Source organism: Petralouisia muris (assembly GCF_004793545.1).
Lineage (GTDB): Bacteria > Bacillota > Clostridia > Lachnospirales > Lachnospiraceae > Petralouisia > Petralouisia muris.
This window is the reverse complement of sequence record NZ_SRYA01000029.1, coordinates 1-57,671: the sequence shown is the minus strand read 5'-3', so window position 1 is coordinate 57,671 and position 57,671 is coordinate 1. Positions and strand designations below refer to the sequence as shown.

The window sequence follows — 57,671 nt, the reverse complement described above, 5'->3', positions numbered from 1 at the left end:
GCTGCGCCGTGCCACCCAACAGGCTTTGCCTGTTAGGCGAGGGCTTTCGCCCTATAAGAATAAAAACACAGACAATTTTAGAAGCAATCTTCCAAATTGTCTGTATTTTCATTCTTGCACGACTCAATGCTCAAGCATATTTTCAATAAAAATCCCATATCCTTTGGAAGCGTCCTGGACAAACACATGGGTCACTGCACCGATGACTTTTCCATTCTGGATAATGGGACTTCCGCTCATCCCCTGCACAATTCCGCCGGTCAGATTCAAAAGTTCTGAATCTGTCACCTGAAACAAAATCCCCTTATTTTCACTGTTATAATCCAAATCCGTAACAACAATGGAATATTCCTTCCGCTCCCCGGAAACCGTGGATATAATCGTGGCCTCCCCTTCCTCAATTTCCTGCTTTAAACCAACCGGGTAATAACTTTCCTGACCCACCTTGTCCGGTGTTTTTTCCAGATTCCCATATATTCCAACGTTGGTATTTTCTTCCACCGTCCCCAGACGATACTGATCCAGATAAGTAATCACCCCTGCGATTTCTCCAGGATTTCCTTTTTCCCCTTTTGTAATTCCTGCAATCTCCGCATCATAAAGCGTACCCTCTCCCATACTTACCTTCGTTCCAGTATCCAAATCGCTGACAGGATGTCCCAATGCCCCGTATTTTCCTTCTTCATCATAAAAGGTTAAAGTTCCTACGCCTGCCAAATCATCTCGGACCCAAATTCCAAGCTTATACTCTTCCTGAGAAGTCTGTACCGGCTGCAGCTTTATCTGAATATATTCTTCTTCACGCAAAATCCCCAGTACCACAGGTTCCCCCTGACACTGGTTTATTTTCTCTATCAGTTCTTCTTTATTTCCAATCACCTGATCATTGATTGTTTTGACATAATCTCCGCTTTTCACCAGATTTTCTGCAGGCTCGTAATTCATGCCATCGCTTCCGGTCACCGTTCCTGTCCCGATAATCAGAATTCCGTCCGTTTTAACATAAATTCCCACCGGAATTCCGCAGGGTACTACCTGGGCCTGCTCTACCACCTCCACATTGACTTCCTTTATGTGAAACAGACCGAACAGCCTGCAGGTCATGGAATAGCTTCCCTGTTCCTGGGATTTTAAAGAAAAACTCTCATTCAAATCCAGTTTGATTTTATCCTTCTCAACCATGGGAGACTGGTTGCCAAAAACTTCCAGTCCCGCCTGTTCCATTTCTCCGGTTACAGGCAGATGGAAGTCAAAGCTTTCTTCTTTTCCTCTTTCGATCCAGATTTTATCCGGTATGGATTCTTCCATATAAGAAAAAGAAAAAAAGATTCCCCAGCAAAAGCCTGCAATCAAACTCCCCCTCGCTATCCATTTCTGAAATCTTACCAGCCTTTTATCTTTCATCATTTCACACATCCTTTAAGCAAAATCAATCCACTTTAGTATGTGAAATATTCCCTGATTTAACTCTGGGATTTTTTGACTGTTATTGCCGGTTCTTTTCCTATTTTTAACTTTGGGACTTTTTGGCTGTTATTGCAAGCTCTTTCATTTCCCGTGCGCTTTCCATTACAGTATCTGTAATTTTCACGCCGCCTAACATTCGTCCCAACTCGGTAATGCTTTCTTTTTCTTCCAACAGGCAGATACTGGAAACGGTCACATTATTTACCACATTTTTGCTGATTAAAAAATGATAGTCCGCCATGGCTGCAATCTGGGGAAGATGGGTAATACAGAGCACTTGATGGCTTCTTCCTATGACATTCATTTTCTCTGCCACCATCTGGGCCGTTCTTCCGCTGATTCCGGCATCTATTTCATCAAAAATCAAAGTTTCAATCTGATCGCTCTCTGCTAAAATCGTTTTGATGGCAAGCATAATCCGGCTAAGTTCTCCACCGGAAGCAACTTTTCCCAGCGGCTTTAAAGGCTCTCCTGGATTGGTGGATATCAGAAATTCCGCCTCATCCTTTCCATTGGCCGTATATCCTTTGGTTTCCTGAAATTCCATGGTAAAATTCACATCCAGAAAATTCAAATCCACCAGTGCGCCTTGCACCTGTTTTGTCAGTTTTTTTGCATATTTTTTCCGAATTTTGGAAACATCATCTGATATTTTCTGCATAGCCCTTTCCGATTTTGACAGACGTTTTTCCAACTGTTCCAGATATTCCTCATAATCTTTCAGCCTGCTGTATTTTTTCTGCTTTTCTTCTTTGGCGTTCAGCACTGCTTCCACACTTCCTCCGAATTTGTCTTTCAGACGATTAATTTCATCCAGTCGTCTCTCTACCTCAGCAAAAGCTTCCCCGTCAAATTCCTCCTCGGAAATATATCCTGACAGTTCCCGGTTAAAATCATTTAAAAGACTGTCCACTTCCTCCAGCTGGCTGCAGAATCCTTCCAGCTTCTCATCATAATCCGCCACTGTCTGAAGCTCCCGCAAGGCTCGTCCAAGCTGTTCTGTGGCGCTGCTGCTGCCGCCAGTCATTTCATAGGCCATCCCTGCCGCTTCCATGATCTTCCGGTTATTTGCCATTTTCCGATAAGCAACCTCCAGCTCTTCATCCTCCCCCATAATTAAATTGGTGTCCTCAATCTCCTGTATCTCATATTCCAGAAAAGCCAACTCCCGTTCCCGTCCTTCTCCTTCCAAAAGCGCCCGCTGCTTTTCTTCCAAAATCTCCTGATACTCTTGAAATCTCTGCTTCAGGGTTTTCTTTTTTCCTTCCAGCTGCTCTTTTCCATATTCATCCAGAATTTCCAAATGCTTTCTCTTATGCAGTAATGACTGGTGCTCATGCTGTCCATGAATATCAATCAAATAAGAAGCTGCCTTCTTCATACAGGAAGCCGATACTGTTTCGGAATTGATTTTCCCTACGCTGCGGGAAGAAGTAATTTTCCGGGACATGATAATCTCATCATTTTCCGGAAAAATATCCATTTCCGCCAACAATTTCCTCTGCTCCTCATTATCCACTCTGAAAATCAGTTCCACCAACGCATATTCCGCATGTTCCCGCAGCATTTCCTTCGGCGCTTTTTCTCCCAAAGCAAGATTAATCGAACCGATAATAATGGATTTTCCGGCTCCGGTCTCCCCGGACAAAATATTCAGCCCGCTGCCAAATTCCACCTCCGCTTCTTCCATCAACGCCAGATTTTTTACATGCAGACTTACCAACATATATCTTTCTCCTCTCGCCTGCGGCGATTTTATTTTGCAGCTTTCTGCGTTACTCAAAGGCTTTGCTTCCCGCAGCAGCTTTCTGCAATACTCAAAGGCTTTGCTTCTCGCAGCAGCCTTAAGGTTCTGTCATCTTCCGCAGTCTTTCCATTAAAATTTCTGTGTCCTCCACTGTGCGCACTGCACACATAATGGTATCATCTCCTGCAATACTCCCCACAATCTCATGGCAGTCCATGGTGTCCAAAGCCGCCGCAACTGCCATTGCCATTCCGGAAACCGTACGGATCACCAGAATATTCTGCGCCATATCCATGGAAACAAATCCATCCCGGAATACCCGGATATATTTCTCACTCATATCCGGCGGATTCTCATTCAATGAAATATATTTCTGGCGTCCCAAACCGCCTGGCACCTTTGTTAATTTCAATTCCCGAATATCTCTGGAAACCGTAGCCTGAGCCACATGAAATCCTTCCTGCTCCAAACGCTCTGAAAGTTCCTCCTGTGTCTCAATGCTGTATTTCGAGATAATTTCCAAAATTTTTGCATGACGCTTTGATTTCATCTTTCCCTCCTGGGGCGATTTTCTGCCAGAGCCCTGCCAGTTGTTTTCCTTATTCTTCTCAGCCATATCCCTGTAGTTTTTTCCGCAGCCGTTCCAAAAAACTCAATTGGCTAAGCTTTAGAATTCTGGTGCAGATATGGGCTTTTTTCACGGTGATTTTCTCTCCGGCCCTGAGCATTCCCACGTGATCCCCGTCAAAGCTGACCTCTAATTCCTCTTCCTGTTCCGTACTGCGCTTCGCCACTTCGATGGTGATTTCATCCTCTGCATCCAACACAATGCTTTTTGCATTCAGGGTATGAGGACTGATGGGCGTAATCAGTAAAAGGCTGGCCTTGGGATCTACAATGGGCCCTCCGCAAGACATGCTGTAGCCGGTGGAACCAGTAGGAGTTGCGAGAATGATACCATCTGCCCGATAAGTATTTAAATATTCTCCATTTACGGAAATGATTAAATCCACTACCTGCAGCCTGCCGCAGCGGTGAATCACGATATCATTTAAGGCGGTCCGCTCCTGCTCCCTTCCTGCTCTTGTGATACAGCATCCGGATAGCTGCATCCGCCGCTCAATGGTGTAGCCTTTTTCTGCCAGAAGATGTTCTACTCCGGCAATTGCCGTGTCTGCTTCCAACTCACAGAGATATCCCAGATGGCCGGTATTGATTCCAATTAACGGTACATTGCGTTCTGCAATATTCCTTGCCGCTCTCAGAAGGGTGCCGTCGCCTCCCACCACCAGAATGCATTCCGTATCTTCAGGAATCTGTTTCCGGTCAAAAGGAATGCCTTCCAGTTCCCGATTTGCCTGATATCCGCAGGTTCCGCCCTTTGCTGTGACAAATTTCTGAATTTTTCCAGTGAGTTCTAACTGAGTGTCCCTTGCGGGATTTGCGATAATATAAAAATGTTTCATTTTCCTATGTCAGTGTCCCATGGGCCTGTGCTACCACAGCCGCCACATCCACCAGTTCCTCCTGACTTTCCATTCCTTTTTGCATATGTACCAGATACTCGATATTCCCCTCAGGGCCTTTGATGGGAGAGAACTCCAGGCCACGGACAGCAAAGCCTGATTCTTCTGCAAAATCAAGAATTTTCTCAATGACCTCCTGATGCACTTTGGGGTCTCTGACCACGCCTTTTTTTCCAACCTTTTCTTTTCCTGCCTCAAACTGAGGCTTAATCAGGCATACCATCTCTCCTGTCTCCCCAAGAAGCTCTTTTGCCGCCGGAAGCACCTTGGTAAGGGAAATAAAAGAAACATCCACGGAAGCAAAATCCAGCACATCCTCAATATCCTCAGGGGTTACGTAACGGATGTTTGTTTTTTCCATACAGACTACCCGCCCATCCTGTCTCAGTTTCCAGGCAAACTGGCCGTACCCCACATCTACCGCATAGACTTTCGCCGCTCCGTTTTGGAGCATACAGTCAGTAAAGCCTCCCGTAGATGCTCCGATATCCATGCAGATTTTATCAGTCAGGCTGATGTCAAAATTCTTCATTGCTTTCTCCAACTTCAGCCCGCCCCGGCTAACATATTTCAAGGTATTTCCCCGCACCTCTATCGGAGCTTTCGTATCAAAGGAAGTTCCTGCCTTATCCTCCCGCTGTCCTGCCACAAATACATTTCCTTCCATAATCATGGCCTTTGCTTTTTCCCGGGAGGGAGCGAGACCCCGCTGCACCAGCAGCACATCCAATCTTTCTTTCATGTTGCGCCTTTCTTTTTATCAATTTGTCTCCAATGCTCTCACTGCTTCCCGAATCCTTTCAGCCACAGATTCACTGTCAATTCCAAGCTCTTTTCGAAGAACTTCCACATTTCCATGCTCTACATAAACATCCGGAATTGCAATATTCAGTATCCTTGCCTGTCTGGGCTTTTCTTTTCCGGAGCCATTTTCCCAGCCCTTTGGCTTACTTTGGCAGCCTTCAGCGTTCTGGCAGCGAAGATTTTCCAAATATCTGACCGCATGTTCTCCAAATCCGCCGCTTAATACATTTTCTTCCATCGTCACCAGCAGATCATGGGTCTCGGCAAGATTATCCAATAATTCTGTATCCATAGGCTTTACAAATCGCACATTCACCAACGTGCATGGGTACTCTTCCTTCAGCTGCTGCCAGACTTCCTCTGCCGTCTTCACCATGCTGCCCACGGCCAGAAGCGCAAGCTTCACTTTTCCGCCCTTTGAGCCCAATGAAAGCTCACCGGACGGCCCTCCGCCTTGGACCGCAGGAATGTCCATCATACCCTGCAAAATCTGATTGTTCCAGCAAATCACTTCACTTTTTCCGTAAATAATTTTCGCCCTGTGTTCTTTTAACCCGTCGTAGGCTTGTCCCCTGGGATAGCGTATGGCAATGGGATGCCCGAAATTTACTGCAAACTTCACCATATCGGAAAGCTCCCATTTATTTTTCGGCGCCATAATAGTCATATTTGGAATGGAAGAAAGGTAAGACAAATCAAAGATACCCTGATGCGTTTCCCCGTCACTGCCCACAAGCCCTGCCCGATCCACAGCAAAGGTCACCGGAAGATCCTGAATGCACACATCATGCAGCATCTGATCATAAGCCCTTTGAAGAAAAGAAGAATACACCGCCAACACCGGTTTCAGTCCCGCCGCTGCCAGCCCTGCCGCAAAGGTTACCGCATGCCCCTCTGCAATTCCCACATCAAAAAAACGCTCCGGGAACATATTGTGAAAACGCTTTAATCCAGTTCCGTCTTCCATCGCAGCGGTAATGGCAGCCACCTTTGTATCCCTTTCCCCCAGTTTACGCATCACCGTGGAAAAAACATCTGTGTAATTGGCTGTGGTGCGTCTCTTTTTCGGCAGCCCCGTCTCGATTTCAAAGGCGTCTGTGCCGTGAAACCTGGCCGGATGCCGTTCTGCCGGAAGATATCCTCTTCCCTTTTGGGTCATCACATGAACCAGTACCGCTCCGTTTACTTTGGCAGCTTCCCGGAAGATCCTTAACATGGCATTGATATCATGTCCATCCACCGGCCCCAAATAGGTAATTCCCATATTTTCAAACAGCATTCCGGGAATCAGAAGCTGCTTGATGCCGCTTTTTGTCCGGCGAATCCGCTCCACCATCCTTTCCCCGTATACTGGTATTTTATTCAGGGAATTGGTTACCCCTGTTTTTAATCCCTGATACGCCTCTGCGGTGCGCAGATTGCCCAAATGACTGGAAAGTCCCCCTACATTTTCTGAAATAGACATATTATTGTCATTCAGCACAATAATAAAATTCGTTTCCAAAAGGGCTGCATTATTTAGCGCTTCGTAAGCCATGCCTCCAGTCAATGCTCCGTCTCCGATGACGGAAACCACCCGATAGCTGTCTCCGGTAAGCTCTCTTGCCGCTGCATATCCAAGACCTGCAGAAATAGAAGTGGAGCTGTGCCCTGTATCAAAGCTGTCACAGTCGCTCTCTTTCCGTTTGGGAAATCCGCTCATCCCCCCGAACTGCCGCAGGGTTTCAAATCCTTCTTTCCGTCCCGTCAGCAGCTTATGGGTATATGACTGATGCCCTACATCCCAGATAATTTTATCCTCCGGCAGCTGAAAATAAAGATGCATTGCCATGGTAAGCTCCACTACCCCAAGATTGGAGGCCAGATGGCCGCCATGCTCTGACACCCGGCGAATTAAAAATTCCCGAATTTCCTCCGCCAATACCGACAGCTCTGCTTCTTCTATTTGTTTGATATCATTGGGCTTTTCTATCTTTTCCAACGCCATATAGAACATCCCCTTTCTTCTCCTGTTTTTCCTTCCAGAACTCTGCCCGTTATTTTTCCCTCTGAATCAGCTCCACCAACAGGGATGTTAAAAATTCATTTTTCACCACAAGCTCTTCCAACAATTTTACACTGTGTCTGGATAGACGCTCTGCCTCCTGCCTTGCGCCTTCAATTCCATACAAGGTCACCCAGGTGCTTTTGTGATTTTTTTCATCGCTGCCTGCAGGCTTCCCCAAAACCTCTGTAATGCCGGTAACATCCAGAATGTCGTCCTGTATCTGAAAGGCAAGCCCCAGTTCTCCTGCCGCCTGTTCCACCTGTCTCTGTTCCCCTTTGGTAGCTCCTGCCAGGACAGCTCCGATCAGCATGGAACTTTCCAACAGTGCGCCTGTTTTCAGCTGATAGATAAACCTTAGCACCTCCTCTGTTACCAGTTTTCCTTCCGCCTCTACATCCACGCACTGCCCTCCCAGCATTCCGTGTATTCCGGCTTTCCCCGCAAGTATCTGCAGCGCCTTGCCGATATTGGCGTTGCCCGGTTCTATTTCAAAGGCTTTTATTGCTGTCTCAAAGGCATAATTCAAAAGACCATCTCCGGCCAGAATCCCCATTGCCTCTCCATATTGGGCATGGGTTGTTTTCTTGCCCCGGCGGTATTCATCGTTATCCATGGCCGGCAGATCATCATGCACCAGAGAGTAGGTGTGGATCATCTCAATTGCTGCCATAAAAGGCTCGATCACTTTGGATCTTCCCCCAAACATCCGGTAGGTTTCCCACATCAGCATGGGCCTTAGTCTTTTGCCGCCTGCCTGTACACTGTAATTCATCGCTGATATTACGGTTCGCTGGTAACCCTCCTCTTTCGGCAGATAATCGGCAATCACAGCTTCTATCTGCCTGGTTCTGGATGCAATCTCTGCTTTTATATCCATAACTGCCCGTCCTTTCTTCTGCGCTGTTTTTCTTCCTGATTCTTCTATTCCGTCTCCAGTTCTCCTAAAGGCTCCAATTCTCCCTGCTCGTTCAAAAGAAGCATTTTCTTTTCCACTTTATCTATCTTCTGATTACAGAATTTCAACTTCCGGATTCCCTGTTCATACAGCGCAAAAGTCTCTTCCAAAGTCACTTCCCGCTGCTGCATTTTCTCTATCATTTCTTCCAATTCCTGAAAAGCTTCTTCCAAAGATTGTTCTTTTTCATTCTCCTGCTGTTTTTTCTGGCTCATAAGACCTCCTGTTCCACTTCTTCCACCTTTGCAGTCACTTTTCCGTTCAGCATGTGGATCTTCAGCGTATCTCCTGTTTGGACCTTCTCTGCATCACAGATTCCCTGCCCGTTTTTGTCCGTTACAAAGGCATAGCCCTGACTTAACTTCTTCAGCGGCGACAGCGATTCTAACCGCTCCGCCAGCAGTTCCAATTCATGCCTGCGCTGCATCACCTGCTGTTCCATCCTCATACGCAGTTTTTCTTCCAAATCCGCTGCCGTCTGCCTTTTCTCATTCAGCTGATTCACAGGGCTTAACAGCTTTAACCTGTTTGCATACTGGCGAACGCGTTCTTCTGCCCTTTCCAGTCTGTCCGTAATGTTCCGGTTCAGCTCTAACTGCAGAGACAGCAGCGTCCCCTCCAGTTCCCGGATATCATATACTGCCAGCTCTGCCGCCGCCGAGGGAGTGGGTGCCCGCATATCAGCAGTATAATCCGCAATGGTAGTGTCTGTCTCATGTCCCACTGCAGAAATAATCGGAATGGAACATTCAAAAATAGCCCTTGCCACAATCTCTTCATTAAACGCCCACAAATCTTCCATGGAACCGCCGCCCCGGCCCACAATCATCACGTCCACGCCCAACTGCTCCAAGGCATGGATGCCGTTTACAATACTAACTGCCGCTCCCTCTCCCTGCACCAGCGCAGGGTAGAGGATTGTCTGCACATACGGATTTCGGCGACTGCTGATATTCTGGATATCGCGGATTGCCGCTCCCGTCGGCGCAGTAACAATGCCAAGGATATGGATATATTTCGGAATCGGCTGTTTATATTCCGGTGCGAACATCCCCATCTCCTCCAGATCCCGTTTCAGACGTTCAAATCTCTGGTACAGCAGACCTTCTCCGTCCAGCAAAATCTCTCTGGCATAAAGCTGATATTTGCCGTCCCGTTCGTAAACGGAAATGGAGCCCAAAACAATCACATTGTCCCCGTTTTTCATGGAAAAAGCAAGACCTTTACGGTTTCCTGCAAAAAGAACTGCCTGCAATGCGCCCGTCTCATCCTTCAGGGTAAAATAAATATGGCCGGTGGTATGGTATTTGCAATTGGATACCTCTCCCTTGACATAAATGCGGTTCATCATAAAATCTTGGGTGAACATATTCTTGATGTAGGAATTCACCTGCCCTACCGTATACACATTCTTCGTCATGCCAGTTTTGCCAGAATCCCGTTTACAAAGGAAGCGGAATCATCGGTGCCATAGCTTTTGGCAAGCTCTACGGCTTCATTGATTGCCACTCCTGTGGGAACCTCTTCCTCAAATTTCATTTCATAAACAGCCAGCCGAATCAGGGTCAGATCTACCTTTCCCATCCGGGTAGTCTTCCATCCCTGGGCTATCTCATTCACCATTTTGTCAATCTCTGACATATGTGATAAGATCTGCTCAAACTTTTCCTGTATATATGCAGTATCTTTCTCTTCTTTCTTATCCAGTTCCTCAAAAAACAACTGCAGCTGCTCCGGCAGCTCCGCTTCTTCGTAAAATTCCGCCCGAAACAGCAGCTTAAATATCTGTTCTCTTATTTCTCTTCGGCTCATATGCTTCCTTTCAAAATGGTTATACTCACAAAAAGGCTGTCAAATGACAGCCTTATGATCTTTCCATATAATTCCTCATTTTCATACAGGAAAAAACCTGCCGCACCTGATTTTATTTCTGCTTCTCCATCTCCACACTTGCAATGCGCACGTTGACACTGCTTACTTCCAGTCCGGTCATGTTCTCAATGGCAGATTTCACTCTCTCCTGCACCTTGGTAGACACTTCGGGAATCGCATATCCAAAACGGATGTTCAATGCTACATCCACTCTGACTACGTTCTCCTTAATCTCTATCTTGATTCCCTTGGACAGATTTTTCATGCCAAGCTTGCTTACCAGCTCATTGGTAATATTCCCTGCCATAGAACTGACGCCTTCTGCTTCGGTAGCCGCCAGTCCTGCGATAATCGCAATTACCTCATCTGCAATACGCACCTCACCCAAATTGTCATCTTTTATCATATATGCTTTTCTGTCTTCAGCCATTTTACGCCTCCTAAAACTTATTCGTTTTTTATTATAGCAGAATTGCCGGCATTTGCAAAGCGATTCTTCCGGTTTTATCCAATTATTTAAATCTCAACGGGAACTTCCCTCCCGCATGGCCTGCCTGACTGCAGACCCCGGCACCGAAGTATACTCATAAGGCGTAGCCTGATAAACATAGTAGTTGAGCCAGTTTGTATACAGCGTATTGGCATGGGCCCGCCACTGGAGGTTCGGGCGGATGGTACAGTCATCATCCTGATAGTAATTCCTGGGAACCTGAATATCCAGCCCTTTCTCTTTATCCCGTATGTATTCTGTATGGAGGGTAATCCTGTCATACTCCGGATGGCCCATAACAAAAATCTTCTTGCCGGTGGTATCCATAATCAGATAAGCCCCGGCCTCCTCTGATTCTGCCAGTATCGTAAGTTCCGGCACTTTTTCTATTTCCTCCACTCTTACCTGTGTGTGCCTGGAATGAGGCGCTAAAAAATAATCGTCAAACCCTCTCACCAGGGGAATCTTCCGGTTTCTGACTTTATGCTGAAACAAGCCGAACATTTTGTGATCCAGCATTTCCTTTGGGATTCCATAGTGATAATACAAGCCCGCCTGGGCTCCCCAGCACAAATGCATGGTAGAAGTCACATTACTTTTCGTCCACTCACAGATTTCTTCAAATTCTTTCCAGTAATCTACTTCCTCGTATTCTATTTTCTCCACCGGCGCTCCGGTAATGATAAACCCGTCAAATTTACGTTCTTTAATTTCCTGAAACGTATGGTAAAATTTATTTAAATGGCTGCTGGAAGTATTGCGGGACTCATGGCTGCCTGTCACCACAAAGGTGACATCCACCTGCAGGGGCGTATTGGAAAGCTCTCTGAGGATCTGCAGCTCTGTATCCTCTTTTAAGGGCATCAGGTTCAAAATTCCCACTTCGATGGGACGGATATCCTGATGAACCGCTCTGTTTTCATCCATGGTAAACACATTTTCACGCTCTAATGTTTCCTTTGCCGGCAAATCACTCTGCACTTTGATGGGCATAACCTAACCTTCTTTCTCTGTTAAACTCTATATTTTCTGAAACCTCGCTGTCGGCGCGCCTGAAAATATTGTTCAAAGATATGCATCGCATTCCCGGAAACACTTCTTCAGGCACGCTCCAGCATGGCAAGCAGCTCCTCTTCTGAAATAACCGGAATCCCCAGCTCCTGCGCCTTCGTCAGCTTGCTTCCGGCATTCTCCCCCGCCAATACCATACTGGTTTTCTTAGAGACAGAACCAGATACCTTACCGCCCTGCTTCTCAATCAAAGCTGCCGCCTCCTTACGTTCCAGAGTAGGCAGCGTCCCGGTTACCACAAAGGTCATTCCCTCCAACCTGCTGCCCAATGGCTGTTCCTTTGATTCCATATTTACGCCGTACTTTTCCATGCGTTCCACCATCCTGCAGTTCTCTTTATCCGCAAAAAAATCCAGAATGCAATTGGCGCTGACCTGGCCGATATCATTTACATTTACCAGAGATTCTGCATCTGCTTCCCGCAGATTCCCGATACTTTTAAATTCTCTTAAAATAGACTTAGCCGCTGCTTTTCCCACATTAGGAATCCCAAATCCGGTCAGAAGCTGGGCTGCGTCATTCTCCTTGGATTTCTCAATGGCGTCCAGCAATTTGTCCGTATTTTTCTCCTTCCCAATGATCCCCTGTTCAATCAGCTCTTCTCTGTAATCCTTCAGTGCATAAATATCTGCGATATCTTTTAAGTACCCAAGCCGCACCAGTTCTTCCACGTAAACATTCCCGAATCCTTTGATATCCATAGCATCTCTGCCCACAAAATTGATAATGCGCCGCTCTAACTGAGCCGGACAGGTGGGTGAAGTACAGCGGAGATCTGCTGTATCTTTCTCTTTCCGTGTCTCAGAGCCGCAGACCGGACAAACCTCCGGCAGACGATAGGGTTCTGTGTGCCCTGTACGTTTTTCCTTTAAAACTTTCCGAACCTTCGGAATAATTTCACCTGATTTATACACCAGAATCCGGTCGCCAATCCGGATATCCAGCTGGTCAATAAAGTCCTGATTATGAAGGGTTGCACGGGATACGGTGGTGCCGCAGAGCCGCACCGGCTCAAAAATTGCGGTGGGGGTAATTCTTCCAGTACGCCCCACAGACAATTCCACATCCAAAAGGGTTGTCTCTTTTTCCTCCGGCGGATATTTGTAGGCCACTGCCCAGCGGGGAACTTTTGAAGTAGCCCCCAATGTTACCCGATCTGCAAGAGAATTAATCTTTACCACTGCGCCGTCAATATCGTATCCCAGACTGCCCCGGTTTTCCCCAATGGCGCAAATGGCTTCCCAGACTTCTTCCTTGCTTCGGCAGACTCTGTAATCGTCAATCACAGGAATGTTGTTCTTTTTTAAATATTCATATCCCTGGGTATGGGTTTCAAACTCCATCCCACGGATCTGCTGGATATTGAATACAAACATGGACAATCCCCGCTCTTTGGTAATTTTGCTGTCCAACTGCCTGAGAGTTCCCGCCGCACAATTTCTGGGATTGGCAAAGGGTTTTCTGCCTTTTAACTCCTGCATGGCGTTTACATGTTCAAAATTCTCATTCTTCATATAAACTTCCCCGCGGATTTCCAGATATTCCACAGGAACCTTTAATTTCTTTTTCACATCGGAAATCACTTTCGCATTTACCGTAACGTCTTCCCCGAAATTAATGCCGTCTCCCCGGGTCACTGCTGTTTTCAGCGCCCCATCCTCATACCGGAGCGCCATAGAAAGCCCGTCAATTTTATATTCCACTACAAATTCAGGATCTTCTAACTGCTCCTGCATCTCTTCCACAAAAGCTTCCACTTCCTCCCTGGAAAACACATCCTGCAGGCTCAGCATAGGGACATTATGCCGAACCAGAACGCCGGCCTCCCGTTTTGCGGCTCCTCCTACCCTTTGGGTGGGAGAATCTGCCGTTACCAAATCCGGAAATTCTTTTTCCAGTGATTTTAATTCCTGCATCATGGTATCATATTCATAATCACTGATTTCAGGGCTGTCCAGATTATAATAACGATTAATGTGATATTCCAACTGACTGCGCAGCTCTGTGATCCTTGCCTCTGCCTGATTTCGTTCCATTGCTTCTTATCCTTTCAACTGTTCCTGCAATTCTTCCCACTCCTGACCGGTAATTTTCCGGTATGTACCCTCTTTCAAATCTCCCAGACGAATATTCAGAATCCTTATCCGTTTCAAATCTATGACCCGATAATGAAAAGCTTCACACATCCTGCGTATCTGACGGTTCAGCCCCTGAGTTAAAATAATACGAAAGGCTCGCCTTCCCACCTTTTCCGTTATACAAGACCTGGTTACCGTCTTTAACTCTTCCAGATACACTCCCTGAGACATCTTCTGAAGAAATTCCTCTGTCACATCCCGGTTCACTTTTACAATATATTCCTTCTCGTGAAAATTCCGGCTGCGCATAATTTCATTGGCAATTTCCCCTTGATTTGTCATCAGAATCAGCCCATGGGAATTCTTATCCAGCCTTCCAATGGGATATACCCGTTTGGGATAATTCACATAATCTACAATATTATCCTTTTCCCTCTTTTCGGAAGTGCATACAATTCCGGCAGGCTTATTCACTGCAAGAATTACCGCTTCCTCCTCCATAGAGACCTTTTTCTTCCCGTACATTACAATATCTCCAGGGCCGACTTTATCTCCCATCACTGCCGCCTTGCCGTTGATGGTAACCGTTCCGCGTTCAATCTGCCGATCTGCTTCTCTCCGGGAACAGATTCCCGCCTCACTGAGATATTTGTTGATTCTGACTGATTCTGACATTGCAAATCACACCTTTACAATACTTTAAAAACTCTTCTTTTTCTTTATAAAAATCTTTTTAATCTCTCAATATTTTCTTCTTGAAAATCCATCAGTTCTTCCGCCAGCTCATTGGCAAAACTTCCGGTATTTTTATTGTTGTGCTTTGCTTTCAAAAGCTCCGTAATGCCTCTGGTATTTCCCTGAATCATCATATCTGCCACATGGGGCGTACTGATATTCAGCATGGTATTGGCTTGGATTGCACCCCAAAGCATGGCTTTACCAAGGCCGGATTCCCGGGGTAAAACTCCATGCTCCCACAGCCCGGCGTCCGCCTTCCGCTCAAAATTCTTAAACCGGTTTCTCTGGGCTGTCAGCTCATAAGCAAATTCCTGGTTATACACCTTTCCCATCAGTGCATCAATGGCCTTCACCGCCATAGCCGCATTTCTTCTCGTTTCTTTTAATACATTAATTTCCTGATAATTACGCATTGCTTCCTCCTGATTGTGTTTCCTATTAGGGTGAAACATTTTGCGTATTTTATACCAGTTTTATTTTCAATTCTTTTTATTAAAATTTCAAACCGTACCTGGCAGTTTTTCCATTGCTGAAATTTCAAACCGTGCCAGCCGGTTTTTCCTCGTTGCTAAAAAGAGAACTGCCCATCCAGGCAATTCTCCTTCTTCAAACCTCTTTGTCCTGTCATATATTGTGAAAGCCAGAACTTCCACAGTATGAATGCTGCAGCCTGCAAAACTGCAGGCTGTACAGACTGAAATTTAATTATTCAACAGCAAATCCGTACGAATGTATCCGGTCAGACCGTTCCATTCTACCTTCGTCCAACCTTCTGCGTAACTTAAGACTACCGTAATACTGTCGCCTTCTGCTGTGGTTCCCACTAATTCTGCCGTCTCGCTCATAGACTTACGCACATTATAGCTGCTGTTTGCGGTAAGCACTTTGCCTTCCGGCACATAATTAATCTCCGGCGTGCTATCCTCCTGAGGCGCCTCTTCTTCTGTATTCTCTGCCGGCTCCTGGGAGGCCTGTTCCTGATTCTCAGCAGGTTCCTCCGGCTGCGCCTCTGTATTCTCTGCCGGGGCTTCTGCATTCTCCGTCGGCTGTTCCCCTTCCTGAGGTGCATCAGGGCTATAAGATGCTCTCCACTGACGAATCGCCTCTGATACGGTGTCCGCCATATTCTTCAGATTCTCATCTGCCACTACCGCCTGTTCATATTTATTCTGATATTCCTCACGAAGCTTCTGTACATCTTCTCCGCCTTCAAATTCTGCAATCAAGCTGTCAACTTCTGCTTCCGTCTCCTGCTCCTGAAGCAAACGGTTAAAAGAACTGTAACGGTTATCAATATACACCTTACCGTCCTCACTTGTCCTGAGATAGAAGAAATCCATACCTGGAAGTCCGCCTTCCATGCCGCTGAAATGCATGTTAAAGGTAGCTGACACCAAATAGGAGCCATCTTCCAGCCCTTCCTTCGTGTAGCACGTCACATCACTGTAGCTTTCCACATGCTCATTCATCATTTGAATATAGCTTTTCTCCATATCAGAAAGAAACTGGGTGATAGAAACCAGCTTATCAATGTCACCTGCCGCATAGGAGTTATAATATGTAGACACCAACTCCTTCACTTCCGGATGGGCATCCACTTCATATTCATCCTTCTCTGCCTGGGGCTGCTCTGCATTGTCTGCAGATATCGGTTGCTCGGTCTCCGTCTGAGATTCTGCAGGTTCATTGCTTTCACTCTTCTCATTGCATCCTGTCAGCATAAGAACAGACGCCAACGCAAAAACCATTGCAGTTCTGGATACATATCTCACATTTTTCTTCAAAAAATCCGTAATTTTATCTATAATAATCCTATATTCGGATACTGACTCAAAGTTATCATTCTTTCTATCTGTAAATCTCATATTTGCTCCTTACTTAATCTATGATGATAGCCGCACCCGGCTTGTCCTGTCGGAATACAGTAGTTAATAAGTTTCACCAATTACCGAAAACGCTGTTAGCATCTGCAGTAATTCTAAAATGCACCCAGAGGGAATCGAACCCCCAGCCCCAGAACCGGAATCTGGTATTTTATCCGTTAAACTATGGGTGCTTTTTCTACTATTTTTTACAACGCAAATATTGTACCATACTTTTTTTGAAAAATCAAAAGAATTTTGATGTTTTTGAAATTTTGTGCAAATTGCACCTGAAATACATGTTTCAGGTGCAATTTATATACATTTTCGCTTCCTATATCGCATCTTCCCTGTCCAGACGCCGAAAAATTTTTCATTCCGTATATGCTTTTACAATTTCCTTGTCCACGACCTTTTCAATTTCCTGATAGACACTTTCCGAAGCTTCCTTCATTTTCTTTCTCAATTCTTCCTCCAGTACAACAATCTCTGTACCGCTGGCTTCTATCTCCCTCTTTTTGTCTGCAATGCGCTCATCCGACGCTTTTCTTGCCTCTTCGCCTGCATATGCCGCCGCTTTTCTCAGAATTTCCTGTTTTTCCAAAGACAGCTCTTGAAAAAAGCTGTCGCTGACAATCAGAGATATCAAATGGGGCAGATGATTGGTCTCCACCACGTAATCCTGCTGCTCATACAGCCGGTTAGATACAATCACCTCATAGGGATTTTCCTGGGCGTCTATGGTTCCCTGCTGAAGCCCGATATACACCTCGCTAAAGGTCATAGGGGTGGGAGCTGCAGACAATGCCTTCCAGAAATCCATATGGTAGGAATTTTCCATGGTTCTGATTTTCTGCCCTTTATAATCCCCAAAGTCAGTAATATTCTGGTTTGTGGACATAACCCGGAAGCCCTGGTCTGCATATCCCAGCAGCCGGTATCCGCTGTCCTGGTACACCTGCTCCACCAGCCCGTAAAATTTCTCATCATCCACTTTCTCTCTGACTTCCTCAATAGTGTCAAACAAACAAGGCATATCAAAAACCGCCAAATCCTCCATAAAGGACACCTGGGGAGCCGTGTTCTGGATCACGAAGGGGATATCTCCGTCCCGGCAGGTTTCCAGAAGCTCTCTGTCACCGCCCAGGGTGCTGTTGGGATATACCTGAATCTTCATTTTCCCGCCGCTTAACCTGCCTACTTCTTCGGCGAATTTCTCCGCATAAATCTGGGTGACCGTATCCTCCGGGCTTGCCGTCCCAAGTGGCCAGGCATATCTTTGCACTTCCTCTTCCCCCGCATCTGCCTTGCCGCAGCCCGAGACGCCGAAAAGGAACGCCAAAGCTAAGGGAAAAAGCGCAAAATGCAGTCTCCGCCATTTTTGAATTCCTGAAGCTTTTGCTTTGTCACTGTTCGCAAAAGCCGCCCTCAGAGGACTGCGGCATAGATATTTTCTCTTCATACAGGCACCTCCTAAATAAACGCCATGCTGATTGCCGGCACAAAGGTCAAAAGAAGCAGCGCAGCCAAAAAGTACAAAATCATAGGCATTGCCTTTCCTGCAATCTCCATTACTGGAATATCCGTCAGTGAGCTTGCCACAAACAAATTCACCCCGATAGGCGGCGTAACAAACCCAATCGCCAGGTTTACCACCATCATAATGCCGAAATGAACCGAATGCATACCCACCGCTTCCACAATCGGAAGCAGAATAGGCGTCAGAATCAAAATCGCCGGCGTGGTATCCATCACCATTCCCACAATCAGAAGGAACAGATTAATCACCAGAAGCAAGGCGATCTTATTGGTGAAATGTGCAAGAATCCATCCGCTGACTGCCTGAGGCACCTGCATCAAGGTGAGAACTCTGGAAAAAGCTACGGAAGTAGCCAGAATAAACATAATGGGCGCATAGGTCCGGACAGATTCCGTCATAATCCCCCAGATATCCCTGAGACGGATGGACTTATAAATAAACAGGCTGACCAACAGCGCATAAAATACCGAAATCACCGCTGCTTCCGTGGGGGAAGCAATTCCTGAATAGATACATCCCAAAATAATTACCGGGCTAAGCAGCGCAAAAAAACTGTCTTTTAATACGGCAAAAAGCCCTTTCTCATGGAGTTCGCCTACTACTGCGTTTATTTTTTCCTTATCCTCCCCATGCTTTCTGCAATAGTAAACTGCATACAACATCAGCAATGCGCTGATTAAAAGCCCTGGGATAATTCCAGACAGAAACAGATCGCTGACGGAAGCTCCGGAAGCCATGCCATACATAATAAAAGGAATGCTTGGCGGGATAATCACTCCAAGCCCACCGGACACCGCCACCACCGCAGTAGAAAACGATTTGTCATATCCAAGCTTTGCCAGAATGGGAATTGTCATGCTGCCTACCGCAGCTACTGTGGCAGGCGCCGACCCGGAAATTGCCCCGTAAAACAGACAGGTAACAATCACCGCACAGGGAACTCCTGCCGTCCGTCTGCCCAGAAAAAAGGCAAACACATCAAACAGCTTTTTGGAAATCCCTCCTTTTGCCATCACAATGCCGGAAAGCACAAACATGGGAACTGCAAGCAGGGGAAAACTGTCAATGCCGCCTAACATGGAACGTATCACAAACTGTCCGGAAGCAGTAAAGGAAGAATCAAAGGCTCCCGGGAGTACGGATACAATTCCGAGGGAAATGGATACCGGAATCGCAATTACCAGACAAATTACAAAAATAATAAAAACAACCAGTGCTGACATGTTCAATCCACCTCCCTTTTCCCGGTTTTCTCTTCTGCAGCCCTTTTTCCCGGTTCCTCCTGCCCCGTCCGGATCACCTGCAGTTCAATATACCACCGCTGCATAATTCGCAGCGCCACCAGAAGAAAGCTGACCAGCGGAGCCGCCTGAACATAATACATGGGAATCCGGCAGGCCGGGCTGACCTGTCCGCTCTCCACTGCGGACATCAGGTATTTGACGGCAAAAGGCATCAGATAGAAAAAGAAAATCAATTCAAAGGTATGGTTTACCAGCTTAAAAACTGCTTTTCCCCGTCTGGGAAACATGGCAACAAACTGTTCGATTTTGATAGAAATGCATTTCTTTGTGCAGTAGCTGACGCTTAAAAAGCCCGCCCACACAAAAATATATCTTGTAAGCTCTTCCGACCAGGAAAGAGATGCACCCAGCACGTACCTGGAAAACACCTGTATCCCCATAATGACCGTCATCAGGATCAGGCTGATAACCATCAGGAATTCTTCCAGACTGTCATTGAGCCAAGAGAGTACTTGCTTCATAGGCTTCCTCCTTACAATAAAGGACCTGGCGAATTCATATCGTCAGGCCCTTTTTCATTACCTATTTTATTACAGACTCTTATGCAGCAGGGAAAGTACCTGTGCCAGATCTTCTACTCCCATCTGCCCTGGCGCGGAAGCTTTCTTTGCCGCCCCAAAGGTCAATGCTGAGCCAAACACTTCGCCGCAAAGCCGGCTGATGACTCCTGTGCCCGCCATAGACATGGTAATAATCGGACGGTCTGCATGCTTTCTGTTCATCTCTTCTGTAGCTGCCAGCAAAGTCAGGACATCCGCCTTACTCTGAGGCATCACGGCAATCTTAGGAATATCCGCACCAAACTCCTGCATTTTGCAGAGTCTTCCTACAATATCATCTTTCTCCGGGGTTTTGTCAAAATCATGGTTGGAGGCAACCACCTTTACCCCATGCTGATGCACTGCTTCAATAATTTCCTTTACCACTTCATCCCCTGTAAATGCTTCCACATCCACCAGATCCACATAACCGCTCTCTGCCGCTGCAATATTCAGCTTTGCATAAGCTTCTGGCTCAATGGCTTTTTCGCCGCCTTCCTTGGAGGTGCGGAAGGTAAAGAGAATGGGAATGTCGTTCAATGCCTCACGCAGCTCTGCCAGTGTCTCTTTCACCTTTTCGATCTCAAATACATGTTCAAACCAGTCCACGCGCCATTCCACAACATCCACCGGAATTGCATCAAAGGTCTTTGCTTCTTTGATGATATCTTCCTTGGTCACTCCTACAATCGGCACACAGATTTTTGGAATTCCTTCCCCTATTTTTATATTTCTTACCACTACCGGATTCATTTTTCTACCTCCTGCTTCTTTCTATTTTACAATAACAGTTCAGATATCATCCCTGATTACGATTTCTGGGAATTCTCCACTAACGTTCCATATCTTACATTTACAAATACTGCAAGAATAACTCCTACAATTGTAATAATTAAGTTCATAATAATTACGTTGGTGGCTGTCATCTTAGAGGCCGCACTCAGGATCGTATAGTTGCACAAACTGGACGCAATCATAACCAGACTTGTGATAGTTCCCTTAATTTTGGGAAACAGGTCGTTGACTGTTGCAGTAGCCATCTGGAGAACGCCCCCTGCTGCCGCATATCCAATCACAAAGGCTCCCACGTAACAAATCATCGGCGTTTTCATCAGATATACAAGCACCAGCATAACTGCTGAAATTGCCGGATAAATCACAAGGAACCTGACCTGCTTGAATTTTGTAATCAGAATACTCGTCACAACAAGCGCAACCATCGTTCCAGCTGAATAATAGGTCTGCATCATGGATACTGTTTCTGACGGGATGCCTGCGATCTCTTTTCCAAAGGTCTGGGCACAATTGAGCCAAAGCTGGAAGGTTGCCGTACTTGTAAATCCGATCAATATCAAAGCAACGCTTTCCAGTGAGAAATGTGCATTTTTCAGGTTGTCAATGAATGATTCTGATTTGCCGCTGGCAGATTCCTGGGGCAGAGGCGCGAAAATCGCCAGCACTCCAAGAACCGCTATTACAATGCCGGCCACCAAAGGCAGCGTCAGATATGACATCTTCGTCCCTGCAAAAACGCCCAGGAAGAAAGGCATCATCAATTGGGCAATGGAAATAAAGAATTTAATCCCCATGGTCGCAATTCCTGTGTAAGCGTAAATAATTTCCGCTACTGCAGGATAAGTCGCCGTATCCAGGAAAGAGTTTGCAATGCCGCCAAGGACTGCCGCCACGTAAGCGATCTGCATATTAGGTGAAAAAGCAATTCCTACGAAAAAGATTACATAAGAAGCCACGCCAATCAAAACAGATATCCTGCGTCCCAGCTTATCCGATAAAGGCCCGGCAAAGGGCAGTGAAATTAATCTTCCCAATCCAAGGGCTGCTGCAATTGCCGTTACCTGCATTACATCATCAATCCCCCATTGCGTAATCAGCGTCTCCTTTACCACCTGCTGGCTTAAAATGGAGCAGCCGATCCCATGGATAAAATAATTCAAATACAGAATCAGTGCACTAAACAAATATTTCTTCTTCATTTTCTCCTCCACTGGTGCAAAAGCGCAGCCAGTGCGCCATGCACCGTCCACTATTATTCATATTATTCAATTGTCAATCTGCAAATATATTTCTGCGGAAAACAAGCCAGACAGCCCCACTCAACGGCCTGCTGACCCTTTCCCTTCTTTAGTCATATTTAATGTCAAGAACTTCTTTCATATGCTCAATGGGCATTTCTTTGCCGGTCCACATCTCAAAAGCTGCCGCACCCTGGAACAGCATCATTCCCATACCGTTCATGGTCTTGCAGCCCACTTCTTTTGCCATCTTAAGCATAGCTGTCTCACGTGGAGAATAAACAACGTCTGTTACAATCAAATCCGGGCGGAAGAAAGATTTGTCAGGAATATAAGTCTGTCCCTCCAAAGGTTTCATTCCCATGCCTGTTGCATTCGCAAAGAGATAAGAATCTGCAATCTCTTCTTTTAATTTAGCCAGATCTGCCAGGTCGTACAACGCCACCTTGCAGTTGGTTCTTTCGCTGATTTTATTGACCGTTTCCTGTGCATTGTCCCAGAACTTGTCTTTGATATTAAAGATGGACATTTCTGCTACGCCGTCAAGAGCTGCCTGCACCTCAATAGCCGTAGCTGCGCCGCCGGAACCTACAATGGTCATTTTCTTTCCGATCACGTCAATATTGTTGTCTTTCAGAGATTTCATATAGCCGATACCGTCTGTAATGTGGCCGGTCAGTACGCCGTTTTCATTTACAATGGTATTAACTGCGCCGCACAGTTCTGCTGCCGGTGACAATTTATCCAGATATTTATGTACTACGGTCTTGTTGGGCATTGATACATTCGAGCCTACCATCTTAAGTGCGCGGAGCCCCTTAACGGCATCCTCCAATGTGTCATTGTCTACCTCAAAAGCAAGATACGCATAGTCCAGACCAAGATACGCAAATGCCTCATTGTGCATTGCCGGTGAACTTGAATGTCTGATTGGATAAGCCATTAACCCAATAAGTTCTGTATGTCCTGTAATTCTCTCTGCCATGTTATTTCCTTCTTTCATTCTTATTTTGTCGTTATCCTTATGTCTTTCCTTGCTGTCTCTTGCCCGTTTGTTAAATCCCTAACAACCTCTTGGCAACCATTATATACCACCTTTTTCATTTTTTCAACTGTAGATTTTGCACATATTTCAAAAATTTTTTTAAAACCGGCGGCTGATACTGGCCTTTTATCTGCGCCATATAGATGTAGCGTTCTATGACAGGGTCCGTAATATTCAAAGTTTTCACATCCAGATATTTTAGCACCGGAACCTCCGGCATCACTGCGATTCCAAAATTTCCTGCTACAAGTCCCGCCATCGCGCCGTCCTCTTCAATCTCATAGGCAATCCTTGGCGCAATTCCCGCCATATCAAACATTTTCACAACGGTAGGACGCAGCCCGCTGGATCTGGTAAAAAATATCTGGGGATAGGGTTCTGTCTCCTTCAGTGAAATCTCATTTTTCGCAGAAAGAGGATGGTTTTTTGATACGACCACCACCAACTTTTCCTCTGCCACCGGCTCAAAGGCCAGCTGCTTCTCTTCTTCTTTTCTGGAGCAGAAGGCCACATCATATTTTTCCTCCTTCAGACCCCGGATAATCTCCACGGTATTTCCCACAGTAAACCGAAACTGCACATCCAACTGGGGATGCTCTTTCATAAACTGCCGGACCAGCTTTGGAACAAACTCCAGCCCCAGGGTATAGATATATGCAAGATCTATGACGCCGGAATTTCTTCCTGTCAGCGCTTTGGTCTTTTTCACCCCGATTTCCAGAGTCTGCAAAGATTCCCTGGCATGCTCCAAAAATACTTTTCCATACTTTGTCAATACAACATTGCGCCCCTTTTTTTCAAAAAGCTCTGTCTCCAGCTCCTCTTCCAGCTTCGCAATGGCATGACTTAAGCTGGGCTGGGTAATGGACAGAATTTCAGCTGCCCTGGAATAATGCTCGGTCTCTGCCAATGTTACAAAATAATAAAGCTGACTTAAATTCATTTTCTGCACATATCCTTTCCCAAAATAACATCTGTTTGTTTTATCATAACAAAATCCATGCACATTTTCTATAGATTTTAACAAAAATATCAATTTGTTTTCTGATTCTTTATCTATTATACTGATTGCAACGAATATATCGGGGCTGCCCGTACCCTGATATATGCTATATCAACAACCTCTCAAACCCATATTTTTGTCATCCCTGCACAATTACTGCAGCAGGGAAACAATCTGACACTAAAAAAACCTGGGGGTAAATATCCATGAAAAATGAGTACAAACATATTTTTGAACCCTTTACCGTAAAGCGCATGACCATGAAAAACAGAATTGTCATGACGCCTATGGGAACAAATTACGGCGAGCAGAACGGCGAAATGAGTTTTCTGCACATCAACTATTATGAGCAGCGCGCCAAAGGCGGCACAGGGCTGATTATTGTGGAAAATGCCAGCGTATTTTCTCCGCAGGGCTCCAATGGGACGACTCAGCTCCGCATTGACCATGACAGCTACATTCCCAGATTATACAAACTGTGCGAGACCGTACATAAACACGGCGCATGCATCGCCATCCAGATCAACCACGCCGGCGCTTCCGCCCAGGCCCAGCGTACCGGAATACAGCCGGTATCCGCTTCCGACATTCCTTCCAAAGAAGGCGGTGAAATTCCCCGTCCTCTGACAAAAGAAGAAATACTCGAAATCGTGGAAAAATATGGAAAAGCAGCAAAACGCGCTCAGACAGCAGGATTTGACGCAGTAGAAATTCATGCGGGTCATTCTTACCTGCTCAGCCAATTCCTTTCACCGCTGACAAACAAGCGGACAGACGAATTCGGCGGCTCACCACAAAACCGCGCCCGCTTTGCCAAATTGGTGATCGAAGAAGTCCGCAGGCAGGTAGGGCCATTCTTCCCAATTTTCGTCCGCTTAAGCGCCGATGAATTTATGGAAGGCGGAAACACTTTAGAAGATACTCTGGAATATTTACAATATTTTGAAAAAGAGGTGGATGTATTCGACGTATCTGCCGGCTTGAACGGCTCCATTCAATACCAGATTGACGCCAATTACTTAGCCGACGGCTGGCGTTCCTACATGGCAAAAGCAGTCAGGGAACGTTACAACAAGCCCTGCATGACTATGGGAAATATCCGGGACCCCAGAATTGCAGACGATATTCTGGCAAGGGGAGACGCAGACTTAATCGGCATCGGCCGGGGACTGATTGCTGATCCGGAATGGGTTAACAAAGTAGAATTCGGCGACGTACAGGATATTCGCAAATGCATTTCCTGCAACATCGGCTGCGCTGGACACCGGATCGGCATCAACCGCCCCATCCGCTGCACCATCAATCCTGGCGTAAACACCGGGGAAGATTACAGGAAAAAACATGTGAAACGTCAGTGCAACGTAGTTGTCATCGGTGCAGGAACCGCCGGTTTAGAAGCCGCATGCACCGCTGCGGAAGTGGGCTGCACCACCTTTGTAATCGAGAAAAAGCCTTATCTGGGCGGCTTGGCTGCTGAAATCTCCAAAATTCCGGACAAAAACCGATTGGCAGATTTTCCCAATTATTTGATTCACCGGGCAGAAAAAATGAAGAACCTGTTTATCTTCAAAAATACGGAAGCAACCATTGAGCAGATTGAGAGCCTGCATCCCGACATTATCGTCAACGCCACCGGCTCTAGTCCTCTTCTGCCGCCCATTAAAGGACTTCATGATGTGATTGATAAAGAAAACGGAAAAGTATCTTCTATTTTAAATATGATAAATCATGTAGTCTCCTGCGATTATCCAGAAGACATGTCCGGCAAAAAAGTCGTTGTCATCGGCGGCGGCGCTGTAGGCCTGGATGTTGTGGAATATTTCGCTCCCCGGGGCGCTGATGTGAGCATCGTGGAAATGATGCCCATCATCGGAAACGGAATCGATCCGGTATCCAAAACAGGCACCTTCAATCTGATGGAAAAGCACGGGGTAAAACAGCTTACCGACACTGCCCTTCTGGAAGTGAAGGAAAATTCTTTCCTTGTGAAAAATCCTGACGGAAGCGAAGAGGAGCTTTCCTTTGACTATGGCTTTGTATGCCTTGGAATGAGGGCAAACAACCCCATTTTGAAACAACTGCAGGATAATTTTGACACTGGAAAAACAGAAATTATGAATGTGGGAGACAGCGTCCGGGCAAGAAGAATTATTGAAGGCACGGAAGAAGCCCGCAACATTTTGAATGTTCTTGATAAACGTAATTTTATATAGCGCAGGATGCCCGGACAATCCATTTGTCCGAGGAATATATTCTGAATCAATCTGTTTGCACATAAGCTGACTATACACGAAAGGGGGCTGTCGAAAAATGACTGATTTCATTTTCCGACAGCCCCTGTTTTATGAATCCAAGGCAGTCACACAGCGGCATTTTCCGCCTACAGAAATCGCTGTACCAACTTCGAGGAGGCAGATCCTGGGAATCATATTTCTCAGAGAGGTTTAAGCCCTGCCGCTCTTTTCCTCCAGTTCCATCAGCCGCTGTACCAGTTCTTCGCAAACTTCCAGTTCATTTTTGCCGTCTGTTTGTATAATAACGTCCGCAGCAGCTTCATATTTTTCTCTTCTCTTCTCCATCAGTTCTGTAATGAAAGATACATTTTTATTATTCTCCAGCAAGGGCCTGTCATGGCTGTCCTTTACCCGGTGATAAATTGTTTCCGGACTTGCGGTTAAAAGAACAACTCTTCCGTTTTTCTTCATCTCAACAACATTATTATCCCGCATGGGCGTTCCGCCGCCGCATGAAATTACCACATTGTTCTTCGCCTGCATTTCGATCAGAAGGCTTGTTTCCAGATTACGGAAATACTCTTCCCCGTATACCGCGAAAATATCAGAAATGCTCATTCCTTCCCGTTGAGAAATAATCTGATCCATCTCCACAGTTTCCATGGCAAACATCGTGCTTAAATAATCTGATATGGTTGACTTTCCGCTTCCCATAAACCCAATCAGGACAATATTATAATGAAACAGATGTCTGGCCTGAATCTTCTTACTGTTATAGGTTATGCGGTTAAATATATCCAAAATCTCTTTGGCGTGATTCATTCCTTCCAGCTCTTTTTCTAATTTCTGTTTCTGCCGTTTTTCCTGTTCTGGCTGAATAATCTGCATATTATGGGATTCTTTATATTTCATAATATCTTCTACGATGGCATTTCTTTTCAAAAGACATTCCAGAATCTGTTCATCACATACTGACAGCCTGACACGCAATTCATCTAAATGATTCATGATTTCCTCCATTCGCACTTCTCTGCTTTGGCTTCGTTTTCCCTGAAAGCAACAGACTAATTATAGCAATTCCCCCTCTGCATTGCAATAAAAAATGTAAAAGTACGAGAATCTTCCGGGAGCAGACATTGACATATTTTGTATTATCTATTAAGATATTTCATGGGATTTTTTAGTAAGAAAAATCTAAATTGTCCGCTGCACTGATAAAATCCCATATCATTTTATCGTCAAAAAATATCCATTTATTTTATAGTTATAAGGAGAATCTGATTATGAGCTTCACATTTTTAAAACAGCTTCCCACCCCGGAAGAAATCAAACAGGAGTACGCCTTATCTCCATCCGCAAAACAGACAAAGGCCCAACGGGACAAACTGGTCAAAGACATCATTACCGGCGAATCGGATAAATTTCTTGTCATTATAGGCCCCTGCTCCGCTGACAACGAAGACGCTGTCTGCGATTACATCAGCCGCCTTTGCAAAGTTCAGGAAAAAGTATCCGATCGTCTGGTGATTGTTCCCCGGATATATACCAACAAGCCCCGTACCACCGGGGAAGGCTACAAAGGCATCGCCCACCAGCCAGATCCGGAAAAACGTCCGGATATGCTTGCAGGCTTAATTGCCATGCGCAAAATGCATATCCGAGCCCTGGAAGAAAGCGGACTCTCTTCGGCAGACGAGATGCTCTACCCGGAAAACTGGCCTTACGTGGAAGATTTGCTCTCTTACGTTGCCATTGGAGCGCGTTCCGTAGAAGACCAGCACCACCGGCTGACAGTCAGCGGTTTTGATGTGCCTGCTGGAATGAAAAATCCTACCAGCGGAGACTTTTCCGTTATGCTGAACTCCGTATACGCCGGCCAGCATCCCCATCATTTTGTATTCCGTGGCTATGAAGTAAGCACCACCGGAAATCCTCTGGCCCATGTGGTCTTAAGAGGCGCAGTAAATAAACGTGGCATCTGCATTCCCAATTACCATTACGAGGATCTGGAGCGCCTGATTCAAATGTACGATAAAATGGATCTGATCAATCCTGCCGCCATTATTGACGCCAACCATTCCAACTCCAACAAGCAATATGAGCAGCAGATTCGGATTGTGAAAGAAATCATGCATAACCGCAAAATCTCGCCGGAACTCAGAAGGCTGGTAAAAGGCGTTATGATTGAAAGCTATCTGGAACCTGGATGCCAGAAGGTGGGAGAACATGTCTATGGAAAATCCATCACGGACCCTTGTCTTGGATGGCAGGAATCGGAAGAACTGATCTATCAGATTGCAGAAATGAATGAATGATATATTACAGCCAAAACAGCTGCAAAACCTTTCCATTCCGATAAAAGTTTTGCAGCTGTTCTTTCTCTAATTCTTGATAAAAAGCTTACAGCCATTCTTTCTTTAACTCCTGGGATGCGCTTTTGCATAAACCTCCCGCACCCTGCTGCTGTTCATTTGCGTATACATCTGAGTGGTCGAAATATCCGAATGCCCCAACATCTCTTTCACAGAATGAAGATCTGCGCCGTTTCTTACCAGATGAACCGCAAAGGAATGCCGCAAGGTATGGGGCGTCAATTCTCTGGTAATTCCGGCTTTCCTGCCGTATGCCTTCACCAGCTTCCAAAATCCCTGACGGCTCATGGCCTGGCCGGAACAATTGGTAAACAGGCTGGGATTGTCTTGATCGGTCATTGCAGGACGCCCTTTCTCCAGATATAGTTCCAAAGCCTGCTTTGCTACTGTCCCAAAGGGAATAATCCTCTCCTTCACGCCCACTCTGCAGACAATATATTCCATCTGCAGATTCACATCGGAAACCTTCAAGGAAATCAGTTCCGTCACACGGATTCCCGTAGCGTACAACAACTCCAGCATTGCGCTGTCCCTCAGTTCCTTCGGCGTTCCGCCTTTCGCTTCCTCCAACAAACGAACCGTCTCCTCCTCCGTCAGAATCATCGGCGCCTTCTTCTCCACCTTCGGCGCTTTCAATTCCTCTGCAGCATCCGCTTCCACCAGCCCTTCCTGATACAGATAATGAAAAAACGCTTTCAGAGCTGCAATACTTCTGGAAATGGTTGAGGGCTTCCTGCCCTGCTTTTCCTGGAATAAAATATAAGAATTCAGCATAATAGCTGTGACCTGACTGACCTCTTCGATTCCTTGTTCCATGAAATACTGATTCATCTTTTTCAAATCCCGTTCATACGAAACCACTGTATTATAAGAAGTCCTGCGGACTTCCTCCATATATTGAACGAATCTTTGGATCTCACATATCATAACTTTACTACCTCATTCAGAAAATTTTTAATATATTTTTTAAAATCATGGGATTCACATAACTTTCCAAAAAGATTCCAGTGGCAAATACCAGAAATAAAACGGCAACGGACACTCCTCCCATTCCGTATGCCAGTTTACGATCCATGATTTCCTTTCCTCCGCCAGCAGAACGCTGCCGAAGAAAAGCGGCCACATAACAATAAACCACATAAACAGAAAGATAAAAGATATACTGGGGAAACAAACCGCCCAAAACCAGCACAATGCCTTTCATCCCATATTTTGCAATTCCCGTGGACAGCATAAATCCCACAGAAAATCCCTGCCAGCCCAATACAAGAATTCCCCCGAAAATTCCAAAAGATGTAAAAACCAACACAAATAATAACAGCAGCAGGGGCAGCCGCTCTCCTACAATATAGAAAAAGAGATTCTCCCCATTCACCTGTGCGTACTGAAATTTCTCAATAAAATAATCATTCAGCACACCTGCGTTAGAAACCGCTTCTCTGCCCATAAGATTTGCCGCAAAAATGCCTGCTGTGAATGACAGCAGAAGAAATATCTTCATGATCTTGATCCAAATGGGCTGGCTTTTTGCAATATTATTCCTCTGTTTCCAGGATAAACGCAATATTTTTTTCATAGACTTCTCATTCTTTTTTCTTAAATCATATGCAAGTCCCTGAAAAAAAATTATCTAATCTTATGTATTCCCGCACATCTGCCAGCCGCCTCCCCTTACAGACCGTATTTATTTTTATATGCCATAACAGCCGCCACTGTCTTAGCATCCTGGATCACGCCCTGGTAAATCAATGCGCACAATTCTTCCAATGTATGAGGCTCCAAATCAATAAATTCACCTTCGTCCAAATGCTGATGTGCCGGAATCAATTCCCTTGCTGCATAAACGTCTACCAGCTCATTGCAGAAAGCAACGGTAGTACGCAGCGAAATCAAAAATTCCAGATTTTCGCACCGATATCCTGTTTCTTCTTCCAATTCCCGGGCCGCACACTCCATAGTAGGCTCTGTTTTGGAATCTCTTGCCCCGGCAGGAATCTCTAAGGTGAACCGCTCTAAAGCATTGCGATACTGCCGGACCATCAAAATCCTCCCATCCGGCAGTACGGGCACCACTGCCGCAGCTCCTTTCCTATGCTCCACATAATCCCATTTTTCTATTTTGCCATCCGGCAATTCCATATAATCCGAATAGATATCCAAAATAGCTCCTTCATGCTCCAATTCTCTTTTAATTCTTTTTAACAATGGCTGTTTCATATTGATATCCTCCCAAGCCGTTCTCATTGGTCCCCTGCAATTCAAAGACCGTCAACATAACGTTGACGGTCTGATGATTCTGGCATACTGAACAAACTGCGATTCAAAGATTGTCCACTTTCCAAAATTGTGCAGCCCTTACTTTGCGTAATCTGTCACACGAGACTCACGAATTACATTCACTTTAATCTGTCCCGGATATTCCAGCTCATTTTCAATCTGTTTGGAAATATCGCGTGCCAACAATACCATATCAGCATCACTAATCTGATCAGGAACTACCATAATCCGAATCTCTCTACCTGCCTGAATAGCAAAAGACTTATCAACACCTTTAAAACCATTAGCAATATCTTCTAACTGTTTCAATCTGTTTGAATATGTTTCCAATGTTTCTCTTCTTGCTCCCGGTCTTGCTGCTGAAATTGCATCAGCGGCCTGTACCAGACACGCAATCAAAGATTCTGCTTCCACATCTCCGTGATGTGCTTCCACTGCATTAACTATGGTTGGACTCTCTTTGTATTTTCTGCACAAGTCCACGCCAATCTGAATATGTGAGCCTTCCATTTCATGGTCAACAGATTTCCCAATATCATGGAGCAGACCGGCCCGCTTTGCCACTCTTACATCCACGCCAAGCTCCGCTGCCAGTAAGCCGGAAAGCTGTGCTACTTCAATCGAATGTTTCAGAGCATTCTGCCCATAACTTGTACGGAACTTCATCTTACCAAGCAAACGCACAAGCTCCGGGTGAATTCCATGTACTCCGACTTCTAACGTAGCTGCCTCGCCTTCTTCCCGAATCATGGTTTCCACTTCTTTTTGGGCTTTCTCAACCATCTCTTCAATTCTTGCCGGATGGATTCGTCCATCCACAATCAGTTTCTCCAAAGCAATACGGGCAACCTCCCGCCGAACCGGATCAAATCCGGAAAGAATAACTGCTTCCGGCGTATCGTCGATAATCAAATCCACCCCTGTCATTGTCTCCAGCGTTCGGATATTTCTTCCTTCCCGACCGATAATCCGTCCTTTCATTTCGTCATTGGGAAGCTGTACTACAGATATTGTAGTCTCTGCCACATGATCAGCGGCACACTTCTGAATGGCAGTTACAACATACTCTCTTGCCTTCTTCCCAGCTTCTTCTTTTGCTTTGATTTCCATTTCCTTGATTAATTTTGCAGTATCAAGCTTCACATCATCTTCAACCATTTTTAAAAGATAATCTTTTGCCTGTTCAGAGGTTAATCCAGAGATTCTCTCCAGTTCCTGTACGCGTTCTTCGTGTAGTCTTGAAACTTCTGCTTTCCGTCTGTTAATTTCTTCTTCTTTCGCTGCAAATCCGGATTCCTTTTTTTCAATTGCTTCCAGCTTCCTGTCCAGATTTTCTTCCTTCTGGATAATCCGCCGCTCATTGCGCTGAATCTCATTTCTGCGTTCCTTGATTTCTTTATCAAGATCATTCTTAGTCCGTATAGACTCTTCCTTAATCTCCAGCAAAGATTCACGCTTCTTGGTCTCCGCAGTCTTGACAGCTTCATCTATAATTTCTCTTGCCTTCTCTTCTGCACTTCCAATCTTGGATTCTACCACACGCTTGCGGTATTCAAGGGTCGAAAAGTAAGTAACAGGCACTGCAAGAATTAACGTGACTACTACAGCGATTAAAATTTGCGACACAGGTGCACCTCCTTATTAAATTTTCATTGTACATATAGCAAACTTTCATCTCTAATATGTCATATACAATAAATTACAGTGTTGGTCTGCAATCTATGGACATGAATTACAACATATTGATTTTATACTTTTTTCCTCATTATGTCAAGTGGTCTAATACATGCAAAATATCATCTGAATGAAAACCTTTCCGCATTAAAAACTGATACATCTTCTGTTTTTCCTTCAAATCTGCCGTTTCACTGGAATAATGTTTCTTTTCCACCCACTTCAAAATCAATTCCTGTTCATTTACCTGCTGATATTCTTCCTCCAGCGCCTGCTCTGCCAGCTCCTTTCCGATTCCTTTTCCCATCAGTTCTGACTGCAGCTTCCTGCGGCTCTTCTTCTCCTTCTGATTCCGGACATAATTTCTTGCATAACGGCCGTCATCCAGATAATGATACCCCTTCACATAGGCAACTGCGTCTTCGATGACGTCTTCCGGATAAAAGCCCTGGCGAAGCTTTTCTCTAAGCTGCGCCTCTGTCCGATCCATCTTCTCCAACAAATGCATCGTTCTTCTTCTGGCCCTCTTTATTAAAACCTCACTGCGGATTTCCTCATACTGCTCTTCGGTGAGTTCCTGCTGTTCTTCCAGAGAATATCTTCTCACTTCGCCCCGATACAGAACAAAGCTTCTTCCGTCCTCCAAAATCACCCGTGTACGCTTCTTATCCAGGCCAATCATCTGCACAATCTGCATCCTGTTTCTCTCCTGTTACTCTGTTCTTCCTGTAAAAGCCCGGACAGTTCCTTCTTAACTTACTCCGGCGGTTAAATATGGATGAAATTACGCAAGTAAAGACTCTGATATTTATACTCACGGCCGATGAAGTCTGCCGCGAGTATTGCGCCAGCCGCAGCCGCGAAGCGGCATATTTCCTTATGCGGCTGTATGCATCCTGTTATACGGAGCGGCAGATTTCTCTGACGCTCCGTATAACCGCCGGAGAATAACTTCTCCATCCCGGCTCCTTCTGCCCTTTTCCCGGCTTACTGCTCTGGATTCGGCTTCTCCTCCGGCTTTCCTGCTTTCTCCTCCGGTTTCTCGGCCCTGCCTGCTTTCTCTTCCGGCTTCTCGGCTTTCTCTGTCTTTCCTGCCTTCTGTTCCTTTGCCGACGGCTTCTCGGCTTTGCCTGTAGATTTCTCAGAATCTTCCTCTTTGTCTTCCGTTCCCAGAGACAAAGCCTGATCCCGAACCTTCTTCTCAACTTCCAGGCAGATCTCCTCATGCTCTCTCAAATACTGCTTGGCATTCTCCCTGCCCTGGCCAATCTTTGCCCCATTATACGCAAACCAAGCGCCGGACTTCTGAATGATGGAAAAATTCACGGCAAGATCCAGAATATCTCCTTCCCTGGAAATTCCCTGGCCGAACATGATATCAAATTCCGCTTCTTTGAACGGCGGCGCCACCTTGTTCTTCACCACCTTAATTCTGGTGCGGTTCCCAATAAACTCCCCTGCCTGCTTCAGGGATTCTATCTTCCTTACATCCAGCCGGACAGAAGAATAAAACTTCAGGGCGCGCCCTCCTGTCGTGGTCTCCGGACTGCCGAACATCACTCCCACCTTCTCTCTGAGCTGGTTGATAAATATCACGATGCAATTGGACTTACTGATCACAGCCGTCAATTTCCGCAGGGCCTGGGACATGAGTCTGGCCTGCAGACCCACATGGGAATCTCCCATATCGCCGTCAATCTCCGCCTTGGGCACCAGCGCCGCAACCGAGTCTACAATTACAATATCTACCGCTCCGGAACGCACCATTGTCTCTGTAATCTCCAGAGCCTGTTCTCCATTGTCCGGCTGAGAAATATAGAGATTATCAATATCCACTCCAATCTTCCCTGCATATACCGGATCTAAGGCATGTTCTGCGTCAATAAACCCAGCGATTCCTCCATTCTTCTGTACCTGCGCCACCATATGCAGCGCTACGGTTGTCTTACCGCTGGATTCCGGCCCATACACCTCAACAATCCTTCCCTTGGGTACGCCGCCTACTCCCAGCGCCAGATCCAGGCTGAGACATCCGGTAGGAACCGCCTCCACGTTCATATTCGCCACAGATTCGCCCAGCTTCATAATAGAACCCTTCCCATAATCCTTCTCAATCTTCGCGATTGCGGCGTCCAATGCCTTTAATTTATCTTCTCTCTTATCTTCCTTTGCCATATTGATTCTCCTTCTGCGAACTTATGTTCGTTTTATACTAATATATTTTTTGGGAATTGTCAACCGTTTTCTGATAATTTTTGCGACAGCCGTATATTTCATGTTGCTGAAAGAAAAAAGAACAGTTACACATGTAACTGTTCTTTATTATAAAATTTATTTTCCGATTCGTCAAGGCAAAAGCTTTTTGATTTCTTCAAGTGAATGAAATCCCACTGCCTTTTTGAAAACCTCCCCGTCCTTAAATACAATCAGCGTAGGAATGCTCATAACGCCGTATTTTTGAGACAGTTCCCCCTGCTCATCCACATTCAGCTTGCCCACCTTGATTTCCGGAAAGGCCTCTGCTGCCTCTTCGATTACCGGCCCCTGCATCTGACAAGGCCCGCACCATACTGCCCAGAAATCCACCAGCACCGGAACCTTGCTGTTTAATACCTCCTGTTCAAAATTATCTGTTGTAATCTCCAACACTGCCATAGTAATTTCCTCCTGTTCAATTTATAAATTTCTTAACAGTTCCTAAGCTAAATTCTACCATATTTTTCATGATTACTGTTATACTTTTTGCTAAAAAAGTGTTAAATTTTTCTTTCCTTCTTGAATCCTCACTTTCTTCATGGTACATTAGTAACAAAACCATAGTTACAATCAGAATCATTAATCGAGGTGTACAGATGAAAACAAATTTTAAAAGACAACTGTTCCACGATTTACCTGTCACAATTGGGCTGCTTGTCGTAACCACCGGCCTGACATTTTTTCTGTTTTATTTCATTTCGCAAAGTCCGGCCAATATTGCCCTGTTTTACGTGATTGGCATCATAACAGTTGCACGGTATACTACCGGCTACTTTTACGGCATTCTGGCTTCTTTCCTCAGTATTATTTTAATCAATTGTTTCTTTACTTATCCATATTTCAGATTGGATTTTTCCATTCACAGCTATCCTTTTACTTTTATATGCATGCTGACGCTTTCTTCCATTACCAGCGCTACCACATCCAATCTGAAGCAGCAGACAGAAATTCTTGCATTCCATGAAAAACAATTGATGGAGGCTGAAAAAGAAAAAATGCGCGCCAACCTGCTCCGTGCAGTCTCCCACGACCTGCGCACTCCTTTAACCAGCATCCTTGGTTCTGTCTCTTCCATGGAAGCTGAAGAATTCTGCCCCAATGCACAGGAATGCCAGAAGCTGCTCCACAACATCCATGACGATGCGGAATGGCTGCTTAATATGGTGGAAAACCTTCTGTCTGTCACCAGAATCCAGACAGAGACATCCAGCCTGAAAACCAGCCCGGAATTCGTGGAAGAGGTGGTATCTGAATCCATCAACCGGCTGCAAAAGCGGTTTCCCGACGCCAGCATTCAGGTATCCGCTCCTTCGGAAGTCCTGATGGTCCCAATGGACGCCATGTTGATTGAACAGGTTTTAATGAATCTTCTGGAAAATGCTGTCACCCATTCCAAAAGCGCCCGGCCGGTCCGCCTTGTTGTGGAAAACGAGCCGGATTTTGTTCGTTTCCGCGTAATCGATTATGGAATCGGACTCCAGGAAGGCCGCCTGGAAGATATTTTTAACGGTACCTGGTCTGACGGTTCTCCTTCCGACACCCGCAAGGGCATGGGCATCGGACTGTCTATCTGCAAAACTATCATCAGCGCTCACCACGGCAGCATCACTGCCCAAAATCATCTGGAAGGAGCAGAATTTATATTTACATTACCAAAGGAGGAAGCATATGCATAAATTTACTGTACTTGTTGTAGAAGATGAAAAAAGTATTTGTGATTTTATTTCCAAAATTCTGACCTCCCATGACTACCAGGTCAGCTGCGCTTCTACCGGAGAAGAAGCTCTTTCTCTGGCTTCTTCTCTCTGCCCTGACATCATCCTGCTGGATTTGGGACTGCCTGATATGGACGGCATAGAAGTAATCCAAAACATCAGGTCTTGGTCAGGAAACCCGATTATTGTGATTTCGGCCCGCACCCTGGAAGATGATAAGGTTCAGGCCCTGGATTCCGGGGCGGACGATTACCTGACAAAACCCTTTGGAACCTCTGAGCTTATGGCCAGAATCCGCACTTCTCTGCGCCATAGCAACAAGATAAACAGCAACGGACTCCCTCTGCTTCCCTTCCGGGCAAAAGGCCTTGAAATTGACTTTTTCAAACGCAGTATCACTGTAGAGGGGCAGGCCGTCCATTTAACTCCCATTGAATATAAAATTGTTGCATTTCTGGCTCAGAATTCAGGAAAAGTAATGACCTATTCCGCTGTTATGAACAATGTCTGGGGACCTTACGCCGAATCCGACAACAAAATTCTGCGAGTAAATATGGCAAATATCCGGCGCAAGCTGGAAAAGAACCCGGCACAGCCTGTTTATATTTTTACCGAAGTTGGAGTGGGCTACCGGATGGTTGACGAAGATCTTCTGTAAAATTTAAGAAATATGCAATTGTTTTTTTTCCTTTTATTGGATACAATGGTATTGGCGGCTTTTACAATAAGGCCAGAAATTTATAACAATGAAGGGTGAAACAGAATTATGGACGAAAGGGAAAGAAGACGAAGAAGACGAAGAAGACGGAAGCGGCAGGTCTACAGAGCCCGCATCCTTGTGGGGCTCGTTGCTTTTGCTATTGTGCTGACTGCCGGCATTGGAATTTCCACAGCCGTAAAGAAGTCTGCAGAGCGCAAAGCCCAGAAGGAAGAAGAATTAAAGCAGCAGGAACTGGCGGAGGAGGCAAAGAAGAAGGCGGAACAGGAAGCCAAAGAAGCCGAAGAAGCTGCTGCCAAAGCCGCTGAGGAAGAAGAAGAAAAAACATTCACACTGGCAGATCTGGATAATCCGGATGGATTTGACACACGGCCCACCGAACACGGCATTGCACTCCAAAACCAGCAAATTGACTTAAATGGCTTAGACACCACTGGATTGGACTGGGGACAGGGCGGAGATAAGGATCAGTGGAACCGGCCTGCCGGCTGTCTGCAGTATCAGGAAAAGTACGGAAAGTACAACGCTTATTTCATTAAGGATGAGCCGGAGAAAAAGGTGATTTACCTGACCATTGACGAGGGCTACGAATACGGCTGCTCGCCGCGGATTTTAGACACTTTGAAAGAAAAAAATGTACATGCTGTTTTCTTTGTGACCAAGCCTTTTGCGGAACAGAATCCAGATTTGGTACAGCGTATGATTGACGAAGGACATGAGGTGGGCAACCACAGCGTAACCCATCCCGCCGCAGGGCTGTCCTCCCAGACCATCGAGGAACAGACCAACGAAGTAACCGGTCTTCATAACTACATCAAGGAACAGTTCGGCTATGAGATGCATCTCTTCCGCTATCCCGCCGGAAAGTTCAGCGAACAGTCTGTGGCTCTTTTGAACAACCTGAATTACAAGAGCGTATTCTGGAGCTTTGCATATCTGGACTATGATGTGGAAAATCAGCCGGATCCGGCAGAGAGCCTGCAGAAAACTATCGACTGCCTGCACCCGGGGGCTATTTATCTGCTCCACGCAGAATCAGAAACCAACACGCAGATATTAGGCGACTTTATCGACCAGGCCAGAGCCCAGGGGTATGAATTTAAGCTGTTCCAGTAACCTTTGACGGCAGCGCAGCAATGGCGTAAAAAGCAAGCGCTTGGCATTTGAGAAATTAAAAATCGCTGCATTACAGCGAAACCGGGAAACGAAACATCTGCCGAAAGGCATTTTCCCCCAATCTGAAACAATACAGGATACGGCATATTCTGAAAACAGAATGTTCCATATCCTGTATTTTTCTAAAGGAATTGGGAGCAAATAATTTGCTAATTGCGTCCAAACTCTGACAGTGCCAGTCCCTCATTCCGATCCAGAGTCATCCCTACGCTCCAGGCGTTTACAAACAGCAATAACGGATTTCCTTTCAAATCCTGAATCTTTTTCATATCGGAAGTCCCTGTTAATTTCTCCATATCGATCTCTTTATTTTCAATCCACCGAATATGCTCATAAGGAAGCTTTTCCAGACGGATCTCCACATTGTACTCATTTTTCAGACGGTATTTCAGCACGTCAAACTGCAGCTCTCCCACTACTCCCACAATAATTTCTTCCATTCCGGTATGATATTCCTGAAAAATCTGAATGGCTCCTTCCTGGGCAATCTGGGTAATTCCCTTGACAAACTGCTTCCGCTTCATGGTGTCCATCTGGCGCACTCTGGCAAAATGCTCCGGCGCAAAAGTAGGAATTCCCTCAAAGGCAAATTTCGTGCCAGAATTAGTGATGGTATCTCCAATAGAAAAAATTCCCGGGTCAAACACACCGATAATATCCCCGGCATAAGCCTCCTCTATGATTTTCCTCTCCTGCGCCATCATCTGCTGAGGCTGGGAAAGACGTATTTTCTTCCCTCCCTGAATGTGGGTTACCTCCATGCCTCCTTCAAATTTGCCGGAACAGATACGCATAAATGCAATCCGGTCCCGGTGGGCTTTATTCATATTTGCCTGAATCTTAAACACAAAGGCAGAAAAATCCTCAGAACAGGGATCGATTTCTCCAAGATCCGACTTTCTGGGCAAAGGCGCTGAGGTCATCTGCAAAAAATGCTGCAAAAAGGTTTCCACGCCGAAATTCGTCAGAGCAGACCCGAAAAACACCGGGGACAATTCCCCCTTTGACACCAGCTCCATATCAAATTCCGCGCTTGCGCCGTCTAACAGCTCAATCTCTTCCAGCAACGCAGCTTTATAATCCTCTCCAATTTCTTCTGCCAGGGCTGGATCATCCACATTAATATCCTTCTCTACGCCTTCTTTGGTCCCCTTTAACGTATCGGCAAAGGTCATAATTTTTTTCCGGTTACGGTCGTATACGCCCTTGAAATTCTTCCCTGATCCAATGGGCCAGTTGACGGGACAGGTGGCTATTCCCAGTTCCTTCTCGATTTCATCCAGCAAATCAAAGGTATCGTTGGCGTCCCGATCCATTTTATTGATAAAAGTGAAAATAGGAATATGGCGCATCACACAGACCTTGAATAATTTTCTGGTCTGAGCTTCCACGCCCTTGGAGCCGTCAATTACCATCACCGCAGAATCCGCCGCCATCAGCGTGCGGTAGGTGTCCTCAGAAAAATCCTGATGCCCCGGCGTGTCCAAGATATTGATACAATAACCCTGGTAATTAAACTGCAGGACAGAGGAAGTGACAGAAATTCCTCTCTCCTTTTCTATTTCCATCCAATCTGAAACGGCATGGCGGGCAGTAGCCTTCCCCTTAACGGAACCAGCCAGGTTAATGGCGCCGCCATACAAAAGAAACTTTTCCGTCAAGGTGGTTTTCCCTGCATCCGGATGGGAAATAATGGCAAAGGTTCTGCGCTTTTCTATCTCTTTCCTTCTGTTTTTTTCTATATCTGACAAGACAATTCCTCCATTTCTGCAATTAATGCTCCAAAGGTTTTCAAAGCCTCACGAATCGGCTCTTTTGCAGTCATGTCCACGCCTGCATCTTTTAAAAGTTCAATGGGTGATTTACTGCATCCGCCTTTTAAAAAATTAAGGTAGCGGGCGACTGCCGGTTCCCCTTCTTCCAAAATTTTCTTGCTCAGCGCCATGGAAGCCGCAAAGCTGGTGGCATACTGATATACATAGAAATTGTAATAAAAATGGGGAATTCTGGCCCATTCTATGGCAATTTCCTGATCCACAGTCACATCCGGCCCATAGTACTGCACGTTCAGATCATAATACAGCTTCTTCAAAGCTTCCGCCGTCAGGGATTTCCCCTCCTCTGCCATTTGATGGGTCAGAAGCTCAAATTCCGCAAACATGGTCTGACGGTATAGGGTGGTGCGGAACTGCTGCAGAAAATGATTGATCAGATAGGCTTTTTTCTTCTTATCTTCCGTGCGTTTCAGCAAATAATCCATTAACAGGGCTTCATTGCAGGTAGAGGCTACCTCCGCTACAAATATTTTGTATTCGCTGTCAAATACATTGTTATGCTTTGCTGAATAATAAGAATGAAGCGCATGTCCCATTTCATGGGCTAGGGTGAATTCCGAATCCAGATTATACTGATAATTCATCAACACATATGGATGGGCCGAGTAACAGCCGGCGGAATAGGCGCCGCTGCGCTTCCCTTCATTCTCATATTTATCAATCCAGCGGTTCTCAAAGCCTTCCTTCAGTACACGGACATAATCCTCCCCCAGAACCTGCAGGGCCTCCGCAATTTCTTCCTGGGCCTTTGCGTAGGTAATTTTTCCTGTCTCTTCCGCCACAATGGGCACGTACACATCATACATATGAAGTTCTTTTAGCCCCATCAGCTTCTTGCGCAGAGCCATATATTCATGCATATAATGCATATTTTCATGGACCGCCTCAATCAGGTTATAATAAACCTCTTTCGGCACATTGTTGGCGTCTACGGCCGCTTCCATGGAAGAATCATATTTTCTTGCCTTTGCATAAAAGAAATTGGCCTTTGCCTTTCCTTCATAGAGAGCCGCAAAGGTATTCTTATACTGCTCATACCGGCCATAATACGCCTGAAAGGTTTCCCGGCGGACATTCACATCCCTGCTTTCCAACATCGGCACAAACCGGCCGCTGCTGACTTTCACCATTTCTCCTTTTTCATCTGTGACAAAAGGATTTTCAAAATCAGCATCAGTAAGAAGGCTGTAAGTTTTTTCCGCTGCCGAACCCATCTCCCTGGAAGAAGCCAAAAGCTCCTCCAATTCCGGCGACAGCGTATGCTCCTTCAGCCTGCGCAGATCTGAAATTGTCACTTTGTACTTGCAAAGCTCCTCCGTTTCTTTGTAAAACTGCTGAATCTTCTCTTCCTCCATTGCTACAATCCAGGCGTCCACAGGGGCAGTTACTGTGGAAAATTTATGGTAAATTCCCATCATTTTTCCGCTTAGCGCCTGATATTTATCATTGCCTGTATCCACATCTGCACTCCGCTCTGAATAACAGAGCGCCCGATCCAGCATCGTTACCATTTTCTCCAGCTTCTGAAAATATTCCAAAAGGCGCCAGCCGCTTTCTGTCAGATATTCTTTGGTAAAGCCCTTGAGCTCTTCTGTCATCTGCTCCAGCCTGTGGGCATCCTCTAAGAATAATTCCACTGACCCGTATAAATCCTCTATCGCCCAGGTATCCGCCGCGGCTGCCTGGCTTCTTTTTAATAATTCTGCTGCCATTCCTGCACAACCTCCATTTTTTTACATTCCGGCACATTATAGCACAACCGGCTTTTCTTGTCACCTTTAAAAATTCTCTGTTCCCTTATTCCTGCTTTGTGAAGCAAAAACCAGCGCCGCCTGCTTTTTACGTATTCCAAAATAACAGATCAAATGCACTGCCGCCGTCAGCGCCCAGGATACCGGATAAGAAATATAAAGGCTGCGCAGACTTCTGTATTCCTGAAAGATCGTAAAGATCCACAAGATACGAAAACCGCAGGCTCCAAGCAGCGACACAATCATCGGCATGACTGCGTATCCCATGCCCCTCAGCGCCCCCACCAGCACATCCATAATTCCGCACAGGCAATAGGTGGTACAAATGACAGACAGACGCAGGATTCCCACTTCAATCACCTTCGGATCAGAAGAATAAATCCCAAGCAGCTGATGTCCAAGCAGATAGGCGGCCCATCCCATCACAAGCCCCACACAAGTTACCATTCCAAGGCACTCCAGCATTACTTTTCCAATCCGTTTCCATTTCCCTGCCCCGAAATTCTGGCTGGTAAAGCTTAAGGCAGTCTGATGATAAGCATTCATGGCCATGTAAATAAAGCCTTCAATATTCGAAGCCGCTGTATTGCCCGCCATTGCCACAGAGCCAAAGGAATTGACGGAAGACTGAATCAGCACATTGGACAAAGAAAACACCGTTCCCTGAAGTCCCGCCGGAAGTCCAATCCGCACAATCTGTATCACCTTATCCTTTTTCATGGCAAGCTTCTTCCATTCCACCCGGCAGCCGCCTTCCATCCGCATCATACAGCGGAAAATCAATCCCGCCGATATCACCTGGGAAATCACCGTTGCCAGCGCCACTCCCGCCACTCCCAGATGAAAACCTATCACAAAAATCAGATTCAGTATAATATTAATAATCCCTGCTGCAAACAAATAATAGAGCGGCCTCTGTGTATCCCCCACTGCCCTTAAAATGGAACTGCCGAAGTTATACAGTAAAATCACAGGCATCCCCGCAAAATAAATCCGGATATACAATACCGCCTGACTCAGCACATCTGCCGGAGTTCCCATAATCACCAGAATCTGCGGCGCCACAATGATTCCAAAAATCATCAGGCCCACACCGCAGACCAGGCTCAGCACAATGGCGCTGTGGACCGTTTCACTCATCGCACGTTCCTTTCTTGCGCCGCAAAATCTAGCCACCATAACATTGGCTCCCACAGAAAACCCAATAAACAGATTTGTCAAGAGATTAATCAAAGACGCATTGGCTCCTACCGCAGCCAATGCCGTGCTTCCTGCAAATCTTCCCACCACCACCATATCCGCCGCATTAAACAAAAGCTGCAGAATGCTGGAGATCATCAGAGGAACGGAAAACAGCAGGATTTTGGGAAACAGTGCACCATTGCACATGTCAATTTCATAAGATTTCTTTCTCATTTTGTTCTCCATCCGTCCAAGCTATACAATTGAAAATTTCACAGTCCTTACATTGCCGGCTTTATCTGAAATCTTTAATACATAATTCCCTGCCCGGGACACTGTTTTGCCGCTTTTAATTCTCTTTCCGTTCAGGGTTGCTTTCTTTATGCCAGAGGTTTTATCCTTAAATGTAATTTTCACTTTGCCGCTGTAAGTTTTCGCTTTGATATTGGTTTGGGGTTTCGTCCGATCAACGGTAAACTTCACCGTTTTCGTACTGCCTGTCAGCATTTTCACCTTTACCTTGTATACGCCGTCTTTCACAGCCGTATATTCATTTTCAGGCTGACTCTCGTTATTGACCCGGAAGCTTGTAATGACGCCGCCGGAAGAAGCCTTTACTGTCTTGATTTTCCGATAACAGCCGTTATTTTTCACGCCTTTTATCGTACATGTTCCTGTCTTGGCGCATTTGGAAGTTCTGACTGCATAAATACGTTCCTTGTTTTTGATTGTGTTCAGCGGATAGAAGACCGTGCAGCCGTCTTCCTGCAAAATCCCATTGGTTTTATATACCTGAAATGGATATTTGACTTTCACTGTAATATCTTCTGTGTTTAAAAATTTCAGGCTATTCGGAAAATCCTCGCCTCCTAAAATTTCCTTCTGAATCTCTTCAAATCCGCCGATATCCAGCACTGCCTGATCCTGCGTCAGCACAACAAAAGAATCCTTGCTGTCTGCCCTGGACATTTTCTGGGTAGACTGATACACGTTGTGTACCGTGCCGTCCCGTTCTTCTGTGCCCAGGTAAGTGCAGCCTGCTTCTTCCATCAATTGCTCATAGGTATATCCTTCCCCAAGTTCCTTAGCAACTGCCGCTTCTTCCTGGCTTGTGGTGTAATAGTTCACAACTGCCTGGGCCGACAGGTCAGGATTTACGATAATTGTTTCCTCCATTCCGCAGCCGGCACATCCTAAAACAACTGCCATTGCCAAAACTATCAGCCATCTCTTTTGCCTTTTCATCCTAATTTCTCCTTCCTTTGATTGCTCTTTTTCCCATTGCTGTTCCTGCTGTGTCCAGAGAGACGCGCCCTCCAGACGTTATGTCCATGGGCTATTTCACAAAGTATACCACAGGACTTTTATAAGTTCAACAACTGTCGTTTTCCAAAAAGCAGTGCAGGGAAGCTTTTTCAGCTCCCCTGCACTGCCGTCGGTACGATATCCGCTATGCTTACGCCGGAAAAATCTGCTACTCCTGAGGCACTGTTTCTTCCGCTGCGCCTTCACTGCCCTGGTCGTCTGTTCCCTCTGCTGGAGCCTCATCGGAAGGCGTCTCTGCTGCCTGCTCTGTTTCCCCGGCAGAATTCTGAATCGGCGTAATAATAATATTTTCTGCCTGCACGTTGGTTTTGCGCTTTACAATATCTTCCACCTGGGCCCGCTTTGCATCCGTTACCTCTCCCATATTCAGAACCACATCTGCATTGCCGTCTGTGATACTCACCACCACATCCGTGAACCCTTTTGCTTCCAGCAGCATCTCAGCAGCCGCTTCCCGCTCCGCTACATCTGTCATGGCAATCATGGCGTTAATGGCGTCCTGCTTCTGCTCCTCTCCAATACTGGTATTATTAATAATTTCCAGCAATGACGCTTTATTCTGGGAACGCACCTGCTCCCGGTTCAATTTCACCTCCGATGCAAAATCCACACTGTTGACATTGGTGCTGGTCAGTACAGCTTCGCCCGGATTATCTACGCCCTCACTCTGGCCGTTGGCCTGTGCAATCTCTTCTCCTGTTCTGATTCCAAGATCTGCATCCTGTGCCTCTGCAGCCGTTTCTTCACTGGCTTCTGTGTCTGTGAAAATATCCTCTGCACTGTACATGTCTTCATCGGATATTTCATATGTACTTTCATTGGTGTCTGCACTGGCCTCCTTCGCCAGATCGCTGTCATTCTGGCTTCCGGTATACTGCAGATAGCCTGCCACAGCAATCATAAGAGCCAGAGCCGTAATAATAATCTGGTTCTTTTTAAATACTTTCTTCAAAACTGATACCCTCCTGTCAATTCATCTTAACTACCTTAATTTTATGTACTTCCACTGGAAATAATGCCAAAACTGCATCGGAAATATTTTTTGCTGTCTTTGCATTTCCACCTCCCTCTGCCACCACCAGCACTCCCTCCACCTGAGGGGCTGTTTCTTTTGCCACAAAAGGCTGTCCATCCTCCGTTTCTTTGGAAAATACGGTTTCCTCCTGATACTGGCTTTCACGGGTATTCCGTTTCACAGTTCCGTCTTCCTCTGAAACCTCCTGGCTGCTGCGTGTAATATCTTTATCCAGAATTCTCTCCCCGTCATCTTTGAGATTAATCATCACCTCCACCTTCCCCACCCCCTCCATTTCCCCCAGAATCTGTTCCAGCTTCCGTTCCAGCTCCCTTCCGTAATCTACGCCATTTCCTGTGCTTTGTTCTGTATTTTCAGCGCTTTCCTTTTCCGGCATTTTCTGCTGGCTGTTTTTATCCGTTTCGGCAGGCAGAGCAATGATCAGCAGCAGAATGCCTGCCAGTCCTCCGATGAGAAGCTGATTTTTAGATATCCCCTTTATCTTTTCCAGGGAAAACCATTCCTTTTTTTTCATAATTATCACCACTCCTTTCCAAACGCAAGCTATCCTCCCTGCACTGCTATTTGAATCTTTGTCTCATCCAGGCGGTAAAACTCCATCAGCTCCTGTTTCAGTTCCCCTGCCCCAGGATATTCCGAACTGTTATCCCCGAAAGACGCCTTTGGAACTGAAACGCCATCTTCCTCTACTCTCACCGCCATGGCAATGGATTCCACCTGATATTCCTCTGACAGATGCACCTCTATCTGGACAGGATACAGTTCCTTTCCTTCGGCAATTCTTCCGATATCCATTTCAATTGCACGTTCATATTCCTGCACATACATTTTTTTCTGGGTCTGCTCCAGATGCGCAGTATCCAGCTTTAAATTGTCAAGCTCCTGGAAAAAACCTGCCTGGCTGATCTTTTTCATCAGCTCATCTTCTTTTCCCAGAACAGACAATACCGGCGTGGCCACCAGAATCATTAATAGCATTCCGGAAAAAAACCTGACATATTTCCGATAACTTTCTCTGGGCAGCAGATGGATAATAATATTCATAAAAATATAAAAGCAGACAATATTTTTTACCCAGGTATAGATAATTTCCATTTCTTCCCCCTTTAATGATTAAATGTGGTGGCCGCAGTTACCATGGCAATGGTCACCAGAAACATCACTGTAGTAGTCACCACTACCTTTCCCAACATCCTTCCGCTTTCTCCTGCGCTGCTGATGCAGCCAATCATCCGCCGGTCTGAAACAGGCTGAATGATTGCCGCCAGTAATTTATAGAGAAAAGTCATGACGCCCACTTTAATTAACGGCTCTGCGCATAATGCCAAAAGCACCAAAATTGCCGCCAGCCCAATCCCGTTTTTAATAATAATTCCGGAACCCACCATAATCTCCGTCACCGCATTAATGGAAGTTCCAAGACCTGGCAGCATGCCAGCCGTTTTAGAAATCAGACTGGTTTTAAAGGTGTCAATCACCGGCGTCAGCAGATTCTGTATCACATTAATCCCAATCACAATGGTAAACAAAAATTTCAGCGCCCAGGCTATGCCGGATTTCAGCAAATCCGTCATTTTCGAAAGCAGCTCTTCTTCCGTGAGATAATTCATAAGCTCCAGCGCCATATAAATCTGAACTGCCGGAATCATCAGGTATTTCAGCGCCCATTCCATACCGTAAATCAAAAGAAAGGTCATATCATAAAATCCCGCCGCTGTGGTAATCTGCCCGGAAAACGCCATGCTCATGGTAAAGGTGGGAATCAGCACTTTCAGAAATACCATCATCTCCTCCAGCACCTCTGCCGACACATCCCGAAGAATAAAAAAGGATTTCATCAAAAGCACCAAAAGGAGCATATACACCAGATAAAAACTGATTTCCGTTACCGCCGGATTTTCAAATACATCTGCAAAATTGTACAAAATGGCAAATACCATACACAGCAGCACAATCTGCACCAGTGTTTTCCGAAAGGAAGCAATTTCGCCGAATACCATGCTGCAAATTTCTTTGATCAGCCATCCTTTCTCTATTTCTTCCCCTGCAATCAGCTTTTCCACCAGTTCCCTAAAATTAAGCTCCTGTGTGCTCTCCTGCCGGCTCAGCATCTCGTCAATATCGGAAAAATCCAGTTCTGCCAGATAAGATTCCAAAGTCTCACTGTCCCCTGAAATCTTTTCCAAAGACAATTCATTTTCTTTCGCCACTTTAGCCTCCGCCCCATATGCTTTTTCAGACAGCGCAAGAAGCATGAACGCCAGCCCCAGAACATACAAACATCCTTTTCTCAACCTATCCACCTCAGCTTAAAAATTCTCCTATAGTTTCCAACAACACTAAAAGCACCGGCATGCTAATCACCAGAATGGACAGCTTTCCATACATCTCAATCTGGCCTGCCACCGCCTGATATCCTGCATCCTTGCAGAGATTGGAAGAAAATTCCGCCACATAGGTAATCCCAATCATTTTAATCAAAATAGCAATGTAACCGGTGTCCAGCCTGACATAATCCTGCATTCTGCTTATCACCGACAGCACCAGCTCCAGCTTTGACATGATAAAATAAAAAATACACAGGGACACTCCCAGCGTGACGAACAGCTCGTACTCTTTTTTCTGCTCCTTTAATATAATCCCCAGCAGCATTCCCACAATGCCCAGAACTGCAATTTTTAAAATATCCATTCCCTGACAAACTCCTTATGTTCCGTCAATCTATAATGCAAACAGGTTCCTCATAGTTTCAAACAATTCATAGATGTAAGGCACTATCCAAAACAGCACAATCAAAAGTCCTGCCAGACTGGTGAGAAACGCATGCTCCTCCCGCCCGCTGTGCTTTAAAACCTGACTTAACACGGTAACCAGTATCCCAACCGCCGCAATTTTAAAAATCAAACTTATACTCATAGCTTCCTCCGTACCGTCCCCATACTAAATCAGCAGAATTACCAGGAACAAACCGCACATCAGGCTTAAAGTCCGGGCTACTTTCTGCCTGTCCTTCAATTCTTTCTGCGCCCTTTGGATAAACACCTCCGCCTGCTCCATATACAGTTCCAGATTCTTTAACTGCATCTGCACATCCAGATATCCGAAATTTTCTCCCGCCCGCTTTAACAGCCCCTGTTCTTCTCTGGTAAAATAAAATTTTCCTGCTTCTTCCTCCACCAGCCTGCCCCAGAATTCCCCGATACTCTCTTCATTTTCCTCCAGTTCCTTTGCTGCCCGTTTCAAAAAGTCAGAAAACGGCTCTTTTCCCTGGGACGCCATCTGAAGAAACGCCTCCCGCAAAGGAGTTCTGGCGTAAGCAATCTCTCCCCGCAGCATCAGAAACATTTCCTTCATGCCAATCAGCTGTTCCACATGCTCTTTCAGCTCCTCATTGATTTTCCAGCCATACATAAGAGACGCTGCAAGAACGATAAGGCTTCCCAATAATTTCAGCATAATTTCTGCAGCTTTCCGTCATATACGGAAAACCTTCTCTCCCCTTTCTCTCCCAGACTCAGCAACACAAACCGTTCAAAGTATTCCCGCTTTAACCATCTTTTTAAATACATTTTTTCCTGCAGTTCTTGGATGCTTCCTGCATGCATGGTGCCCAGAATCCGGCAGCCGCAGTGGAGAACTTCCTCCACTGCCAGACAGTCCTCTTTTTTGCCCAGTTCATCCACCGCAATAATCTGAGGCGACATGCTCCGTATCAAAAGCCGCATTCCCTCCGCCTTGGGACAGGCGTCCAACACATCTGTCCGGCAGCCCAGATCATTCTGGGGAATTCCAAAAAAGCTGGCCGCCACCTCTCCCCGCTCGTCCACCAGGCCGATTTTCTCTCCCGGCAGAACCTTGGTTCCTTCTGACAGCAGGCGGATACAGTCCCGGAGCATGGTGGTTTTCCCCACTCCGGGAGGAGAAAGCAGCAATGTATTATAAATCCCCCCCGTTCGGCACAGCCATGGAAGAAGCTCTTTGGCACAGTCCTTCTTTTGTCTTGCCACACGGATATTCAGGCTGGAAATATTGCGGATTGCCGTAATTTTTCCTTGTTCACAGACGGTTTTTCCTGCCACCCCGATCCGGTGCCCGCCCTGAATGGTGAAAAAACCATTCCGTATTTCCTCCTCCAGAGCATACATGGAATACTGGCTCATTCTGGCTAAGGTTTCTTTCATATCCTGCTCTGTCCAGAAATAGAGATTGGAAGAATTTGCCCAATGGAACCGCTCCTCTCTTACCAGACAGCCTTCCCTGCTCCAAAACCACTCTGTTCCCCGGCCTGATACCATCACAGGCTGTCCTGCCCGCAGTCTGATTTCCTCCGGTTCCCTGTTCTCTTCAAAGCTTTTTCGGCAGAGCTCCCTTAAGGCTCCCGGAAATACCCTGATAATTTCTTCCATGCGCCCTCCTCCCTGCTGCAGCTATCCAGATCCCTTTCCTGCCGCATCCCGCTGCAATCCTTCTGATCCCTTCGCCGCTGCTTCCTGTTGTCCATCTTTTTGTACCTGATTCCATATATATGTACATGCCCGGAGAAATATTCCTTTTCATGAAAAAAGCTCCTTTCCGGTAAGAAACCATTGGAGCCTGCTTCTTACTGGAAAGGAGTTTTTATTTTTCTTGAGAAACTATCTTACATTACGTTTAAATGATTTAGCCTACTTTCTCAGAATTTATATGTATTAAACTAAAATCTTAATAATCCTGCATTCTTTCGATAGCATAACTATTATCAAATCTTTCCTCTATATTTTCCATATAATTGTTCAATCACCCTAAGATTAAACTGCAACAAAATATTCCATTCTTTCTCTTTCAAATTTAACGGAGAATGCACTGCCCTGTAGTGTGCAATCGAATTCCGTATTTCTTTATAATACCATTTTGCCACTCCCATTCCCTTCACCTGTTTATATGAATTCTTCACATGTTCTATTGCAGTTGTGTCAATATCTTTGAAAATTTGTTCTATAGCTGCTTCTTCATTCGGCCGCCAAGAAATCTTTTCTTCGATTTCCTTTGATACCTGAAGTAAAGTTAATTCCGTTCCCAATACATTATAAAAAGCCTCTAACCTGATAATAGGAAATAAACGTTCTATACATCTGTACGTTTCTAAAAAACTATGATTCCATTGATTGTCCAGCATTGACATGACAATATTATGATATGGAATTTTATCATTTCCGCTAAATATAATATCTTCAAATAAATCCAATGTTTCTTTATCCCATCGGCCAGCTTTTTCTCTTTGTAATTTTCAAAAATGATATGCATACACATCATAAACATCATCTTTAAGCAAACTGCTCTCTTTCATAATCTCATAGGCACTTATATTTTCAAAAACTTCCCGCAAATCTTCTAACTGATGTCCATGATAATTTTCATCCTCCGGCTGGCATAATATTTCATTGTAAATTCTCATGGGTGGAATAGCATAATTAACATTTCCTTGCAACTTACAGATAGCATAAACAAAATTATGCTTAGAGCTATCACTTTTATCTTTGTCTCTTTCGTCCCCGGGCCTACCCATAATTTTCTCCCCGGCTGCAGCCACAAATCCTATCCGCGCCGGCTGCCCTGCAAACAATTCTTTTCCAGATTTAAACTTTTCTATAGAACTTTCTTCTTTTTTCCTCCAGAATTCTCCTCTTTTTTCTTGTATTTTGCATCTAAGAGAATATCCATCTGTACCATGCACTTTAACACTTCACAAAAAAGACGCACCAAATCTGTCTCTCCACTGCTTTGTAAAAAATCATGTCTTGTAAACTCATCTGTTAATTTTTCCTTTGTATTGATTTTCCACGTGCGCGCTCCAAACGCTAAAAATAATTCCACTAATCCATCTGCCTGATATTGCCCGCCTTTACTCCTTTTTGCTGAATCATCAATCTCAAATACCTCAATACCTGCAACATTTTCTTTTATTTCTTTCACAATACCTGAAAAGACAATTTCTATTTGCCGCCTTACATTCCACGGCACTTGACCTGTATTCAAAATTAACATTCGGTATAATAAACTATTGCTATTATCTGAAATCCAATACTCCACACGTAATTCTCTCTGATTCACTTCTTCTTTTTCAGATACGGCTTTCATCAAAGCTGTTGTTCTTTGCATTCCATCTATGATGCTTAATTGTTCCATAGCATCATCTGTTATCAACTGTTCACAGGTAATTTCACCTTTCTTAACTTTCTTATATTTATTCGCATCTGTTACAATCCCTATTACAACAGGAGGCAATATCGTTCCTTCTTTTAGATCCTCGATCATTCTGTTTCTTATGAAAATTGCTGTCTTTTGTTTTAAAGCTTCCCTTTGCCCAGAAATCCCTCCTCTGTTTGATATGCCTTTTCCACCATTTGAAGATATTCGCTAACCGACATATTTGTAATGATTGACATACATTTTAATTTCTCATCTAACAGAATACGTTTATCCATATTTTTCACTCCAAACTCATGCTTTTGTTTTATAAAAAACCTAAGAACAGCTTACTTATACTTTTTATAGTATCCTATTTTCCTCTAAAATCCAATATCAAACCATATTGCATTTCCTGACTTTTTTAAAAAATCAAAAATTACTTCCTTAAATTCAAGAACCCCCACATTATCCATAAAAATGGACAATGTGGGGGCCTTTTTTAATTAATTATATTTACGCTTTCTTGCCGCTTCGGATTTTTTCTTGCGTCTTACGCTTGGCTTTTCGTAATGCTCTCTTTTACGAATCTCCTGCTGAATACCAGCCTTTGCACAGTTTCTTTTGAATCTGCGTAAAGCGCTATCCAAAGTTTCGTTTTCTTTTACGATAACATTTGACATAGTCTCACACCTAACCTCCCTCCAGTTGCGTATTGTGCATATTCAACTGTTTGGGTCATTTTATTGCACTGCTATTAATTATAACAGATATTTCCGGTAAGTCAACCATTTTTATGGAAAACTTTTAATTACCGTTCTCCATCCATGACTGCCCATGAATTATGGCCGTTTCCGGTACTTTTACACCTGACCCTCCAGAACAGTTTTCGCTTCTTTGATGGCCTCAGGAATGCCTGCCGGATTCTTACCGCCGGCCTGCGCCATATTGGGACGTCCGCCGCCCCCGCCTCCTACTTTTCCTGCAATGGCCTTGATTAAATTGCCTGCATGGGCGCCTTTCTTCATTGCTTCCTCTGTTGCCATGGCAATCAGGTTCACCTTGCCGTCTTTTTCCGAAGCAAGCACCACCATGCCTTCGCCCAGCTGCTCTTTTAACTGATCGCCCAAATCCCGCAATCCGTTCATGTCCACTCCTGCAACACTGGAAGCCAAAAGTTTAACGCCTTTTACCTCTGTCACCTGATTCATCACATCACCCAGGGCGCTTTGAGCCGCCTTGCTCTTTAAGGACTCATTCTCACTCTGCAGTGATTTCAGCTCTGTCATAAGGTGCTCTAATTTCTCCACCAGCCCTGACGGATTGGTCTTTACTGTTTTGGCTGCCGCATAAAGAGTTTCTTCCAATTTATCATAATATGCAAACACTGCCTTAGAGGTCAGCGCTTCAATTCGGCGCACGCCGGCTGCCACTCCTGACTCAGATATAATCTTAAAGGCACTGATGCTGCTGGTATTTGCCACATGGGTTCCTCCGCACAGTTCCACGGAGAAATCTCCCATCTTCACCACCCGGACGGAATCGCCGTATTTTTCGCCAAATAACGCGATAGCTCCCGTCTTTTTGGCTTCTTCTAAGCTCATTACTTCCGTCACAACCGGAAGGGAAGCCGCAATTTTTTCATTGACAATACCTTCTGTCTGCGCGATTTCTTCCGGCGTCATAGCCGCAAAGTGAGAAAAGTCAAACCGCAGCCTGTCCGCATTCACATCGGAGCCATGCTGCTCCACATGGGTGCCCAGCACTTCCCGAAGGGCCTTCTGCAGCAGATGGGTAGCGCTGTGGTTCCTTCCAATCAGTCCCCGCTGTTCTTCTGCTACGGACAGCTCCACAAGATCGCCTGTTTTAAACATTCCCCGGGTCACCACGCCCACGTGGCCGATACGTCCGCCCCGCAGATGAATCGTATCCTCTACCCGAAATTCATTCTCTCCGGCACGGATTACGCCTGTGTCGGCATTCTGTCCTCCCATGGTGGCATAGAAAGGCGTTTCTTTTACAATAATCGTTCCCCTCTCTCCATCGGACAAGGCTTCCGTCAATTCTGTTTCCGTGGTTAATACCGTAATCTCTGAACTATGCAAAAGCCTGTCATATCCCACAAATTCTGTGGTAACCGAAGGGTCAATTTCATCGTACACGGTAGCGTCCGCACCCATGTAATTGGTTTCTTTTCTTGCACTTCTGGCTTTATTCCTCTGCTCTTCCATGCAGCTGCGAAAGCCCTCTTCATCAATGGAAAATCCCTTTTCCTCCAGGATTTCCTGGGTCAGATCCACCGGGAATCCGTAGGTGTCATACAGCTTAAAGGTATTTTCTCCCGACAATACCTTTGTGCCTTCCTCCTTCATCGCCTCCTGCATTTCTGCCAGAATGCTGAGACCCTGGTCTATGGTCTTATCAAATTTCTCTTCTTCCTGGGTCAATACTTTAAAGATAAATTCCTTCTTTTCTTCCAGTTCCGGATATCCGTCTTTGCTCTCTGCAATTACTGTGGCGCTTAAAGTTGCAAGGAACTTTCCGCTGATTCCAAGGAGCCTGCCGTGGCGGGCCGCCCTGCGGATCAGGCGGCGGAGCACATAACCCCGTCCTTCATTGCTGGGCATAATGCCGTCAGAAATCATAAAGGTTGCGGAACGCATATGATCTGTAATCAGCCGGATAGACACATCATCAAGCGCATCTATCTGATAAGTCTTGCCGGACACTTCACATACCTTGTCCCGAATTGCCTTCATGGTATCAATGTCAAACACGGAATTCACATCCTGCACCACTACTGCCAGACGCTCCAACCCCATGCCTGTATCAATATTTTTGTTGGCAAGCTCCACATAATTCCCGTGTCCATCTCCGTCAAACTGGGTGAATACATTATTCCACACTTCCATAAAACGGTCACATTCGCAGCCTACCTTGCAATCAGGGCCGCCGCAGCCGTAAGCTTCTCCTCTGTCATAATAAATCTCAGAACAGGGGCCGCAGGGGCCTGCGCCATGCTCCCAGAAATTATCGCATTTGCCATTTTCATCCCGGTAAAACCGGGTAATTTTCTCCGGTGGAACTCCCACTTCCTTTGTCCAGATTTCAAAGGCTTCCTCATCCTCTCCGTAAATGGACGGATAGAGCCGCTCTGGTTCCATGCCGATAACTTCCGTTAAAAATTCCCAGCTCCAGGCAATGGCTTCCTTCTTAAAATAATCTCCAAAAGAAAAATTCCCCAGCATTTCAAAAAAAGTAAGATGTCTCGCTGTCTTACCTACATTCTCTATATCTCCGGTACGAATGCATTTCTGGCAGGTAGTCACACGTCTCCGGGGCGGAATCTCCTGCCCGGTAAAATATGGCTTCAGCGGCGCCATTCCCGCATTGATAAGCAGCAGGCTGTTATCGTTGTGGGGTACCAGAGAAAAGCTCTTCATCGCCAGATGTTCCTTGCTTTCAAAAAATTCCAGGTACATCCTGCGCAGTTCATTTACTCCATACTTCTTCACGACCGATTTCCTCCACTGTCTATTTCTCTTGCTGTGTCATTTCCGCTGCTGTATTGCTGTCTTTTCTGTCACGCAGTTTCTTTCCCAGAAAAAGTCCGCAGCCAGCTACCGCCGCCATTATAATAAACTTAACCGCATACTGTATCAAACTGGCCAAAAACGTCATAAAAGCACCTCCTATCAAGTGTTAATCATATCATATGGCTAGCCGATTTTCAAGAAATATCAGAAGTATGCGCAAAATTTTTCCACTCCGCCGTTGTTTTTCCAAAACGTTTTCCATACAAGAGAAAGGGAATCAGGGCCTTTTGCTGCCCTTTCGTCATACCGATGCTTTCCAGCACTGCAAACTCCCGCTGTCTGAGGATCAGTCCCGCAGCCGTCACATTCACATAATTCATCAGCCCCATAAAAAGCAGAATCAGGCACAGGACAAACATAACCATACGGCTGGAAGCAATATAATTCCTGGCAGAAGCCAGCAAATCCGATTTTGTCTGCAGGGTAATCGTTCGGGAATCTGTCACATAAGCGTCATGAGAGGCTTTTGCAGCAAACTGTCCGTTATGTTCATTGAGCATCTGGGTCAGTGTATTTTTTAATAAGGGCTCTTTCTCCTGTTTTACATTCAGCAGCAGCAAAAACGTCTGAGACGGAATCTGCATACGTTTTAATCCCTTCTCACTCACCAGAAAATAAATAATGTCCGGACCGTTCCATGTCGTCTCAAGTTCAGGCAGACCCTTTTCCTTAAAATTCAAATACCCGCAAAAGGTCATTTCCCCTGTTTTCTCTCCAAAGAGATCATACATCGTAAAAGGGTTTCCTGTGTAATCCCTGCTATTTTCTTTTTCTGCCTGAGAAAACAAATTGTAATGGAGCATAATCGCTCCGGTTCCCTCAATCACCGGTTCTAAATCCAGGAACAATTGCTTTTCCTCGAAAAATTCTTTTAGCTCCTGTAAATATTCCCGGCTTACTTCCTGCACAACACAGACGCAGAATTCTTCCTTCCATCCCTCTCCCGGCGCAATATTTTCCATACGAAGTTCAAAGGCCTTTTCATCCATCCGAATGCATCCGAATCCTCCCTTTACCTGCTGCAGCTTTTCAATGCCTTTCAGCCCGGCTATTTTCTGAACCATGGATTCTGGAAAAATTTCTTCCATTTCCGGGTACGCCCCTGCCGTCAGAACCGACATATTGCTTATCATTTCAAAATCATAATTCTCATATTCAATCTGATTTGTAGTATCCGTTCCTCGGGAAATCACCACCGCCCCCAGTGAAATGCACAGCCCAAGAGCCAGAGAAACAATGGTAAGGCAGGCCCGTCTCCGAAACCGGAACAGATTTCCCCAGGCCATAGACGCCGGAATAAACATGTTGCGTCCTGGGGCGCCTGCATTTTTCCAGAAAGGGTCCGCTGCCGGAGTCTGCATAGACCTGTGAATCTTCCATGCCCTATGGAAGGGACGCACGGACGCCTTTTCCATATATTTTGCAGATTCCACGGCAGACATCCCAGACAGCCGAAGCATCGCTGCCAGAGAGCTGAGATAAGTCACTCCTGCCCCAAAGAAAACAGACGCCGCCAGAATCCAGGGACGAAACGCAATCATTGCTGAAGCATTGCCCAATCCCTGCAAATACATATTGGAAAGTACGCCGGGCATCAGGACAACAACAAGAAATATTCCTGCCAGAGCCCCAACAAAACATCCCTTACAGGCGCATCTGCTTACCTGCAGCAAAACAATCCGGCGGATCTATTTTGTTGTGGTTCCAAGGGTTTGCAGCAAACCGAACCGGCGGATATCCTGCTGCATGGATATAAACAGTATGTTATAGATGAGAAGCCATGCAAAGAGGAAAATAACAGCCGCCATAAACCAGGCCATATCATAGCCGCCGGCCAATTCCGTAACCGCCTCTAAGGTCATTGCGCTGCCGCCGAAAAACTGCTGGCTGTCATCTGTCATCGGAATATCCCGGTATAGCCATTCTTCCACTGTTTCACCGGCTATCCCGGTCTCCTGCTGAATCAAAAGCGTAACAGCGGCTTCTGGAAATATTTCTATCTGCATAGATACTTGTTAAGGCAGATACAACTCATCAATTACTTATCTATAAGTCAAGTTTAGTCATATGGTTTTTCAAACATATAAGTAACGTAAAAACCGTGGACATGGCAATAATATTCAGCCATGCGGCCATCAAAACTTTCGGCTGAGAAATAGATTCGCCACCCCATAAAATAGTAAGTGTACTCTCGGAAACTCGAATCCCTTGTTTTATAAGGCTTCAGAAATTTCCGA

Annotated in this window: 59 protein-coding genes and 1 tRNA gene; 6 read left to right on the top strand and 54 right to left on the bottom strand. The window is 45.5% G+C overall.

Features of this window, described 5'->3' with window-relative positions; all coding sequences use genetic code 11:
• Window positions 1-123 precede the first annotated feature (123 nt).
• From spoIVB to E5329_RS14860, 24 genes are all read right to left on the bottom strand, one after another.
• Window positions 124-1,407 (bottom strand): SpoIVB peptidase, encoded by a 1,284-nt coding sequence (gene spoIVB / locus E5329_RS14975; protein WP_168356643.1) that lies wholly within the window; start codon window positions 1,405-1,407, stop codon window positions 124-126.
• A gap of 103 nt (window positions 1,408-1,510) precedes the next feature.
• Window positions 1,511-3,193, bottom strand: coding sequence for a DNA repair protein RecN (recN, locus tag E5329_RS14970; protein ID WP_135990313.1), 1,683 nt, complete (start codon window positions 3,191-3,193; stop codon window positions 1,511-1,513).
• 118 nt (window positions 3,194-3,311) lie between these two features.
• On the bottom strand, window positions 3,312-3,764 hold the full coding sequence (argR, locus tag E5329_RS14965; RefSeq protein WP_135990312.1) for an arginine repressor: 453 nt from the start codon (window positions 3,762-3,764) through the stop codon (window positions 3,312-3,314).
• 58 nt (window positions 3,765-3,822) lie between these two features.
• On the bottom strand, window positions 3,823-4,680 hold the full coding sequence (locus E5329_RS14960) for an NAD(+)/NADH kinase (protein ID WP_135990311.1): 858 nt from the start codon (window positions 4,678-4,680) through the stop codon (window positions 3,823-3,825).
• Window positions 4,681-4,684: 4 nt separating this feature from the next.
• On the bottom strand, window positions 4,685-5,482 hold the full coding sequence (locus E5329_RS14955; protein WP_135990310.1) for a TlyA family RNA methyltransferase: 798 nt from the start codon (window positions 5,480-5,482) through the stop codon (window positions 4,685-4,687).
• 18 nt (window positions 5,483-5,500) lie between these two features.
• Complete coding sequence (gene dxs, locus E5329_RS14950) at window positions 5,501-7,531, bottom strand: 1-deoxy-D-xylulose-5-phosphate synthase (RefSeq protein ID WP_135990309.1); 2,031 nt, start codon at window positions 7,529-7,531, stop codon at window positions 5,501-5,503.
• A gap of 49 nt (window positions 7,532-7,580) precedes the next feature.
• Window positions 7,581-8,468, bottom strand: coding sequence for a polyprenyl synthetase family protein (locus tag E5329_RS14945; RefSeq protein ID WP_135990308.1), 888 nt, complete (start codon window positions 8,466-8,468; stop codon window positions 7,581-7,583).
• Window positions 8,469-8,512: 44 nt separating this feature from the next.
• Complete coding sequence (xseB, locus tag E5329_RS14940) at window positions 8,513-8,761, bottom strand: exodeoxyribonuclease VII small subunit (protein WP_135990307.1); 249 nt, start codon at window positions 8,759-8,761, stop codon at window positions 8,513-8,515.
• Complete coding sequence (gene xseA, locus E5329_RS14935; protein ID WP_135990306.1) at window positions 8,758-9,966, bottom strand: exodeoxyribonuclease VII large subunit; 1,209 nt, start codon at window positions 9,964-9,966, stop codon at window positions 8,758-8,760. Before xseA ends, xseB begins: the two co-directional genes overlap by 4 nt.
• Window positions 9,963-10,358: a transcription antitermination factor NusB gene (nusB, locus tag E5329_RS14930; protein ID WP_135990305.1), complete on the bottom strand. Its 396-nt coding sequence runs from the start codon at window positions 10,356-10,358 to the stop codon at window positions 9,963-9,965. The genes xseA and nusB overlap by 4 nt, the downstream gene beginning before the upstream one ends.
• 112 nt (window positions 10,359-10,470) lie before the next feature.
• Window positions 10,471-10,848 carry an Asp23/Gls24 family envelope stress response protein gene (locus tag E5329_RS14925; RefSeq protein WP_135990304.1) on the bottom strand — a complete coding sequence of 126 codons (378 nt, stop codon included), beginning with the start codon at window positions 10,846-10,848 and terminating at the stop codon, window positions 10,471-10,473.
• 93 nt (window positions 10,849-10,941) lie between these two features.
• Window positions 10,942-11,901, bottom strand: coding sequence for a homoserine O-acetyltransferase MetA (gene metA / locus E5329_RS14920; protein WP_135990303.1), 960 nt, complete (start codon window positions 11,899-11,901; stop codon window positions 10,942-10,944).
• Window positions 11,902-12,008: 107 nt separating this feature from the next.
• Window positions 12,009-14,015 carry an NAD-dependent DNA ligase LigA gene (ligA, locus tag E5329_RS14915; RefSeq protein ID WP_135990302.1) on the bottom strand — a complete coding sequence of 669 codons (2,007 nt, stop codon included), beginning with the start codon at window positions 14,013-14,015 and terminating at the stop codon, window positions 12,009-12,011.
• Window positions 14,016-14,021: 6 nt separating this feature from the next.
• Entirely contained in the window at window positions 14,022-14,732 is a 711-nt protein-coding gene (locus E5329_RS14910) for a pseudouridine synthase (RefSeq protein ID WP_135990301.1), read from the bottom strand.
• Between the two features lie 44 nt (window positions 14,733-14,776).
• The gene (locus E5329_RS14905; protein WP_135990300.1) at window positions 14,777-15,208 is read right to left on the bottom strand and encodes a hypothetical protein; all 432 of its coding nucleotides are present in this window, start codon (window positions 15,206-15,208) and stop codon (window positions 14,777-14,779) included.
• Between the two features lie 288 nt (window positions 15,209-15,496).
• Window positions 15,497-16,660 carry a hypothetical protein gene (locus E5329_RS14900; RefSeq protein WP_135990299.1) on the bottom strand — a complete coding sequence of 388 codons (1,164 nt, stop codon included), beginning with the start codon at window positions 16,658-16,660 and terminating at the stop codon, window positions 15,497-15,499.
• Window positions 16,661-16,779: 119 nt separating this feature from the next.
• Window positions 16,780-16,851, bottom strand: a tRNA-Arg gene (locus E5329_RS14895).
• 179 nt (window positions 16,852-17,030) lie between these two features.
• The gene (locus E5329_RS14890) at window positions 17,031-18,119 is read right to left on the bottom strand and encodes a TRAP transporter substrate-binding protein (RefSeq protein ID WP_135990298.1); all 1,089 of its coding nucleotides are present in this window, start codon (window positions 18,117-18,119) and stop codon (window positions 17,031-17,033) included.
• Window positions 18,120-18,130: 11 nt separating this feature from the next.
• Complete coding sequence (locus E5329_RS14885; protein ID WP_135990297.1) at window positions 18,131-19,420, bottom strand: TRAP transporter large permease; 1,290 nt, start codon at window positions 19,418-19,420, stop codon at window positions 18,131-18,133.
• A 2-nt stretch (window positions 19,421-19,422) separates the two neighbouring features.
• Window positions 19,423-19,962: a TRAP transporter small permease gene (locus E5329_RS14880; RefSeq protein ID WP_135990296.1), complete on the bottom strand. Its 540-nt coding sequence runs from the start codon at window positions 19,960-19,962 to the stop codon at window positions 19,423-19,425.
• Between the two features lie 69 nt (window positions 19,963-20,031).
• Complete coding sequence (gene aroD / locus E5329_RS14875) at window positions 20,032-20,793, bottom strand: type I 3-dehydroquinate dehydratase (protein ID WP_135990295.1); 762 nt, start codon at window positions 20,791-20,793, stop codon at window positions 20,032-20,034.
• Between the two features lie 56 nt (window positions 20,794-20,849).
• Entirely contained in the window at window positions 20,850-22,034 is a 1,185-nt protein-coding gene (locus E5329_RS14870; protein WP_135990294.1) for an MFS transporter, read from the bottom strand.
• 148 nt (window positions 22,035-22,182) lie between these two features.
• Window positions 22,183-23,058, bottom strand: a complete 876-nt coding sequence (locus E5329_RS14865) for a shikimate dehydrogenase (RefSeq protein ID WP_135990293.1) — start codon at window positions 23,056-23,058, stop codon at window positions 22,183-22,185.
• 115 nt (window positions 23,059-23,173) lie between these two features.
• On the bottom strand, window positions 23,174-24,061 hold the full coding sequence (locus E5329_RS14860) for a LysR family transcriptional regulator (protein WP_135990319.1): 888 nt from the start codon (window positions 24,059-24,061) through the stop codon (window positions 23,174-23,176).
• A 266-nt stretch (window positions 24,062-24,327) separates the two neighbouring features.
• On the opposite strand from E5329_RS14860, the gene E5329_RS14855 reads away from it, so the two are divergent.
• On the top strand, window positions 24,328-26,334 hold the full coding sequence (locus E5329_RS14855; protein ID WP_135990292.1) for an oxidoreductase: 2,007 nt from the start codon (window positions 24,328-24,330) through the stop codon (window positions 26,332-26,334).
• Between the two features lie 231 nt (window positions 26,335-26,565).
• On the opposite strand, the gene E5329_RS14850 is transcribed toward E5329_RS14855, so the two are convergent.
• The gene (locus E5329_RS14850) at window positions 26,566-27,363 is read right to left on the bottom strand and encodes a shikimate kinase (RefSeq protein ID WP_135990291.1); all 798 of its coding nucleotides are present in this window, start codon (window positions 27,361-27,363) and stop codon (window positions 26,566-26,568) included.
• A 275-nt stretch (window positions 27,364-27,638) separates the two neighbouring features.
• Between E5329_RS14850 and E5329_RS14845 the strand changes: the two genes are divergently transcribed.
• Window positions 27,639-28,670 carry a 3-deoxy-7-phosphoheptulonate synthase gene (locus tag E5329_RS14845; protein ID WP_135990290.1) on the top strand — a complete coding sequence of 344 codons (1,032 nt, stop codon included), beginning with the start codon at window positions 27,639-27,641 and terminating at the stop codon, window positions 28,668-28,670.
• Window positions 28,671-28,772: 102 nt separating this feature from the next.
• Here the strand turns inward: E5329_RS14845 and xerD are convergent, their stop codons facing one another.
• From xerD to E5329_RS14820, 5 genes are all read right to left on the bottom strand, one after another.
• Complete coding sequence (xerD, locus tag E5329_RS14840) at window positions 28,773-29,654, bottom strand: site-specific tyrosine recombinase XerD (RefSeq protein WP_135990289.1); 882 nt, start codon at window positions 29,652-29,654, stop codon at window positions 28,773-28,775.
• Window positions 29,655-29,670: 16 nt separating this feature from the next.
• Window positions 29,671-30,303, bottom strand: a complete 633-nt coding sequence (locus E5329_RS14835) for a stage II sporulation protein M (RefSeq protein WP_135990288.1) — start codon at window positions 30,301-30,303, stop codon at window positions 29,671-29,673.
• 95 nt (window positions 30,304-30,398) lie between these two features.
• Complete coding sequence (locus E5329_RS14830) at window positions 30,399-30,944, bottom strand: NUDIX hydrolase (protein WP_135990287.1); 546 nt, start codon at window positions 30,942-30,944, stop codon at window positions 30,399-30,401.
• 138 nt (window positions 30,945-31,082) lie between these two features.
• The gene (gene rny, locus E5329_RS14825) at window positions 31,083-32,630 is read right to left on the bottom strand and encodes a ribonuclease Y (RefSeq protein ID WP_135990286.1); all 1,548 of its coding nucleotides are present in this window, start codon (window positions 32,628-32,630) and stop codon (window positions 31,083-31,085) included.
• Between the two features lie 139 nt (window positions 32,631-32,769).
• On the bottom strand, window positions 32,770-33,375 hold the full coding sequence (locus tag E5329_RS14820) for a regulatory protein RecX (RefSeq protein WP_135990285.1): 606 nt from the start codon (window positions 33,373-33,375) through the stop codon (window positions 32,770-32,772).
• 77 nt (window positions 33,376-33,452) lie between these two features.
• On the opposite strand from E5329_RS14820, the gene E5329_RS29815 reads away from it, so the two are divergent.
• Entirely contained in the window at window positions 33,453-33,629 is a 177-nt protein-coding gene (locus E5329_RS29815; RefSeq protein ID WP_168356642.1) for a hypothetical protein, read from the top strand.
• 36 nt (window positions 33,630-33,665) lie between these two features.
• On the opposite strand, the gene recA is transcribed toward E5329_RS29815, so the two are convergent.
• Window positions 33,666-34,853 (bottom strand): recombinase RecA, encoded by a 1,188-nt coding sequence (gene recA / locus E5329_RS14815; RefSeq protein ID WP_135990284.1) that lies wholly within the window; start codon window positions 34,851-34,853, stop codon window positions 33,666-33,668.
• Window positions 34,854-35,024: 171 nt separating this feature from the next.
• Entirely contained in the window at window positions 35,025-35,333 is a 309-nt protein-coding gene (gene trxA / locus E5329_RS14810; protein ID WP_135990283.1) for a thioredoxin, read from the bottom strand.
• A 197-nt stretch (window positions 35,334-35,530) separates the two neighbouring features.
• Here trxA and E5329_RS14805 point away from each other — a divergent pair, with 197 nt between their 5' ends.
• The 3 genes from E5329_RS14805 (at window position 35,531) to E5329_RS14795 (ending at window position 38,483) form a co-directional block, all read left to right on the top strand.
• The gene (locus tag E5329_RS14805; protein ID WP_135990282.1) at window positions 35,531-36,610 is read left to right on the top strand and encodes a sensor histidine kinase; all 1,080 of its coding nucleotides are present in this window, start codon (window positions 35,531-35,533) and stop codon (window positions 36,608-36,610) included.
• The gene (locus E5329_RS14800) at window positions 36,603-37,307 is read left to right on the top strand and encodes a response regulator (protein WP_135990281.1); all 705 of its coding nucleotides are present in this window, start codon (window positions 36,603-36,605) and stop codon (window positions 37,305-37,307) included. Before E5329_RS14805 ends, E5329_RS14800 begins: the two co-directional genes overlap by 8 nt.
• A 108-nt stretch (window positions 37,308-37,415) precedes the next feature.
• The gene (locus E5329_RS14795) at window positions 37,416-38,483 is read left to right on the top strand and encodes a delta-lactam-biosynthetic de-N-acetylase (protein WP_275443304.1); all 1,068 of its coding nucleotides are present in this window, start codon (window positions 37,416-37,418) and stop codon (window positions 38,481-38,483) included.
• Between the two features lie 209 nt (window positions 38,484-38,692).
• On the opposite strand, the gene E5329_RS14790 is transcribed toward E5329_RS14795, so the two are convergent.
• From E5329_RS14790 to E5329_RS14695, 22 genes are all read right to left on the bottom strand, one after another.
• On the bottom strand, window positions 38,693-40,294 hold the full coding sequence (locus E5329_RS14790) for a peptide chain release factor 3 (protein ID WP_275443303.1): 1,602 nt from the start codon (window positions 40,292-40,294) through the stop codon (window positions 38,693-38,695).
• Window positions 40,282-42,090, bottom strand: coding sequence for an oligoendopeptidase F (pepF, locus tag E5329_RS14785; protein WP_135990280.1), 1,809 nt, complete (start codon window positions 42,088-42,090; stop codon window positions 40,282-40,284). Before pepF ends, E5329_RS14790 begins: the two co-directional genes overlap by 13 nt.
• 66 nt (window positions 42,091-42,156) lie before the next feature.
• Window positions 42,157-43,545 carry an MATE family efflux transporter gene (locus E5329_RS14780; RefSeq protein WP_135990279.1) on the bottom strand — a complete coding sequence of 463 codons (1,389 nt, stop codon included), beginning with the start codon at window positions 43,543-43,545 and terminating at the stop codon, window positions 42,157-42,159.
• 21 nt (window positions 43,546-43,566) lie between these two features.
• The gene (locus E5329_RS14775) at window positions 43,567-44,556 is read right to left on the bottom strand and encodes a hypothetical protein (RefSeq protein WP_135990278.1); all 990 of its coding nucleotides are present in this window, start codon (window positions 44,554-44,556) and stop codon (window positions 43,567-43,569) included.
• Window positions 44,557-44,785: 229 nt separating this feature from the next.
• On the bottom strand, window positions 44,786-45,589 hold the full coding sequence (locus E5329_RS14770; RefSeq protein WP_275443302.1) for a SpoIIIAH-like family protein: 804 nt from the start codon (window positions 45,587-45,589) through the stop codon (window positions 44,786-44,788).
• 16 nt (window positions 45,590-45,605) lie between these two features.
• Window positions 45,606-46,187, bottom strand: coding sequence for a stage III sporulation protein AG (locus E5329_RS14765; RefSeq protein ID WP_135990277.1), 582 nt, complete (start codon window positions 46,185-46,187; stop codon window positions 45,606-45,608).
• Window positions 46,188-46,216: 29 nt separating this feature from the next.
• The gene (locus tag E5329_RS14760) at window positions 46,217-46,768 is read right to left on the bottom strand and encodes a stage III sporulation protein AF (RefSeq protein WP_135990276.1); all 552 of its coding nucleotides are present in this window, start codon (window positions 46,766-46,768) and stop codon (window positions 46,217-46,219) included.
• A gap of 11 nt (window positions 46,769-46,779) precedes the next feature.
• Window positions 46,780-47,967, bottom strand: coding sequence for a stage III sporulation protein AE (locus E5329_RS14755; RefSeq protein WP_135990275.1), 1,188 nt, complete (start codon window positions 47,965-47,967; stop codon window positions 46,780-46,782).
• A gap of 10 nt (window positions 47,968-47,977) precedes the next feature.
• Complete coding sequence (locus E5329_RS14750; RefSeq protein WP_135990274.1) at window positions 47,978-48,364, bottom strand: SpoIIIAC/SpoIIIAD family protein; 387 nt, start codon at window positions 48,362-48,364, stop codon at window positions 47,978-47,980.
• Window positions 48,365-48,394: 30 nt separating this feature from the next.
• Window positions 48,395-48,589 carry a stage III sporulation protein AC gene (gene spoIIIAC / locus E5329_RS14745; RefSeq protein WP_016286129.1) on the bottom strand — a complete coding sequence of 65 codons (195 nt, stop codon included), beginning with the start codon at window positions 48,587-48,589 and terminating at the stop codon, window positions 48,395-48,397.
• A 24-nt stretch (window positions 48,590-48,613) separates the two neighbouring features.
• Window positions 48,614-49,129, bottom strand: coding sequence for a stage III sporulation protein AB (locus E5329_RS14740; RefSeq protein WP_135990273.1), 516 nt, complete (start codon window positions 49,127-49,129; stop codon window positions 48,614-48,616).
• Window positions 49,123-50,079: a stage III sporulation protein AA gene (gene spoIIIAA, locus E5329_RS14735; RefSeq protein WP_135990272.1), complete on the bottom strand. Its 957-nt coding sequence runs from the start codon at window positions 50,077-50,079 to the stop codon at window positions 49,123-49,125. The genes E5329_RS14740 and spoIIIAA overlap by 7 nt, the downstream gene beginning before the upstream one ends.
• Window positions 50,018-50,230, bottom strand: a complete 213-nt coding sequence (locus E5329_RS14730; protein WP_135990271.1) for a hypothetical protein — start codon at window positions 50,228-50,230, stop codon at window positions 50,018-50,020. Before E5329_RS14730 ends, spoIIIAA begins: the two co-directional genes overlap by 62 nt.
• Before the next feature lie 181 nt (window positions 50,231-50,411).
• Window positions 50,412-50,897 (bottom strand): hypothetical protein, encoded by a 486-nt coding sequence (locus tag E5329_RS14725; RefSeq protein WP_135990270.1) that lies wholly within the window; start codon window positions 50,895-50,897, stop codon window positions 50,412-50,414.
• A 42-nt stretch (window positions 50,898-50,939) separates the two neighbouring features.
• The gene (locus E5329_RS14720; protein WP_135990269.1) at window positions 50,940-51,218 is read right to left on the bottom strand and encodes a hypothetical protein; all 279 of its coding nucleotides are present in this window, start codon (window positions 51,216-51,218) and stop codon (window positions 50,940-50,942) included.
• An 80-nt stretch (window positions 51,219-51,298) separates the two neighbouring features.
• Window positions 51,299-51,967 (bottom strand): hypothetical protein, encoded by a 669-nt coding sequence (locus E5329_RS14715; protein WP_135990268.1) that lies wholly within the window; start codon window positions 51,965-51,967, stop codon window positions 51,299-51,301.
• Window positions 51,968-51,999: 32 nt separating this feature from the next.
• The gene (locus E5329_RS29810) at window positions 52,000-52,137 is read right to left on the bottom strand and encodes a hypothetical protein (RefSeq protein WP_168356641.1); all 138 of its coding nucleotides are present in this window, start codon (window positions 52,135-52,137) and stop codon (window positions 52,000-52,002) included.
• A gap of 207 nt (window positions 52,138-52,344) precedes the next feature.
• Window positions 52,345-52,521 carry a 30S ribosomal protein S21 gene (gene rpsU / locus E5329_RS14710; RefSeq protein ID WP_004054229.1) on the bottom strand — a complete coding sequence of 59 codons (177 nt, stop codon included), beginning with the start codon at window positions 52,519-52,521 and terminating at the stop codon, window positions 52,345-52,347.
• 180 nt (window positions 52,522-52,701) lie between these two features.
• A complete protein-coding gene (gene alaS, locus E5329_RS14705) occupies window positions 52,702-55,353 on the bottom strand; it encodes an alanine--tRNA ligase (protein WP_135990267.1) in 2,652 nt (883 codons plus the stop codon).
• A gap of 19 nt (window positions 55,354-55,372) precedes the next feature.
• The gene (locus tag E5329_RS29805) at window positions 55,373-55,519 is read right to left on the bottom strand and encodes a hypothetical protein (protein ID WP_168356640.1); all 147 of its coding nucleotides are present in this window, start codon (window positions 55,517-55,519) and stop codon (window positions 55,373-55,375) included.
• Window positions 55,520-55,568: 49 nt separating this feature from the next.
• Window positions 55,569-57,107 (bottom strand): hypothetical protein, encoded by a 1,539-nt coding sequence (locus E5329_RS14700; RefSeq protein WP_135990266.1) that lies wholly within the window; start codon window positions 57,105-57,107, stop codon window positions 55,569-55,571.
• A gap of 15 nt (window positions 57,108-57,122) precedes the next feature.
• Window positions 57,123-57,440, bottom strand: coding sequence for a hypothetical protein (locus E5329_RS14695; protein ID WP_135990265.1), 318 nt, complete (start codon window positions 57,438-57,440; stop codon window positions 57,123-57,125).
• Between the last annotated feature and the right edge of the window lie 231 nt (window positions 57,441-57,671).

What these genes read in the sequence shown, in the direction of transcription:
- spoIVB (WP_168356643.1), bottom strand. Translation starts at nt 1,407, where the DNA reads ATGATGAAAGATAAAAGGCTGGTAAGATTTCAGAAATGGATAGCGAGG.
- recN (WP_135990313.1), bottom strand. Translation starts at nt 3,193, where the DNA reads ATGTTGGTAAGTCTGCATGTAAAAAATCTGGCGTTGATGGAAGAAGCG.
- argR (WP_135990312.1), bottom strand. Translation starts at nt 3,764, where the DNA reads ATGAAATCAAAGCGTCATGCAAAAATTTTGGAAATTATCTCGAAATAC.
- E5329_RS14960 (WP_135990311.1), bottom strand. Translation starts at nt 4,680, where the DNA reads ATGAAACATTTTTATATTATCGCAAATCCCGCAAGGGACACTCAGTTA.
- E5329_RS14955 (WP_135990310.1), bottom strand. Translation starts at nt 5,482, where the DNA reads ATGAAAGAAAGATTGGATGTGCTGCTGGTGCAGCGGGGTCTCGCTCCC.
- dxs (WP_135990309.1), bottom strand. Translation starts at nt 7,531, where the DNA reads ATGGCGTTGGAAAAGATAGAAAAGCCCAATGATATCAAACAAATAGAA.
- E5329_RS14945 (WP_135990308.1), bottom strand. Translation starts at nt 8,468, where the DNA reads ATGGATATAAAAGCAGAGATTGCATCCAGAACCAGGCAGATAGAAGCT.
- xseB (WP_135990307.1), bottom strand. Translation starts at nt 8,761, where the DNA reads ATGAGCCAGAAAAAACAGCAGGAGAATGAAAAAGAACAATCTTTGGAA.
- xseA (WP_135990306.1), bottom strand. Translation starts at nt 9,966, where the DNA reads ATGACGAAGAATGTGTATACGGTAGGGCAGGTGAATTCCTACATCAAG.
- nusB (WP_135990305.1), bottom strand. Translation starts at nt 10,358, where the DNA reads ATGAGCCGAAGAGAAATAAGAGAACAGATATTTAAGCTGCTGTTTCGG.
- E5329_RS14925 (WP_135990304.1), bottom strand. Translation starts at nt 10,848, where the DNA reads ATGGCTGAAGACAGAAAAGCATATATGATAAAAGATGACAATTTGGGT.
- metA (WP_135990303.1), bottom strand. Translation starts at nt 11,901, where the DNA reads ATGCCCATCAAAGTGCAGAGTGATTTGCCGGCAAAGGAAACATTAGAG.
- ligA (WP_135990302.1), bottom strand. Translation starts at nt 14,015, where the DNA reads ATGGAACGAAATCAGGCAGAGGCAAGGATCACAGAGCTGCGCAGTCAG.
- E5329_RS14910 (WP_135990301.1), bottom strand. Translation starts at nt 14,732, where the DNA reads ATGTCAGAATCAGTCAGAATCAACAAATATCTCAGTGAGGCGGGAATC.
- E5329_RS14905 (WP_135990300.1), bottom strand. Translation starts at nt 15,208, where the DNA reads ATGCGTAATTATCAGGAAATTAATGTATTAAAAGAAACGAGAAGAAAT.
- E5329_RS14900 (WP_135990299.1), bottom strand. Translation starts at nt 16,660, where the DNA reads ATGAGATTTACAGATAGAAAGAATGATAACTTTGAGTCAGTATCCGAA.
- E5329_RS14890 (WP_135990298.1), bottom strand. Translation starts at nt 18,119, where the DNA reads ATGAAGAGAAAATATCTATGCCGCAGTCCTCTGAGGGCGGCTTTTGCG.
- E5329_RS14885 (WP_135990297.1), bottom strand. Translation starts at nt 19,420, where the DNA reads ATGTCAGCACTGGTTGTTTTTATTATTTTTGTAATTTGTCTGGTAATT.
- E5329_RS14880 (WP_135990296.1), bottom strand. Translation starts at nt 19,962, where the DNA reads ATGAAGCAAGTACTCTCTTGGCTCAATGACAGTCTGGAAGAATTCCTG.
- aroD (WP_135990295.1), bottom strand. Translation starts at nt 20,793, where the DNA reads ATGAATCCGGTAGTGGTAAGAAATATAAAAATAGGGGAAGGAATTCCA.
- E5329_RS14870 (WP_135990294.1), bottom strand. Translation starts at nt 22,034, where the DNA reads ATGAAGAAGAAATATTTGTTTAGTGCACTGATTCTGTATTTGAATTAT.
- E5329_RS14865 (WP_135990293.1), bottom strand. Translation starts at nt 23,058, where the DNA reads ATGGCAGAGAGAATTACAGGACATACAGAACTTATTGGGTTAATGGCT.
- E5329_RS14860 (WP_135990319.1), bottom strand. Translation starts at nt 24,061, where the DNA reads ATGAATTTAAGTCAGCTTTATTATTTTGTAACATTGGCAGAGACCGAG.
- E5329_RS14855 (WP_135990292.1), top strand. Translation starts at nt 24,328, where the DNA reads ATGAAAAATGAGTACAAACATATTTTTGAACCCTTTACCGTAAAGCGC.
- E5329_RS14850 (WP_135990291.1), bottom strand. Translation starts at nt 27,363, where the DNA reads ATGAATCATTTAGATGAATTGCGTGTCAGGCTGTCAGTATGTGATGAA.
- E5329_RS14845 (WP_135990290.1), top strand. Translation starts at nt 27,639, where the DNA reads ATGAGCTTCACATTTTTAAAACAGCTTCCCACCCCGGAAGAAATCAAA.
- xerD (WP_135990289.1), bottom strand. Translation starts at nt 29,654, where the DNA reads ATGATATGTGAGATCCAAAGATTCGTTCAATATATGGAGGAAGTCCGC.
- E5329_RS14835 (WP_135990288.1), bottom strand. Translation starts at nt 30,303, where the DNA reads ATGAAAAAAATATTGCGTTTATCCTGGAAACAGAGGAATAATATTGCA.
- E5329_RS14830 (WP_135990287.1), bottom strand. Translation starts at nt 30,944, where the DNA reads ATGAAACAGCCATTGTTAAAAAGAATTAAAAGAGAATTGGAGCATGAA.
- E5329_RS14820 (WP_135990285.1), bottom strand. Translation starts at nt 33,375, where the DNA reads ATGCAGATTGTGCAGATGATTGGCCTGGATAAGAAGCGTACACGGGTG.
- E5329_RS29815 (WP_168356642.1), top strand. Translation starts at nt 33,453, where the DNA reads ATGGATGAAATTACGCAAGTAAAGACTCTGATATTTATACTCACGGCC.
- recA (WP_135990284.1), bottom strand. Translation starts at nt 34,853, where the DNA reads ATGGCAAAGGAAGATAAGAGAGAAGATAAATTAAAGGCATTGGACGCC.
- trxA (WP_135990283.1), bottom strand. Translation starts at nt 35,333, where the DNA reads ATGGCAGTGTTGGAGATTACAACAGATAATTTTGAACAGGAGGTATTA.
- E5329_RS14805 (WP_135990282.1), top strand. Translation starts at nt 35,531, where the DNA reads ATGAAAACAAATTTTAAAAGACAACTGTTCCACGATTTACCTGTCACA.
- E5329_RS14800 (WP_135990281.1), top strand. Translation starts at nt 36,603, where the DNA reads ATGCATAAATTTACTGTACTTGTTGTAGAAGATGAAAAAAGTATTTGT.
- E5329_RS14795 (WP_275443304.1), top strand. Translation starts at nt 37,416, where the DNA reads ATGGACGAAAGGGAAAGAAGACGAAGAAGACGAAGAAGACGGAAGCGG.
- pepF (WP_135990280.1), bottom strand. Translation starts at nt 42,090, where the DNA reads ATGGCAGCAGAATTATTAAAAAGAAGCCAGGCAGCCGCGGCGGATACC.
- E5329_RS14780 (WP_135990279.1), bottom strand. Translation starts at nt 43,545, where the DNA reads ATGAGAAAGAAATCTTATGAAATTGACATGTGCAATGGTGCACTGTTT.
- E5329_RS14775 (WP_135990278.1), bottom strand. Translation starts at nt 44,556, where the DNA reads ATGAAAAGGCAAAAGAGATGGCTGATAGTTTTGGCAATGGCAGTTGTT.
- E5329_RS14765 (WP_135990277.1), bottom strand. Translation starts at nt 46,187, where the DNA reads ATGAAAAAAAAGGAATGGTTTTCCCTGGAAAAGATAAAGGGGATATCT.
- E5329_RS14760 (WP_135990276.1), bottom strand. Translation starts at nt 46,768, where the DNA reads ATGGAAATTATCTATACCTGGGTAAAAAATATTGTCTGCTTTTATATT.
- E5329_RS14750 (WP_135990274.1), bottom strand. Translation starts at nt 48,364, where the DNA reads ATGGATATTTTAAAAATTGCAGTTCTGGGCATTGTGGGAATGCTGCTG.
- spoIIIAC (WP_016286129.1), bottom strand. Translation starts at nt 48,589, where the DNA reads ATGAGTATAAGTTTGATTTTTAAAATTGCGGCGGTTGGGATACTGGTT.
- E5329_RS14740 (WP_135990273.1), bottom strand. Translation starts at nt 49,129, where the DNA reads ATGCTGAAATTATTGGGAAGCCTTATCGTTCTTGCAGCGTCTCTTATG.
- spoIIIAA (WP_135990272.1), bottom strand. Translation starts at nt 50,079, where the DNA reads ATGGAAGAAATTATCAGGGTATTTCCGGGAGCCTTAAGGGAGCTCTGC.
- E5329_RS14730 (WP_135990271.1), bottom strand. Translation starts at nt 50,230, where the DNA reads ATGAAAAGGAATATTTCTCCGGGCATGTACATATATATGGAATCAGGT.
- E5329_RS14720 (WP_135990269.1), bottom strand. Translation starts at nt 51,218, where the DNA reads ATGGGTAGGCCCGGGGACGAAAGAGACAAAGATAAAAGTGATAGCTCT.
- E5329_RS14715 (WP_135990268.1), bottom strand. Translation starts at nt 51,967, where the DNA reads ATGATCGAGGATCTAAAAGAAGGAACGATATTGCCTCCTGTTGTAATA.
- E5329_RS29810 (WP_168356641.1), bottom strand. Translation starts at nt 52,137, where the DNA reads ATGGATAAACGTATTCTGTTAGATGAGAAATTAAAATGTATGTCAATC.
- rpsU (WP_004054229.1), bottom strand. Translation starts at nt 52,521, where the DNA reads ATGTCAAATGTTATCGTAAAAGAAAACGAAACTTTGGATAGCGCTTTA.
- E5329_RS29805 (WP_168356640.1), bottom strand. Translation starts at nt 55,519, where the DNA reads ATGACGTTTTTGGCCAGTTTGATACAGTATGCGGTTAAGTTTATTATA.
- E5329_RS14695 (WP_135990265.1), bottom strand. Translation starts at nt 57,440, where the DNA reads ATGCAGATAGAAATATTTCCAGAAGCCGCTGTTACGCTTTTGATTCAG.